Source organism: Mucilaginibacter flavus (assembly GCF_030409315.1).
Taxonomy (GTDB): Bacteria; Bacteroidota; Bacteroidia; order Sphingobacteriales; family Sphingobacteriaceae; genus Mucilaginibacter; species Mucilaginibacter flavus.
The window spans coordinates 115344-173014 of record NZ_JAUFPS010000036.1; the positions used below are offsets into that span (position 1 = coordinate 115344).

Here is a 57671-nt window from a genome sequence, read left to right on the forward strand (position 1 = left end):
CCTCTTGGATCGGGCGATAAACCTAAATCCAGTGCCGCGCCACGCCCCACGCTTTTGTAGTAAAGATCTAACAATGTATATGGCGATTTAACGCCATCGTCCTGGGTTTTGTGATAAAACCATCCTGGCCTTAATGATACATCGCACTCGGCAGGCATCCAGTAATCTCCGTTGCGGGTACCCTCCGTACCTTCATAATCTTTTACAAAACCATTGCCAGGCTTTTTGCCTTCTTCTGGCGCATGGGGCGTGTAAGTTGCCCAGCAGGTTTCGCCGGCGTGGCCTTCCTCATTACCTACCCAACGCACATCCGGACCAACATCGCCAAAAATAACCGCGTTGGGCTGTAATTTGCGGGTAATAGCCCAGGTGGTATCCCAGCCGTAATAGGTTGAGCGGTCAATTTTCCTTACCTCACGCTTGCCGCCGTAGTAACCATCGCCGCCGTTGGCACCATCGTGCCATGAAATAAACAACGGCCCGTAATTGGTGTATAGTTCTTTTAACTGCGCACGGTAAATTTTCACATACTCGGCAGTGCCATAGTTTGGATTATTCCTGTCCCATGGCGAGCAGTAAACACCTAATTGCATGCCCAATTTATCGCAGGCTTCGCGGTATTCTTTCATCATATCGCCTTTGCCATTTTTGTAGGGGCTTTTAGAGATATTGTGCTCGGTAGTTTTGGTTGGCCAAATACAAAAACCATCGTGGTGCTTGGCTACCACTACTACGCCCTTAAAACCACCGGCTTTGGCTGCGGCCACAATTTGCATAGCGCTAAATTGCGAAGGGTTGATGAGCTTAGCATCTTCATCGCCATAGCCCCACTCCTTGTTGGTGTATACATCAACCCCGTAGTGAATAATGCAATACATGCCCATTTCCTGCCAGTTAAGCTGGCCTTTGGTGGGTAGCTTGCCGTAAGGCTTAGGCGCGGTTTGGCCAAAACTTTGTAAGGCGATGATGAGCAATAGGACAATGCCTGTAAATTTTTTCATAAAAATCATTAATTTTTAAACCAGGCCGCCGGTACATCCTGCGGAGCCGAGCCGTTAACACTATATTTTAGTTTAAGGGTAAAGCCACCGCCGCCCTCAATAAAATCGAGTTTAAAAGGATGAGCGCCCATTTTTAAAGCTATTTGCCCGCTGCGTTCCTGCGCCGAGTGGTTGCCATCGTTATTAACAACCACACCCGGGCCAATCTTTAACACACCGCCATCATCGCAGGTTAAATAAAAGCTGTAAATACCATCGGCAGGTACATCGATATAACCTTTATAGGTAATACCAAAAGACGGTGCTTTTACCGTTGCGGGTACTTCAATTTTATCAGTAGTAAAAGTACTATCAACCTTAGCGTTTTGCATTAAGGCTGTTTCTTTAAAATAGGCTTTGTAATAGGTAGCCGTTAATCCCGGCTTTGGTGGTGCAATTTTTACCGGACCAAGCATGTTTTGTTTGGTGTAGTTTAAATTATAAACATCGCCACGTACTCCTGCCGGGGTAAATTCGGCCATCCTTACCAGTTCAGACTTTTTGATGATTAACGTTGCCGGTAACACCGGCGAACTAACATTTGGCAAAGTACCATCTGTTGTGTACCGGATAGTAAGTATCGACAATGGCGACGCGATACTTAGCTTGCCTTCATCAGTAAAAACGTATTCGTTTAACAGGTTGGGTAAATCGGGCAGGCGATAGTTTATTTTCATTGCATCCATCCTGCTGTATTGTTTTATTAATCGTTGCAGGTACGAAGCGTACTTGGAATCATCATTTGTCCATAACCGTTCGGCAAGCGCTGTCATCCTTGGCATAGCCATATAATCGGCCCGGCGCTCTGAGGGGATCATTTCTGACCAGATGTTGGCTTGCGCACCAATGATCGATTTAGCTTCCTGCGCGTTTAAAACTTTAGGAATAGGATTAAAATGATAAACCTTGTCAATAGAATACTGATCTGGCTGATAATCAAAATAAAGTGGTTCGCCTGGCGTCATAATCACCGTGTTGCCGTTTTTAACCGCTTCAACCGGGGCTTTTGGCACCCAGGTGCGCCAGTACATTACAATAGCCGTTGGGCTGATGCCTCCTTCAATAATTTCGTCCCAACCTATCAGTTTACGACCTTTGGAGTTAAAATATTTCTCCATGCGGTTTATGAAATAACTTTGCAGGGCTGCCAGGTCTTTTATACCTTCTTTTTCCATTAAAGCCTTGCAGGCATCGGATTTACCCCAGTCGGTACGGTCAACCTCGTCGCCGCCGATGTGAATATATTTAGATGGAAAAATTTCCATGATCTCGTCAAACACATTCTGCGCAAACTCAAAGGTAGTTTCGTTACAAGGGCAAATAGGTTTGGTGAATAAGGTACCCCACTTATTTTCGCCGTTGCAGGTTAAAAACGGATATGAGTTAATGGCCGCCATCATATGGCCGGGCATATCAATTTCGGGAATAATATCAATGTGTTTAGAAGCGGCATAGGCTACTATCCCCTTCATTTCCTGTTCGGTATAAAAACCGCCATACAGCGTTTTACCATTCCGTTGAATGATATGCTCTTTATCAATGGTAAAATCGGGGTTATCTTTTGAGCGTTTGGTGCAGGCGGTATCGTTTTTATCGAAGGTGCGCCATGCGCCTTCCTCGGTTAGTTTGGGGTATTTTTTGATTTCGATGCGCCAGCCCTGATCGTCAGTCAAATGCAGGTGCAGCTTATTCATTTTATAAAGCGCCATCCTATCGATAAACCTTTTCAGGTAGCTGATTGAAAAAAAGTGACGTGATACATCTAAGTGCATTCCCCGCCAGGCGTAAGCAGGCTGATCATCAATTGATACAGCAGGCAAAGTCATTTTTTTGCCAACTATGCCTTTTTCTATGGCAACCGGCAGTAACTGCCTTATGGTTTCTACCGCGTGAAACACACCCGCCGGGTCATTGGCCTTTATAGTTATCGCTTGCGGAGTTATAGTCAATTGATAAGCCTCGGGGGCGGTAATACCTGCATCATAAATTAATTTTATGGCATGCGAGCCTGCTGTTTTCGTTATTTTTAATGATGATCCTAATCCCTTTGCCAGCAAGTTATTCAATTCAGCGGCCTCGCCGGTAAATTGTTTTGCGGTTACAATGGTTGTTTGTGGGGTTACAACAAATACGCCTGCGCCTGCCGTTAAATTAGTGGGATACGGGATGAGCGGAAATTTGGCGGCATCCTGGGCGCCGGCAGTAAGCGAAGCGCTCAACAGAAACACGGCGGAGCAATACCTTATTAATTTTTTGGCGGGTGCTGTCATCAATAGTATATGTTAGAGTTTTAAAAATCCCAACCGACAGATAACAAGCTAAAAACCAGGATTGATTTTTGCCATATGCGCAATCGATTGAAATAATTTTATAAACATATTAAAACTTTTTAATTTTATTTCAAAAGTCGATAAAATTGTTACCAGCTGTACCTCAATCCTCATTTATAGATACCATTGCCTTTATAACCCCTGTTTCGGGTTTAAGCCAGCTGCTAAACTGATCTTTAACTTGCTCAAAGGCTACCCGGTGAGTAATATAAGTCAGCGGATCAACAAGGCCTTTCTTCATGGCATCAACCACGTGTTCAAAATCGGCACGGGTGGCGTTACGGCTGCTCATCAAAGTCCCCTCCCGCTTATGAAACTCGGGATGGTTAAAGCTGATCTCGCCTTTTTGCAAACCAATCAACACATACCTTGCCCCATGGGCCATATATTTAAAGGAATTATTAATAGCGTTTAAATTACCGGTAGCATCTATTACTACGGTAGGCATATCGCCATCGGTAATAGCCATTAACTGCTCCGTAACATCGGCCAATTTCGCATTTACCACGTGCGCCACACCTAATTTGTCTTTACAAAACTGCAGGCGTTGCTCATTAACATCTAAAGCAATAACATTCCCCCCGGCAATACGGGCAAACTCCATAGTACCCAACCCAATAGGGCCAGCACCTATAACCAACACAAATTCGCCGGGCTGTACTCCTGCCCTCCTGATGCCGTGCGCGCCAATAGCCAATGGTTCTATTAAAGCCAGTTCATCAAAACTTAAACCGTTGCCATGTATAAGCGACGCAGATGGCACCGATAGATATTCAACCATCCCCCCATCCACGTGCACGCCACAGACTTTAATTTGGGTACAGCAATTGGGCTTGCCACTACGGCAGGCAATACAGGTACCGCAGTTAAAATAGGGTATAAAAGTTACCGCCTCGCCTATTTGAAAATCGTCTGCACCATCAACCTCAACCAATTCGCCGGCAAGCTCATGACCTAAAATACGTGGATAACTAAAAAATGGCTGCGTGCCCTCAAAAGCGTGCAAATCGGTACCGCAAATACCAATTCGCTTTATTTTGATGATAGCATGATCCTTTTTTGTTAACGGTTTATCGCCCTGTTCGTAATTTAAAACACCAGGCTGGGTACAGGTTAAAATTTGCATAATGGCTACTAATTACACTAATTATTTTTAATTACACGAATACTTTTTGTGCTGTTAATTGGCAAAATTGTGAGGGATGATGGCATGTTTATTTGTTTTGAGGAGCGTGGATATATGGGGCGAAGTCGGTTCTTGATTCCGGGAAGATTTGCTCGAAACGGCGACGATGACTCACCCGGCGAGGCTACGCCCGCCACCCTCTCTTCGCTTCGCGGAAAGAGGGGTTTGAACGCTTTCGCTTAGTTTATATCATTGAATAACAGCATACTAATATACAAACCCCTCTATGCGGCGGAGCCGGAGAGAGGGTGACGTCCGCCGAAGGCGGGCTGGCGGGTGAGTCTTCTACGCCAGGCTATCTACTCCATTCCAACATTCAAAAGTCTTGGATTTTATACGTCTTACGGTCCTTTTCAAATCTGTATTTAATGTGACAAACAAATCCCCCAACCCGTTGTCTAATCTATAACAAACACAAACATCATGATCACCAGCGGCGTAACATTTGGCATTAATAAGGAAGACGGAACACATATGGAGATAGCTATTGACCCGGCAGATATCAATAAAGTTGAAGATGGCAATGGCGCACCTATAAGTTATACTTGAATACCGATAGTCCGAAAACTTTTGATAAAGGCTACCTGGGCGCTATTTTTTTAGATGATTCTGAAGCTGGTTATCATTATTCGGGCGGTACCGCGCTTACAGATTTTGAACTGAAGCAATTAGCTGCATTTATTAAAAACTACCACGCCACGGGTAAGGAACCCAGCGATCATCGCCTGGATATCAGCACTAAATAATTACTTCGCTAAAGGCTTTTAGATATTTATCAATATAATCCTGCTTGGTTTTGGATTTATATTGCATAATAAACCGTGGATGTTCGAGCGCGACTATCTTTTTAAAAAATCGTTTTTCTTCATTCAGTTTTTTAAGGAAAGCTTCATTTTTGCCTGTGCCGAAACAAAAGCAAACATCAGTTTCAAAGCCAATGTCAATTTGTTTTTGCAGGTTTTCTATAATAAAAGGGTAAACCGCTTTTGATAGCGCCGGCATATCGTAATAGTTGTAATTAATTTCTTTCCCCTTTGGGCCGGTAATGGTAAATCCCAGGGGACAAACCGAGTGGATATAAAACTGCTGATAAAATTCGCTGATACCACCAAAAGCGTTGATCATATCATATACATACTCTGACGACGGCTCATGCGTGATAGGGCCATTGTAAGGAATATGGCATTGGTTAATCATGCGTTTAGGGTCGGTGAAAGAAACACCCGTCATCCCGGACCCAAATCTGCCGGGGTTTATTCCCAGTATCAGATGCCTTGGGTACTCATCATTATAGTACTTACGATAAAACCGTGATGAAACATCAAACGCGAAATCATTATCCCTAAAGGGGTTCATGATGCTGATGTCCGTTGGCAAAGTACCGGTGTATTGCAGGTTTTTATTAAAATCGATGATCCTATCGGCAAATGTGCTCATGGGTTAAAATTAGCAAAAAGCGTAAGATAAAATAATGGGGACAGCTTGCACGGCATACAGTGCCATTGTAGAGCAAAATATTTTACCAGTCCATAACTTTTACTATCCCTTTAAAGTAGTATTGGCCAGTCTTATTTTGCATAAATCAGTCCATATCATAACTTAAAGTTATTAAAGATTGATTATTGTAATGAAAATCGCGTGAGGTAAAACCTCACCTTTGAGTATTAAAAACAATAAAATGAATACTCAAAATCAATTAACTAATAACACGGGCGCGCTTTTTATCAACCTTAATAAAAATGTACGCGTTGTAATTTTCGCTGTTTGTGTTACGCTTTGTTTAACCCCATTTATCAGTCCGGCAATTGCGTTAATGATGGGCCTGGTAATAGCACAATTTACAGGCCACCCTTACTTACATTTAAACCATAAGGCAACGCATATTTTACTACAGGTTTCGGTGGTTGGTTTAGGCTTTGGGATGAATGTGCATAGCGCTTTACAGGCCGGTAAGGAAGGTATTCTGTTCACCATCGTATCTATCATCAGTACCTTAACCTTTGGTTTTTTAATTGGCAAATGGTTCAATATTGAAAAGAAGACATCTTTCCTCATCTCTGCAGGTACCGCTATTTGCGGCGGTAGTGCCATAGCGGCCATATCACCGGTTATTAAGGCCGAAGAAAAGCAAATTTCTGTGGCGCTGGGTTGTGTGTTTATTCTTAACTCTTTGGCCTTATTTATATTCCCTTTAGTTGGGCATTACCTTAACCTGTCACAAACACAATTTGGTTTATGGTGCGCCATTGCCATACATGATACCAGCAGCGTTGTTGGCGCGGCTGGCAAATACGGGACGCATGCCTTAGAAGTAGCAACTACTGTTAAATTGGCGAGGGCTTTATGGATTATCCCGGTGGCTTTTGTATCATCATTCCTGTTCAAAAACAAATCAAAAAAAATCAGCATCCCTTATTTCATCGGGTTGTTTATCCTGGCTATGATTGCCAATACCTACATACCTGTAGTTGCTTTGGTAAGCCCTTATTTTATTATGATAGCCAAAGCGGGGTTAACACTTACCTTATTCCTGATAGGTGCCGGGTTATCACGCGCGGTTTTACTATCTGTTGGTTTTAAACCGTTTATGCAGGGTGTGCTGCTTTGGATAGGTATCTCTGGTACAGCATTATATGCTATAATGCACCTGGCATAATAGCGTATAATGCCTCAAAAACGGTCATTGGTTTCATCATTGAAAGAAAAATAAGACCGGCTTTTTACCGCAGATATTATTTTTCTTAACACGTTAAATATTTTCAAAAAACTATAATTGTAATTTATTAGATACATATGATTATAGTTTTTTGTTTACTTTAGCCATTAGATGATTCCAGTTGTTTCAAAACTCCCCCAAACCGGCACAACTATATTTACGGTTATGTCTGCCCTGGCCAATGAGGTTAATGCTATCAATCTGTCGCAGGGGTTTCCTGATTATAACTGTTCGCAAGAGTTAATAGCGCTGGTTAACAAGGCCATGAACGATGGCCACAATCAATACGCCCCAATGGCCGGTGTGATGAGCCTGCGCGAACGAATAGCCGAAAAAACAGAAAAACTTTACGGCGCTGTTTACAATCCCGATACCGAGATCACCATTACCGCCGGAGGCACGCAAGCCATTTTTACGGCTATAAGCGCCATGATTCACCCCAATGATGAGGTGATCATTTTTGAACCGGCCTTTGATTGCTACGCCCCTGCTATTAAGCTGATGGGGGGCGTTGTAAAATCATTGGCATTGGAACCACCAAATTACCGCATTGCCTGGGATATGGTAAAAAGGCTCATCAACCATAAAACCAAAATGATTATCCTAAACTCGCCGCATAACCCAACTGCTACAATTTTGCAGAAGGAAGATATTGACGAGTTGAACGCGCTGGTAAAAAACCAGGATATTTTAATTTTAAGCGACGAGGTGTATGAGCACCTTATTTATGACGGCGAAACACATCACAGCATAGCCCGCTATCCCGAGTTACAGCAGCGCAGCTTTATTGTAGCCTCATTTGGTAAACCTTTCCACGCTACCGGCTGGAAGGTGGGTTATTGCATGGCCCCTGCAAACCTGATGGCCGAGTTTAGAAAAATTCACCAGTTTTTAGTATTCGCGGTGAATACGCCTATCCAATATGCTATTGCCGAGCATTTAAAAAACGAGGAAACTTATTTAGGCCTACCGGCTTTTTTTCAGGAAAAAAGAGACTATTTCCGCAAGGGCCTGGAGCAAACCCGTTTTGAACTGCTCCCCTGCTACGGATCATATTTTCAATCAGTACGTTACAGCAATATCACCGACGAAAAAGATGCCGACTTCGCATTGCGCCTAACTAAAGAATTTGGAGTAGCATCCATACCTGTTTCGGCATTTTACAGCAAAGGAATAGACCATCACGTGTTAAGGTTTTGTTTTGCCAAAAGGCAAGAAACTTTAGATAAAGCCGTTGATAGGTTATTAAAAGTTTAAATGAAGGTAAACGGTTCGTTGTTGATGGATCATAACCGGATTAAGGGTTTGTAACTCTGCCTGCTTATCACTTTTCACCATAATTTGCAAACTTCATCTATGAACGATGAACTGTTAACCATGAATTAAAAAATATGGATAATTTGAAGATAACCGTTTTTCAAGGATACCTTTTTTGGGAAAATACTGATAAAAATTTACAAAATATTTCGCTTCGTTTATCGGGTGGCATTCGTGAAAAAACAGATCTGATCATTCTGCCCGAAATGTTTAGCACCGGCTTTACCATGGACGCTGAACGCCTTGCCGAACCCATGAACGGCAAAACCATGAAATGGATGCATGACACCGCCCTGCAATATGATTGCGTTGTAACCGGCAGTATCATCGTTAAAGAAAACGACAAATACTATAACCGCCTTATTTGGATGCGTACCGATGGCACCTATGAGCATTACGATAAACGCCACCTGTTTGCCTTAGGCAAAGAACACAATACCTACACTGCCGGAACCGAAAAACTTTTTGTTGAGCTTAACGGCTGGCGAATTTGCCCCATGATTTGTTACGACCTGCGTTTCCCGGTATGGCTCCGTAACCATGCCGACAATCCATATGATTTGCTCATTTTGGTAGCCAACTGGCCCGAGCGCCGCGCTTTACACTGGCGTACTCTGTTGCCGGCCCGCGCTGTTGAAAACCAGGCTTATGTAATTGGCGTTAACCGGGTTGGGCACGATGGTAACGAAGTTTACCACTCCGGCGACTCTACCTGCATCGATCCTAATGGTAATGTTGTTTACTACAAACGCGATGAAGATGATGTGTATACTTTTTCGATAATTGCCGATGAAGTGAAGAAAGCGCGCCGGACATTACCTTTTTTAAAGGATGCAGATGAATTTACTATAGAAATTTAAGCATTCGGCGTTCATAATTAGATATGATAACCTCCTGTATGTAAAATCGCTCAACCGTTGGTTGAGCGATTATTTTATTTATACAGCATTTAAGTTTTAATTTGCGTTATTATACCATAGCGTTAATTATATGCCACGTAAGTGTACCATCTGCTGTAATATTTTAGCCGTAGCTTTTCTCTTTTCCTCTTTTCATTCATCGGCACAAAAACGGAAAGACAGGGACTATGCCCTGCTGGTTGATCCATTTATAGGCACCGGCGGCCATGGGCACACTTATCCCGGCGCGGTGATGCCCTTTGGCATGGTGCAACTTAGCCCCGATACCCGCTTAGAGGGTTGGGACGGCTGCTCGGGTTATCATTATACCGATACCGTGGTTTACGGGTTTTCGCACACGCATTTAAGCGGTACGGGCATTCCCGATTATTGTGATGTATTGTTTATGCCTACCACTGGTGATCCGCAGTTTAAAAACACCGATTACCGGTCGGGCTTCAAAAAAAAGAATGAGTTAGCATCGCCGGGGTATTATAAAACCTTGTTAGATAAATATAACATTGGCGTTGAGCTTACCGCAACTACCCGGGTTGGCGTACATCGCTACGAATACCCGTCGACCCAAAAGGCCAATATCATCATCGATCTGCAACACCGCGACGAAGTTTTAGATTCATGGATAGAAGTGGTGAATGATCACGAGATCCGCGGTTACCGCAAGTCAAAATCCTGGGCAAATAATCAGCAGGTTTACTTTTATGCCAAATTTTCCAAGCCGTTTATAACTTATGGAATAGCCAGTAACGACGCGGTACAGCAAGGCAGGAGCAAATTGCAGGGCAAAAACATCAAAATGTACCTGCAGTTCGATAACCCCGGCGAAGTGATCTCTAAAGTTGGCATTTCGTCCGTTAGTACCGAGGGCGCCTTGAAAAACCTTGACGCAGAAGTACCCGACTTCGATTTTAAGAAAGTACAAAAAGCAGCCCGCGCCGGCTGGAATAATGAGTTGAACAAGATCCAGGTTGATGGCGGCGGCCCGTCTGGTTCGCAGGCTGAGCCGGAAGATCAGCGTACAGTAAATACTCCGTACGGCCCGATGCCTGCTACAGGTAAAAAAGCCAAGGCAATTAACTATGCCAAGGTTAAACAAACCATATTTTACACTGCCCTGTACCACAGCATGCTTGCCCCAAACATTTATAACGATGTGAACGGTCAGTACCGCGGCATGGATCAGCAGGTACACACGGCGCAGGGTTTTAACTATTACACCGTATTTTCATTATGGGATACCTACCGGGCCGAAAATCCATTATTGAACCTGATTGACCGGAAAAGAACACTTGATTTTGTAAAATCATTCCTGGCGATGTATGATCAGGGTGGCGTATTGCCTGTATGGCCGCTGGCCAGTACCGAAACCTATTGTATGATAGGCAACCATTCTATTCCCGTTATTGTGGATGCCTATGCTAAAGGGATTCGCGATTTTGATGCAGAGAAAGCACTTGCCGCCATGAAAGCCAGCGTAAACCGCAACCAGTTTGGCCTGGATGTTTACCGTAAAAACGGAGCGGTACTTTCTGATGTGGAAGACGCCTCCGTATCAAAAACCCTGGAATATGCTTATGACGATTGGTGCATTGCCCAAATGGCCAAAATGATGAATAAGCCGCAGGATTATACCGAGTACATTCAACGCGCGCAATACTGGAAAAACGTTTACAATAACCAAAACAGCTTTATGCAGGCCCGCAGCAACGGCGGCTGGCTTACTCCTTTTGATCCAACAGAGATCAACGGCAATTACACCGAAGGTAACTCCTGGCAATACTCCTTTTTTGTACCTCAGGATATTGAAACCCTCATCACAAAAATGGGCGGCAAGGAAGGATTTGAAGCCAAGTTAGATGAACTGTTTACCACTGAATCAAAATTAAAAGGCGCAGATATCCCTGATGTGGCCGGACTGATTGGGCAGTATGCTCATGGCAATGAGCCAAGCCATCACATGGCTTACCTGTACAACTTCACCAACTCACCCGAAAAAACACAGTATTATATAGACCGAATTTTACGGGAAGAATACAGTAACAAACCCGATGGCCTGGCTGGCAATGAAGATTGCGGCCAAATGTCGGCCTGGTATGTGATGAGTTCCTTAGGAATCTATAACATCGCCCCGGGCCAGCAACAGTTTCAGATTGGTGTTCCGCAATTTGACAAAGCGGTTATTAACCTGGAGAATGGCAAAACTTTCACCATCATCAATGCGGGTGCAAGCATTGGCAAAGGCAATATTTACCTGCAAGGTATGAGTTTGGCAAAAAAAGCGTACAACAAACTATACCTCAACTTTGACGACCTGGCAAACGGCGGCGAATTTGAAGTATTTGCCGGCAAACTGGCCAACAAAATATTTGTACAGGAAATTGAAAGGCCCAACTCCATAATCAGCGATGAACTAATTGTAGCCAACCCGTACATTATTGCCCCTTCCCGTTCATTTAAAGAACCAATTACGGTGCAAATTAAAAGCGTCGACGCGGATGCCAAATTTTATTATACTTTAGATGGCAGTACCCCTACCCCCGCTTCAACGCTTTACACACTGCCAATCAATATCACCACCAATACAACAGTTAAAGCAATCGCTGTATTGAATGGCAAAAGCAGTTTTGTTGATGAAGCAACATTTGTAAAACTAAGGGGCGATTTGAAGCTTACCCTCACCAATAAATACCTGCCCGCCTATGCCGATAAAGGCGATGAGTCGCTCATTAACGGCATCCACGGAGCAGCCAACTGGCGTACCGGTAACTGGCAGGGCTACCAGGGTAAAGATCTGGAAGCGATAATAGATTTCGGCATGGTTAAACCAGTAAAACAGGTAAGCATCGGTACGTTACAGGATACTAACTCATGGATCATTTTCCCGCGGGAAGTTCAGTATTGGACATCCAACGATGGAAAAACCTATAAATTGGCAGTAACGGTGAATAGCAAGATAGATATTAAGGACTTGAAGCCGCAAACGCAAGAATTTATAGCTCCTTTAAATACCAATACACGTTATATTAAAATTGTAGCCAAACAATACGGGCCACTTCCCGACTGGCATGAAAGTAAAGGCAACCAGTCTTATATTTTTGCCGATGAGATAACAGTAGAATAGATGTGTGGATATGCAGATTTCAAATGTGCAGATGGTTTGGGGTGATGTTTAAATAATGGATAAACAATTGCTCCATTTTTTGGTTAGCTTTAATGAACAATTAATCACCACATTAACCCTACTCACATGAGCGATTTTTCAAAAGACGACGGCAAACTGGCCGGCACTGTTAGCTACTTCACTATAGTTGGCTGGCTGATAGCATACTTTGCATTTTATCAAAATAATAAAACCTCTCTTGCCAGCTACCAGCTGAGGCAAACCTTACTGTTCCATATCGTTTCAGCAATTATTTATTACGCAGTGCGCGAAGTATTCCTTTTTTCGGATTTCCCTTTAGGAGGCACAATTTTTGGAGTAATAAAAGTAGGACTGTTCGTGATATGGTTGGTTGGTTTGATTGGTGTTTTACAAGGCGAAAGAAAACCGATACCCCTAATTGGCGAAAGGGCACAATCAATATTTTCGGGGATATAATTAAAGATTTGCTTTTAAAAGGAGGCACCTACGGAGCCAAACAAATGAAAGTATTTTTTTCTATAAACACGATACTCCTACGGAGTTTTGAACACTGCATTGTCTTAAAAAGATTACGCATAGTAATGGGCTCCAGCGGAGCCGCGTGTTTATAGCAAAAAATCAAATGGCCGGGCTCCGGAGGTGCCTCCTTTTTAAATCTAAACCAAATTCGATATATAAAACCCCATAAACGGGCATAACCCTATTCTTTTTCTAACTCTTTTTTAGCTTCATCCAGCCTATCCTTTTCCTCTTTAGGCAGCACCGGGTATTTTAATTTCAGCTCCCTTAAAGTTTCCAATATAATGGTAGATATGGCAATCCTGGTAAACCATTTTTTATCTGCCGGGATCACATACCAGGGACACTCTTTGGTAGCAGTTTCTTCAATGGCTTGCTGATAGGCTTTCATGTAATCGCCCCATCGCTTCCGCTCTTCGATATCCGAGGCCGAAAACTTCCAGTTCTTTTTGGCGTCATCTATCCGTTTCAGAAATCGTTCTTTTTGCTCGGCTTTAGATACATTCAGGAAAAATTTAATGATCACTGTACCGTTCTCCGTCAGGTGCTTTTCAAAACTCCGGATACTTTCGTAGCGTCTATTCCAAAATTCTTCATCGATATCTTTAAGGCTGTTTACGTTTGGCAAATGCTCGTTAAGTAAAAAATCGGGATGAACCTTGGTTACCAACACGTTTTCATAATGCGAACGGTTATGGATGCCTATCCTTCCGCTTTCGGGCAGGGCCTTATAATGTCGCCATAAAAAATCATGGGCGTAATCCTCGGTGCTGGGTTGTTTAAAGCTATAAACCTGGCAGCCCTGGGGATTTAAACCCGACATGGTATGCGCAATCGCGCTATCTTTCCCGGCCGCGTCCATCGCCTGGAAAATAATCAACAACGAATACCTATTGGCTGCATATAGTTCCGTTTGTAAATCTGCGGTTTCGGCTATCAGGTCTTTTAATATCTCGTCGGCATCCTCTTTTTTAAACCCATCGGCATACGCAGGATCATGATCTTTAAGCGAAAAACCTTTGCCTTTACTTACTTTAAACTTATCTGTTATACTCCCCATGATAAAAAAATTGCTTTACGCATTGTTAACATAAAATTTAGATGCTAAACTTGCGTTGATTATAATGCTGTTTACTTTAGCCGATATGCCATATCTACGTTCAATCCTAAATATTACACCGCGTTTTCAAGGTAATAATTAATTTGTAACAGAGGATGGCTTTGTGTCTCTAATTTAGCAAAAGTGCTGCTGAAGAGTATATCTCAAACTTTTATGTAAACCGCACGTATTAATATTTGTTTGGTGTTATGATTTAGCACCATAATTTTACATCTTTACCCAATGTTCAGACGAATACGCAACCGTTTTTTAAGGTTCATAGCCATATTTATTTACTTCATAATTATCTTCTTTTGCTCTATCGAGCTTAACTTCCTGTGGTTATCCGGCTACTCACCTGATATGCAGGATATTAAAAACCCGGTAATGTCTGTAGGATCGGAAGTTTACACTGCCGATGGTAAGCTGATAGGCCAATACTATAAAGAAAACCGTTCCCCGGTTGATTTGAAGCATATCTCCCCCAACCTGATACATGCTTTGGTAGCTACCGAAGATGTGCGCTTTTACAAGCACAACGGTGTTGATTTTTATTCTTTTTTTACCAGTCTATTATCCACCGCCAAGGGCGACCGCCGCGGTGGCAGTACCATAACGCAGCAGTTGGCAAAAAACCTTTTTGAAACCCGTAAACGTAAATCGCAGGGTATCATCAAGCATGTACCGGGCATAAGTACGGTGGTTTATAAATGTAAGGAGTGGCTTACCGCTTTTAAAATAGAGCACGTTTATACCAAGGATGAAATCCTTACCATGTATTTTAATACTGTGCCGTTCGGTAATAACTCTTATGGTATTAAAACGGCTTCGTTAAAATATTTTGATAAACAACCAGACCAGGTTACCCCCGCCGAAGCCGCGTTATTGATAGGCATGCTGAAGGCTACATCAAGCTATAACCCTATCCGTAATCCAGAACGTGCTACCGAACGCCGCAATGTTGTTTTAGGCCAGATGGAAAAGTATGGTTATCTTAAAAAAGATGAGTACGATGCCAATGTAAAATCGCCATTAAAACTGGATTTAAGCTACGTGGAAGAAGACTCACATGGCGACTCCTACCTGCGCCGTGCTGTTGCAAAATGGCTGGATAAATGGTGCAAGGATAATGGTTATGATTTGTACGAAGATGGCCTGAAAATTTATACCACCATTGATTCGCACCTGCAGCAATATGCCGAGGAAGCTGTTGCCGAAAAGATGAAAATGCTCCAAAAGCGTTTTTATAATCTTTGGGGTAACAAAACCCCTTGGCGCGATTCAAAAGGCGTAGAGATTAAAGATTTTATCCTTAAAAACGAACAACGACTGCCCATTTACGCTTTGCTGCAAAAGAAATATGCAGGTGATACTGTAAAGATTGGCGAGTATTTTAAAACTAAAAAGAAGATGACCGTTTTTACCTGGAATGGCGAACGGGATACCACATTTTCAACTATCGACTCAATAAAATACTACGCCAAAATTTTAAATACCGGTATGATGACCATTGAGCCATCAACAGGTAAAATAAAAGTTTGGATAGGTGGTATCGATCATCGCTTTTTTAATTACGATCACGTAAACCAGGCCCGCAGGCAGGCTGGCTCAACATTTAAACCTTTTGCCTATTTAACCGCTTTGGATAACGGCTACACTCCCTGCGATAAGTTTACCGACCAGCCGGTGACCATAAAGTATAAAGACAACGGTAAAGACGAAGTTTGGCAACCCAACAATGCCGATTTCCATTTTTCATACCAGGAAATGTCCTTACGCTGGGCCATGGGTAAATCTGTAAATTCTATTACCGCGCAGCTTACCGAAAAGGTTGGCTGGGATAAAATTGTGCAATACGCCCACAAGGTAGGTATTGAAAGTCCGCTTAAATCTGTGCCATCGGTATCTTTGGGTTCAAATGATGTTTCGGTTTATGAAATGGTTCGGGCTTATAGTACGTTCCTTAATAAAGGCGAAAAAATTGATCCATTATTGGTAACCAAAATCACCGATCAGGATGGTAATGTATTACAGGAATTTAAACTAAAATCAGAAAAAGTAATTAGCGAAGAAACTGCCTGGTTGATGCTTTATATGTTCCGTGGCGGTATGGAAGAGCCGGGCGGTACCTCACAGGCACTTTGGGAATATCCTGGCCTTTGGAAAAAAGACAACCAGATAGGCGGCAAAACGGGGACTTCATCTGATTATGTGGATGGTTGGTATATGGGGATCACCAAAGATTTGGTTACCGGCATCTGGGTAGGTTGTGATGACCGTAGTGTGCACTTCACCTCATCAGAAACCGGCGAAGGTTCGCACACAGCCCTGCCAATTTTTGGCCGCTTTATGGAAAAAGTTTATGCCGATCCAAAATCGGGCTATACTTATGGTAATTTTCCAAAACCATGGGTTAAAATCACCAAAAGCTACCAATGCCCGTCGCCACATATCGCTGCCGATACAACAGCAACAGATAGTACAAGCAACCCTATTGATACCACTAACGTAATACCTACGCAGGCTCCGGCGACAGAAACGCCAGAAACAACGCCTACAAATCAAAAATAGTTGATTTACAGGTTTCGACGGAACGTGTTTATGTTTTAAAATATTGATCGGCAGGCTCCAGTAGCCTGCCGATTTATTTCATTAAATTAGCAGTATCTATTTAGTTCCCTATGAATAAAAACTACTCTTTTTTTAATAAAGCTAAAAAGTTCTCCCTTATCATCATCTGTCTGGTTAGTTCGCTGCTAATTACTCAAAACGCGCAGGCGCAGTACTTTGGTCAAAACAAGGTGCGGTATAAAAATCTCAAATTTAAAGTTTACAAAACCCCGCATTTCGAGATTTACTATTATCTAAAAAATGATAGCATGATCAAACGCTTTGCCCAGGAAAGCGAGCTTTGGTACACCCTGCATCAACAGGTTTTTAAGGATACCTTTAAAACAGCCAACCCCATTATTTTATACGCCAATCACCCCGATTTTCAGCAAACTACCGCTATTGACGGCGAAATTGGTGTTGGCACCGGCGGTATTACCGAGGGTTTAAAAAACCGGGTAGTAATGCCCGTAATGGAAACCAACCAGATGACCAGGCACGTTATCGGGCACGAATTGGTGCATGCCTTTCAATATCACACCTTGTTGGGTAGCGGTAACGAAAACTTTGAGAACATCAACAACATCCCGCTTTGGATGATTGAGGGCATGGCCGAGTACCTTTCCATAGGTAAAAAAGATGCCTACACCGCCATGTGGATGCGTGATGCTTATCTTAATCATGATATCCCTACCGTACGCGACCTTACCGAGAGCAACAAATATTTCCCCTACCGTTACGGCGAGGCATTTTGGTCGTTCCTGGGTTCCACCTATGGCGATACGGTGATTGTTCCTTTCTTTAAAAATACCGCCCGCTATGGTTTGGCTTATGGCATCAGGCGAACGTTTGGATATGATGATAAAACACTATCCCGACTTTGGAAAAACTCTATTGAAAACACCTACAAACCATTTTTAAAAGATACCGTTCAAAAACCTGTTGGTTTAAAACTGGTAGATAAAGATAACGGCGGCGATCTGGTGGTGGCACCAGCCATCAGTCCCGATGGTAATTATGTAGCTTTCCTATCGGCCAAGAGTTTATTTAGTATCGATCTTTATTTGACCGACGCGCATACGGGTAAAATTCTCCGAAAGCTCACGAGTAAGGTATCAAACACCCACATTGACGAATTTAACTTTATTGAGTCGGCAGGCGCGTGGTCGCCGGATGGTAAGCGATTTGCTTTTAGTGTATTTAGCAAGGGTCGCAACCGCATGGAAGTAGTTGACGTAGCCAGCGGTCGCATGCTCAACGATATTTCGATGGAAAAGGCCGAGCAGTTTAGCAACCTTTCATGGTCGCCAAATGGAAAGGATATTGTTTTCACTGGACTATCAGAAGGGCAAAGCGATTTGTATTCTTATAACTTCGATACCAAACAAATTACCCAGCTTACCAACGATAAGTATACCGATTATCAACCAACTTACTCCCGTGATGGCAAAAAGATCCTTTTTTCGAGCGATAGATCAACTTATGACCAATCTTTAGAACAGGCTATCACCTTTAACCTGGCCGAACTTGACCTGCAAACCGGCAAGATCAAAGACATTAAAATATTTAACGGTGCCAATAATTTAAACCCGCAATATTCTGCCGATGGTTCGCAGATCTATTTCCTATCAAACCGTGATGGTTTCCGCAATATGTACCGATACACCCTTGGCACCGGCCAGGTTGACCAAATGACAGATCTATTTACCGGCATCTGCGGTATTACCGAATATTCGCCGGCCTTAAGTATCTCCAACAATGATGATGTTGTGTACTCTTATTACCGGGCGCAAAAATACGCCCTGTACAATGCTAAAGCATCGCAGTTTAAACCTGTTAGCGTACAAGATCAGGACGTTAACTTTAACGCCGCCATGCTACCGCCGCCACGCGCGGTAGGCGTTGACCTCATCAATTCAAACCTAAACAACTTCCTGGCTTATCGTAAAATCCCAACCGACTCTGTAAAGGAAATTCCTTATCGCCCTAAATTTAAGTTAGACTATTTGGCTGGTAGCGGCATTGGTGTTGGTGTAAGCAGCTTTTACGGCACCAGCTTATCAAGCGGCATCCAGGGTGTATTCAGCGATATATTAGGGCGTAACCAGATTTTTGCCGCGGCATCCGTTAACGGGCAAATTTATGACTCCGGTGCGGCAGTCACTTATGTAAACCAAACCGGCAGGTGGAATTTAGGTACAGGCATTTCGCATATCCCCTATCTGTTCGGGCAGCAAACAGAAACGTTTCCCAAACAAACCATCGGTGGTAAAAATGTAACTATACTATCGCAAAACACCGACATTATCCGCAATTTTGAAGATGCGGCAAAGGTTTTCACCTCTTACCCTATTGATAAAACAAATCGCTTTGAAGTAAGCGCAGGCGCATCTTATAACTCGTACAGGGTTGATCGTTATAGCGATACTTATAAAATTGACACCATTGTAGATGCGCAAAACAACACATCTTTAAAGTACACGTATTTAAACTCCGATAAAAAGAAAATAGCGAATGCCGAAGAAAGCGCCCTTTTAAATTATAACCTCAAATCGTACGCGCTATTTCAGCTTTCAACCGCTTTGGTGGGCGATAATTCATTTTTTGGAGTAACAGCACCATTAAATGGCTTCAGATACAGGCTGGAAGCAGGTTATAACTTTGGCACCTACAAATTTTTCTCGCCAACTATCGATCTTCGTAAATATGTACGTGTTGAACCGGTAACTTTTGCCGCAAGGTTTTTTGGTTACGGACGTTTTGGCGATTCAAACGGCATTTATCCTTTGTTTATCGGTTATCCGTTTTACATCAGGGGTTATGAAGGGCAAACTTTTTATAATAACAATAAAAAAGCAAGTAATGGTTTTAATATAGATCAGTTATCTGGTAGCCGTATGGCCGTATTTAACTTTGAAACGCGCCTGCCATTTACCGGCCCGGAAAAACTGGCCCAAATCAAATCAAAATTCCTGTTTACCGACTTGAACCTGTTTTTTGATGCAGGCCTGGCCTGGAATGCCGGCGAGCATATTTATTTCCAAAAGAACCCGCCCGTGTTAAGTAAAACACCGGTACTTGACGATAGCGGCAACCAGGCGGTTGATGCCAGCGGCAACCCGGTATTTAATACCACTTATGGGCGCGTACCGGCACTAAGCGCGGGTATATCATTAAGGATAAATGTTTTTGGAGCCTTTATCTTGGAGCCTTACCTGGCAATTCCTTTTAATCGTACAGATGTAACTAAGCCGGTATTTGGCCTTGGCTTTACACCCGGGTGGTAAACACATTAATTATCAATATATTTAAGCGGCCTAAAGCCGCTTTTTTTATTTAATATCTAAATTGCCACAAACAGTTAGGTGTTTAATTGTTATTAGCCTATAACCATGTTACTATGAAGAAAATAACGACGCTTGCAATTGCGCTTTTATGTAGTTCGATGTTGTTTGCGCAAAGCAAAGCAGTTAACCCAAAGGCTATCGGCCCGCTTAAAATTACCGCGGGTGATGGGATGCTGGTCGGCAATGATATTGTTAAAAATATCGGGCTATCAAAAGACTTGTCTACTTTTTATGATCTGATCAACAAAAGCAACCTGGCTGTTACCCTACAAAGCCGTGGGCCAATAACCGTATTTGTACCCGCTAATCAATCGTTTCAAAACCTGCCAAACGGAAAGCTGGATTCATTGATGATGCCAACCCATGTTTGGGAACTTACGGGTATTATTTCCTATCATGCTATTCCGGGTAGGTTAAAAGCCAAAGACATTGAAAGAGAGATTAACAAAGGTAATGGCATGGCAAAATTCACCACCTTATCTGGCAGTAAGTTAATGGCTAAGATAGATGCTAACCGCAATATTGTTTTGGTAGATGAAAACGGAGGCGAGAGTATTATAAACCGTTTTGACGTGGAGCAAAGCAACGGTATGCTTCATGTAGTGAACAAAGTACTGATGCCAAAGCCAAAGGTTATTTAATTGTACCCGCCGATGACAATCTGCCTGTAATAAGATTACGTATTTTATTTTGAAGCTAAAAGCTGAATGCACAAAGCATAAAGCTACGATCCCACTGATCAAATAATAGCCCCATAATTTGCGAATTAATTATTGGACTTTATATAAGTATGTATCAGGTGTAAGGATTACGTGTGTTTCACGACTAACACATCATAAGATCGTAATTCAAAACAAAAACTTAAAACGAAGAAGGCGATGAAAAAATTAATTTTAGCAATAGCGATACTCACCATTATTACGGCATTTGGTTGTCAGAATAGCAGTGGACAAGCAAAACGTAAGTTAAGCAAACCAGCAGCCGAATGGAAAAAAACACTTACGCCCAACCAATATTACATTATGGTTGAAAGTGGCACCGAACCTCCCTATAAAAACGATTACTGGAACAACCACGAAAAGGGTGTTTATGTAAGCGCAGCTACAGGAGATGTATTATTTAGCTCGGACGATAAATTTGACAGCGGCACCGGCTGGCCCAGTTTTGTAAAAGCTGTCGACTCCAAAAAAGTAGCAATTGTTACTGATAACAGCTACGGCATGAGCCGTGATGAGGTTATCGAAAAAAGTACAGGTTTACACCTTGGTCATGTTTTTGATGATGGCCCTGCCGACCGCGGCGGCAAGCGTTTCTGCATGAACTCGGGCGCGTTAAAGTTTATTAAAAAGTAAGCGCCCGGCGGTTGGCATTTACAGAAGGACGTAATTGAGGCCTTGGGCGAATGCCGTTCTCATATTTTAAACCAATGGTCAGATCTACCCAATCAGGGTTAACCGGTCTGATCATTTTTTCTTTTTGCGGCCTTGTAAAGGTGCTTACTACTTTAAAGCGCTCCATGGCCTGCTCTTCGGTATTAATCTCCTCAAAATAAACCAAACGGTTAAGTTGCTGCGCGCTATCAAAAAACAAAGTTGGCATATCACTATAAAATTGCAGTGTTTTTACCAGGTCAGAGCATAAGCCTACATGAAGATTTTTCCTGTTTCTGTCGGTGATGATATATACAAAACGTTTCATTTTTTGATAAAAAATTTGGTGAACGAATAAATATTACTAACTTTATGAGCATAAAATTACTAATAAATTTAGCAAATGCAAATTTTATGTCAATAATTTCACAAAATATTAAGTTTCTTCGCAAAAAAAAGGGAATTACCCAACAGCAATTCGCCGATGACATGGGTATAAAACGCTCATTAGTAGGCGCATACGAAGAAGAGCGGGCCGAGCCAAAATACGAACTACTAAAATCATTAGCAATTTACTTTGATATTAGTATTGATGATTTTATCAACGAAACCATAAACGAAAAATGGGCACCAAAACCAAAAGGCAATCCTGCTAACCTGCGCATACTCAGCATTTCTGTTGATAAAGAGGATAACGAAAATATTGAAATGGTACCGCTGAAGGCCAGCGCCGGTTATTTAAACGGTTATGCCGATCCCGAATTTGTAGCGCAATTGCCTAAGTTTTATTTACCCATGTTTAAACAGGGCACTTACCGCGCTTTTGAAATAAAAGGCGATTCGATGCTACCTATAGTATCAGGCGATATTATTGTTGCCGAGTACCTTGAAAACTGGGCCGACGTAAAACCTGGTGAAACCTATATAGTAATATCAAAAGATGATGGCGTAGTTTACAAACGCATTGGTAACAAATTCAAAGACAATAAGAAGCTAAAGCTGATATCAGACAACCCTGTTTACGAACCATATGAAATAAACGGTGAAGATGTTTTGGAAATATGGAAAGCTAAAGGATTTATATCCACCCAGTTACCAAAGCCAACACCAGAGCCAACCATGGAAAGTTTAACCGCTATGATGGCCCAGATGCAACGCTCCATATCAAATTTACATCAAAGCAACAATTAAGTTACATCAATATTTTTAAACCATTAGGCTATATCTTTATCATACGATTGAAAACGTAAATAAATTTAAAAGCTATGAAAAAAATTTTGTTGATGTGCTGCTTTCTGATGGGAATTGCGGCAGTAAGCCATGCACAAGGTGGTATGAGAAAAAGCCCCGAGGACAGGGCTAAGGATCTGCAAACACAGTTGAAGCTAACTGACGATCAAACGGCTAAAGTTACCGCTGTTTACAAAGAGCAGGCAACTAAAATGGATAGCGTAAGAACTGCCGCCAACGGCGACAGGGATGCCATGAGAAGCGCCATGATGCCATTGAGAAAAGCTACTACCGATAAGATCAAAGCCATTTTAACTCCAGACCAGGCTACTGCTTTTGATAAAATTCAAAAGGATATGATGGACCGGATGAGACAAGGTGGAGGCGGCGGCGGTGGCGGCTCGCAAAAATAATTTTAATAAGAAGCGGCAATAAGCCGCTTTTTTTATTTTTGCACTGTTTTTAAGCTAAAGGCATAAGCCTAAAGCTAAAAGCAGGAAAATAGAATACTTACGTAATCGCAAATTGACATCGGCAAATAATTACCTTCAAAACAAACTCAACGAACGGCTGGCTTCGGGCAGTTATCGCACACTTAAAGCCGAAAACGACCTGATTGATTTTTGCTCCAACGATTACCTTGGCTTTGCACACTCACCTGCTTTAAGGCAAAGTATTGAAACGGAGGTAAACAATCATCCATTAAGCTTAAATGGCTCTACCGGTTCCCGACTGCTGTCGGGAAATCTACAATACGCTTTGGATCTGGAGCAACAAATTGCCGCCTTTCATGGCTTTGAAGCCGGGTTGCTATTTAACTCCGGCTATGATGCCAACCTCGGTTTGCTCTCTTCACTTGCCCAGCGTGGCGACACCATTATATTAGACGACTTGATTCATGCCTCTGCAATTGACGGGGCTCGTTTAAGCAATGCCAACCGATATAGTTTCAGGCATACCGATATGGATAGCTTAGAGGCCAAATTAAAGGCATCTAAAGGCAATTGTTATGTGGTTGTGGAAAGCGTTTATTCAATGGATGGCGATTCGGCACCATTAACAGAAATATTAAGCGTTACCGAAAAATATGGTGCCCATCTGATTGTTGACGAAGCCCACGCGGTAGGCCTTTATAAACAAGGACTTGTTTTTGAACTTGGTTTACAAAACAAAATTTTTGCAGCGGTTATTACTTTTGGCAAGGCTTTAGGTTGCCATGGTGCAGTGGTATTAGGCGGCACACTATTAAGGGAATATCTCATCAACTTTGCAAGGCCGTTTATTTACAGTACAGCACCCTCTTTTCATCACCTGGCATCTATAAAAATGGCCTATAAGATGTTAAGCTTCGCCAATACGGAGATTAATCAACTTAAAAACAACATCAGTATATTTAAGAAAAACATAGCGCAAAGCATCACAAGTCCGCTTATCCCAAGTGAAAGCGCTATACAATGTATCGTTTTTAAAAATAATGACGATGCCCGTAAAGCAGCAAACACCTTACAATCAGCGGGTTTTGATGTGCGGCCAATATTGAGTCCGACGGTTGCAGCCGGTACCGAAAGAATAAGGATATGCCTGCATAGTTTTAATACTTTAAATGAATTAAATTTGCTTACCAACATTATAAACACCCTGATTAATGCCAGCTAAACAACCCATTTTTATTACCGGTATTGGCACCGGTGTAGGCAAAACCATCGTATCAGCAATTGTAACTGAAAAACTAAAGGCCGACTACTGGAAACCCATTCAATCGGGCGACCTTGACGACAGCGATACCCTTAAGGTACAAAGCCTGGTATCAAATGACGTTACCGTATTCCATCCCGAATCGTACCGTTTAACCCAGCCCTTTTCGCCCCATAAATCGGCAGCCATTGATAAAGTAACCATCGAGCTGCAAAACATCGTTTTACCCAAAACAGATAACCAGTTGGTTATTGAAGGTGCCGGCGGCTTAATGGTACCCTTAAACGATAATTTTTTAATTATCGACCTTATTAAACAGCTTAATGCTAAAGTAATATTGGTTTCCAAAAATTACCTGGGCAGTATTAATCACACGTTACTATCGGTACACGCTTTAAAAAAATATAATATTGAGGTGATGGGCATCGTATTTAACGGGCCAAAGGATATTTATTCAAAAACGTATATCCTCAACTATTCGGGCCTTACCGAACTTGGGCAGATTCCGATGTATCCAAAACCAGATAAAAAAGCGATTCTTGGAGCAACCAGCCTCATTACGCTGTAATATTAAAACGTTTTGCAAAACCGATAATTTGCCTCAATTTAGTGTATACATATCCTGGTAAAATGATACAAAACATCACAGTAATAGGCTCCGGAACAATGGGTAACGGCATTGCGCATACATTTGCGCAATATGGTTTCGCGGTATCACTTGTTGATGTTAATGCCGATGCTTTGGCGAAAGCTGTTCAAACTATTACCAACAATCTGGACAGGCAGTTAAAAAAAGGCAGCATCAATGAGCAAGGCAAGGCCGATACCTTAAACAGGATAAAAACTTATACCGATTTACAGCAGGGAGCCTCCAATGCCCATCTGGTGATTGAAGCGGCAACTGAGAACCGCGAGATCAAACTAAAACTGTTTAAACAGCTAAGCGAGATTTGTGCCCACGACGTGGTCCTGGCATCAAACACCTCATCTATATCCATCACAGAAATAGCGGCTGTTACCAAAACCCCCGGCAATGTTATCGGCATGCACTTTATGAACCCGGTGCCGGTTATGAAACTGGTGGAGGTAATAAGGGGCTACGCCACTACCGATACCACCACACAAACCATTATGCAGCTGGCTAAAAAGCTGGATAAAGATCCGGTTGAGGTAAATGACTATCCTGGCTTTGTAGCCAACCGTATTTTAATGCCGATGATTAATGAGGCCATCTATACCCTTTTTGAAGGCGTAGCTGGCGTACAGGAAATTGATACCGTGATGAAACTGGGCATGGCCCACCCGATGGGACCGCTGCAATTGGCAGATTTTATTGGGTTGGATGTTTGCCTGGCTATTTTAAAAGTACTGCACGATGGTTTTGGCAATCCCAAATACGCCCCATGCCCCCTACTGGTAAACATGGTAACTGCTGGGCACCGAGGTGTAAAAACCGGAAGCGGCTTTTATAAATACACCGCCGGAAGTAAGGAATTGGTGGTTGCTGATAAGTTCAGTTTGCGGTAAGCGGTTGCCTGTTGGCAATTGTCTGAACCGGGATTAAACGAATTTATCAGATTTCACAGGATTTTGATTGTCTGAACCGGAATTTATCGAATTAAATAATTATTGGAATTTTCTTAAACGTGGTTTGTCTCATTGTAAAATTGTCTTGATTTTCGCTAACTTGTTGGGCCAATTTCAAGCAAACTGCAAACTGCAAACTGCAAACTGCAAACTGCAAACTGCAAACTGCAAACTGCAAACTGCAAACTGCAAACTGCAAACTGCAAACTGCAAACTGCAAACTNCTTCACCAAAACTTCATTAAACTTTAGCGATTGCCAATTGTCAAACATCTGTAAGTTTATTTATTTTAAACATTGTACAGATGAAAACAATTGCAAAAGCAGGATTGGTATTAGCTTTATCGGCTTCACTTTTTAGCTCATGCGCGGCTGATTATTATGTGGCAGAACGTCCGGCAGAGCCGGTTTATGTGCGTCCTGTAGCACCTTACCCCGGTGCTTATTGGGTACCCGGCGAATGGGCCTGGCGCGGCGGAAGATACGTTTATATCAATGGCTATTATGCCCGCCCACGTGCCGGCAGAGTTTACGTACAGGGCTACTGGCATCCCGTACGCCGTGGCTATGCATGGCATAGAGGGTATTGGAGGTAAAGCCCCCCAGCCCCCTAAAGGGGGAGTATAAAAAAAACGCTTAGCCAATTGATTTGACTAAGCGTTTCTATTTCTGACCTATTGTTCTCCCTTTAGCGGGTCAGGGGGCTCTTTTACATCCGCTCCGGTACATCAATACCGAGCAAAGCCATAGCCTGGCTAATTACTTTGGCTGATGAAGCAGATAATTGAAGACGGAATTGTTTCAGCGTTTCGGTTTCTGCTTTTAATACGCTGTGTTTATCATAAAACTTATTAAAAGTTTTTGCCAACTCATAAACATAGTTTGCCACTAACGCAGGGCTAAAATCCTTTGCAGCTGCTTGTATAATATCAGGGAATTGAGTTAATAGTAACACGACGTCACGTTCAAGGGCATCAAGTACAGTTATTTTGATCTGATCATCAATCTGATAATCACCTCTTCTTAATACCGTTTTAATTCTTGCATGCGTGTACTGGATATAAGGGCCTGTATTTCCATGCAAGTCGATTGATTCGCTTGGATCAAACAATAAACGTTTCTTAGGATCTACTTTTAGCAAAAAATACTTCAGCGCTCCCATTCCAATGGTATGGAAAAGTTTAAGCTTTTCTTCTTCAGGAAAATCTTCAATTTTACCGCTCTCATTGGCTAATTTCTCAGCAGTAGTTTCCATTTCGGCCATCAGATCATCGGCATCTACTACCGTTCCTTCACGTGATTTCATTTTGCCCGATGGTAAATCAACCATCCCGTATGATAAATGGAACAAGCCATCGGCACCTGCCTTACCTAATTTGTTAAGGATAAGGAAAAGTACTTTAAAGTGGTAATCCTGCTCGTTACCTACCACGTAGATGGATTTATCCATGTGGTAATCATTATATTTTAATTGCGCGGTACCCATATCCTGGGTAATGTAAACCGATGTTCCGTCAGATCGTAACACCAGTTTTTCATCCAGTCCGTCGGCAGTAAGGTCAATCCAAACAGAACCATCTTCTTTTTTGAAGAACACGCCTTTATCAAGTCCTTCTTCAATGATATCTTTTCCTAACAGGTAGGTGTTCGATTCGTAATAGAATTTATCAAAATCAACACCCATTTGTTTATAGGTTTCGGCAAAACCCGCGTAAACCCAGCCGTTCATGGTTTTCCAAAGCTCAATAACTGCCTCATCGCCAGCTTCCCATTTTTGAAGCATTTGCTGGGTTTCAATCATCAACTGGGTAGCGCCTTTGGCAATCTCTTTGATCTTATCTTCGTCGGCAGCAATTTTATCGTTCAGTTCATCAATTGCTTTGGTTTTATCTGCGGGCGTAGCCTGCTTTTTAACTTTTAGCTTATCAATTGAATTAAGCAAAGCCTGGATTTTCACTTTCTGACCTTCCTTAAATAACGTCAGATCATTCTTTTCGTAAATACGATCCAATACCGGCGCCAATTGCACCCTTAACTCTTTTTCAAAAAGCACGTAGTATTTACCCACCAAATGATCGCCTTTCATCCCTGTCGACTCCGGTGTTTCGCCATTGCCAAACTTTTGCCAGGCCAGCATGGATTTACAGATGTGTACACCACGATCATTAACCAGGTTGGTTTTTATTACCTCATAACCGGCAGCAGCCAAAATCTGCGCGACCGAAAATCCTAACAGGTTATTTCGCACGTGTCCAAGATGTAGGGGCTTATTGGTATTGGGTGATGAATACTCCACCATTACTTTTTGGCCGTTTGGCTTTGCTACCGCGAAGGTATCTGGCAAAACCTCGTTATAAAGCTGAGCAATCCAATACTCATCGCTTAAAGAAATATTAAGGAAGCCTTTAACCACGTTAAAAGAGGCAACTTCTTTTAATTCGTTTAAAAGATATTCGCCAATTTCAGTACCGGTTTGTTCGGGGCCCTTACGCGAAAATTTGGTAAACGGGAACGTAACTATCGTGATTTGCCCGTCAAACTCTTTACGGGTTTCCTGTAAGCCTATAGCTGCCGGCGCAACATCTGTTTGGTATAAATGTTTAATAGCTTTAACGGCAGCATCAATAATAAAATCCATGCGGCAAAATTAATTAAATTGCTAATACTGGTTGTATTAAATTTGAAGGAGGGATTTTAAAGGAATTAACTAATCAAACGCAGTTTTTCAATTCGTTCAAAATGTTTTTTGTTTAAAGTGGCACAAGGCGTGTTGTAGCAAACGGCTGTGGCGGCAATAAATAAATCTGCGGCCTCTATTACCTTGTTAATCTTTTTCAAGGCTGTGATAATCTCGGATACTGTGACTGCCACCTTGGAATCGAAAGCTAAAACTTCCATTTTCTGAAAAAATAGATTCCAAAATTCTATCTGATTGTCAAATGCGCCAGCATATATTTCGTATTCTGTAATCGTTGAAACGGCAAATCGATAACCAGCTTTGGTAAGCTCAAAAAGAGTAGTTTTAGTTTGATCCTTTTTTCTAAAATGTTCGATCAAAATAGAGGTGTCCAGCAGAATTATTTCGTCCGCCATTTATTGAAATGTTTTCTCACGTCCTTATAATTTTTGTATTGTTCGTCACTCATTACCGGACCATTTAGCAACATTTTCTGAAAATCGGTAAGCTCTCCTTCCTTATACCGCACTTCTTTTTTATTTAATTCCTTTTTCAAAATAGCACGCTTGTCTTCAGGCAACTGCCGTACAACATGCAGTAGTTCATCAAACGCAATTTCTACCTTTAATTCCATACTCAAATATAATCAATATTTTAATTGATATTAATTGCAGTATTTCAATTTCCCGTCCTCATTCTGTTTTCTTAGTTAATTTCTGATAGATTTGTGTTTCGATCATTCCTTTTATGACACTTACAAATTCTGATTTTAAAATAGATGTAACTTCCGAAATCGGTACGCTTCGCACCCTGCTTATCCATAGCCCCGATAGTGGCCTGGGCAAAGTTGTGCCTTCAAAAGCGCAGGACTGGCTGTTTGAAGATATTGTACACCTTGATACCATGCGCAGAAACGAGTATGATTACTACATTAAACTGCTGCTCTATTTTTTAGATCCCGACAAAATAAAAGGCAAACTGAAAAGTATTGATAACGATGACGACCGCTTATTTTTCAAACCCGATAACGCTAATTTTCACGCTTCAAACAACGTAATTGAAATTCAAAGTTTGCTGGCCGATATTTTAGAGCAAGCCGATATCCGTAAAAAGCTGGTAGCCTCTGTTTGTGCTATTGAAAGTTGCAATTACCGCCTGCAACAGCAACTGATAGATACCAACCCCGTTGAACTGGCTAAGATATTCATATCCGGTTCCTTAGGTAACGAGGAAATGATCTTCGCTCCTATCCCCAACCTTATTTTCTCACGGGATTTAGGCATCGCCGTAAATAACCACATGCTGCTCAACAAACCCGCCAAAAAAGCCCGTTTCCGCGAAACGTTGTTAATGCGGTACATCTTTTTCAACCATCCCTTGTTTGCGGCGTATCAGAACAACATACTGGAGATTCCGGAAACAGCGCAACACTTTTTGCGCCCCGGCGAGGACAACCAGGGCAAAACCACTTTAGAGGGTGGCGACGTGATGATGGTTAGTCCGCAGCATTTGTTGATTGGCTGCAGCGAACGTACTTCTATCAGCGGTGCCAATGAAGCCATTAAATTGTTGTTTGATAACGATGTGGTGAAAAAGGTAACCATTGTAAAAATACCACACAAGCGCGACTACATGCACATTGACACCGTGTTTACACAAGTAAAACGCAATACATGGGTGCTGTTGCGCTCGTTGGCTATTGCTGAAGCACCTTTGGAAGATCAGGAACCTATTTCATGGTTTACCGATAAAAAATCGAAAGAAAAACCAGAAATAGTGCAGTTCAGAAAAGATAAAAAGCCAAAGGTAATTGATTGCCTGGAAGATTTACTTGACGACATCAGTCAAAAAGATTTGCAAAGCGAGGAGAAAACGAAATTCATTTACTCGGGCAATAATACTTTCCCTTTTGATGCGCGCGAACAGTGGACAGACTCCTGCAACCTGCTTGCTGTTAAAGAAGGCCTAGTTTTAGGATACGACCGTAACGATAAAACAGTAGAAGCCTTTAAACAAAGTGGGTTTAATGTAATAAAGGTGGCCGACCTGCTTCAAAAATTTGAAACAGGCGAGCTTGATCCAAAAACTTTAACAGATACATTAATTTTAATGCCTTCGGCAGAACTTTCAAGGGCCCGCGGTGGTTTCCATTGTATGAGCATGCCGCTTTTGAGGGACAAGGTTGTCTGAATCAGAATTTACAGAATTAGTAAATTAACAGAATGACAGGCAATTCTGAATATCCTTAAATTCTGTAAATTCTGATTCAGACAAATTAATGACTAATGACCATTGACTAATGACCAACAACCAATCTACCAGTAACATATTAATGATAAGGCCGGTAAGTTTCGGCTTTAACGAGCAAACGGCTGCAAGTAACGCTTTTCAGAATCGCGATGCCAACCAGCAGGCGGTACAGGATAAAGCACTTGCCGAATTTGATGGCTTTGTAAAAATACTTAGCGATGCGGGGGTAAATGTAACCGTGGTTGACGATACACCAGAACCGCATACGCCTGATTCTATTTTCCCTAATAACTGGGTATCTTTTCATGACGATGGCACCGTTTACCTTTACCCGATGCAGGCAGAAAACCGCAGACTGGAACGCAGGGAGGATATTATAACCAATCTTGAAGATAAATTTAAGATAGGCCACGTAATTGACCTAAGCCGTTTTGAGGCCGACAATCGCTTTTTAGAGGGTACGGGCAGTATGGTATTGGATAGGCCGAATAAAATCGCTTACGCTTGCCTATCACCCCGTACTGATAAACAGGTGCTCGACCTGTTTTGTGAGCAAACCGGCTACCGGGCTGTTAGTTTCGATGCGGCAGATGAACATGGCAAAGCCATATACCATACCAATGTATTGATGTGCATTGGCAGTGGGTTCGCGGTAATATGTGTAGACAGTATCCCCAACCCACATGAACGGATCGTGGTTTTAGAAACCTTGAAATCGACCCAAAAAGAAGTGATTGAAATTTCGTTTGCGCAGATGAACCAGTTTGCAGGTAATATGCTGGAAGTTAAAAGTATTAGCGGCGAAACGCTGATTGTAATGTCAAAAAATGCTTTTAACGCGATTACTCAACAGCAAAAAACAGTATTAGAAAAATATGGCAAATTGGTGTATGCCGATATCAACACTATAGAAACCAACGGCGGCGGTAGTGCCAGGTGTATGATGGCCGAGGTACATTTGCCTTCCTAAGCACATCTTTTTGGCGTAAAATATTATTTGGATAAATATATTATATATTCTAAATTGGATATATATTGTATTACCAAAACTTAAGCCTTGTTACCTAAAGATATCACTAAGTCCGCTTTAGATCCCGATTCTTTTGAAGCCAGACTATTTCAGCTATTTATTTCGCGTATTGAGGATCATGCTATTTTTATGCTTGATGCCAACGGCTATATTCTTAGCTGGAATCAGGGAGCTCAAAACATAAAAGGCTATGAAACCGATGAAATTTTAGGCAAACATTTCTCCGTTTTTTATACTCCCGAAGACAGGCAAAACAACGAACCTCGCAATAATTTAAACCAGGCGTTAAAAAAAAACTTTCACGAAACTGAAGGTTGGCGGGTACATAAAAATGGCAGTTTGTTTTGGGCCAATATAAGCTTCACCACGCTTTATGACGATAAGGGCCATTTGATTGGTTTTGCCAAAATAACCCGCGATATCACCAACAGGAAGATGAGTGAGGATCAAAAGACCCTTGTAAACGCCGAGCTGGAAAACAGGGTGCACGAAAATTCTAAAAAAATAGTATCGCACGAGCGCAGATTTCGTAAACTGATAGAAAATAGCTACGACGGTATTTCGCTGTTTGACAAAAATTTACAGGTGTTTTACAGAAGCCGCTCGGCCGAACGCATCAACGGCTGGAATAACGTAGAACGTGCCGTTCAGGATATCGACTCGCTTGTACACCCCGATGACCTGGCGAGCGTAAAAAACATGTTCTCAAAAATCATTACCGAACCCGACAGGCCTGTTATATCCACCTACCGCACCAAACATAAACTGGGCCACTATATATGGGTGGAGTGTCTTTTGCATAACAGGCTCAAAGATGCCGATATTGGGGCCATAGTATGCAATTTCAGAGATGTTACAGAGCGCATTAAGGCCGAAATACAGCTGCGTGATAAAAACAAGCAAATAGAAAAAATACTGGAGAGCATAACAGACGGCTTTATAGCACTCGATAAAGATTTCAGGTATACCTTTGCCAACCAAAAAATGGCCGAAATGCTTGGTCGTGCGCCCGATTCATTAATAGGTAGAGTGGTTTGGGAGGTTTTTCCGGATGCGGTTGGCTCTGATACCTATTTAGCCATCAATAAGGCTATGGCCGAGCAGCAATACATTTGCAACGAAGATTTTTACGAACCATTACACCTATGGCAGGAAAACCATATTTACCCCTCGCCGGATGGGCTTTCGATATTTATAAGAGATATTACCGAACGTAAAAACGCCGAAGCATCATTACTTGAGTCGGAATCAAACCTGCGCTCGGTATTTGAAAATAACGATCAGGCTATTATTTTATTTGATACCGGCGGAAACATAAAATCATTTAATGGTAACGCCAATACCATAGCCTTAAATTACTTCAACAAGCCATTAAAAATAGGGGCATCGCTTTACAGCTACGCGGCCGATGGTAAAGGCGAACATTTAAAGCAGATTATACGGCAGTTAAAAGAGCAATCGCCCATAACTTATGAAAAAAGTTACACCCTGCTTAACAACACCAACGCGTGGTATGATGTACGGTGGGTGAGCGTGCTTAATAACCAAAACCAACAAACCGGAATTATACTTACGCTGAAAAACATTTCAGAAAAAAAACAGGCCGACATAGAGCGGGATAAAATTACAGCCGACCTGGCGCAACGCAATAAAGACCTTGAACAGTTTACCTACATCGTATCGCACAATTTAAGGGCGCCGGTGGCTAACATTAAAGGCTTATCAGACATTTTATTTGATTTGGATTGCAGCCCCGGCGCCGAAATTCCGGAAGCGCAAACAGCTTTAACCAAATCAATCAATAATCTTGATACGGTGATTATCGACCTTAATCATATATTGGAAGTAAGCAGCGAATCAAACGATATGCTGGTTAATATATCATTATCGCAACTGGTCGACGATGTAAAATCAGAAGCGGTTACCCTGATAGCCAAACACAATGCCCAAATTGAATATGATTTTAGCGAAATAGAGGAGCTTACCAGTATTAAGAGCTACATGTACAGTATTTTTCAAAACCTAATCATCAACAGCATTAAATACCGCAAAAAGAATGTGGCTCCACTTATCTTTGTTAGCAGTAAGATTGAAAACAACAAAACCTACATTTGTTTTAAAGACAATGGCAAAGGCATCGATCTTGAAAAAAACCGCGAGCAGTTATTTGGTTTGTATAAACGGTTTGACAGAGGTGTTGAAGGCAAAGGCATGGGTTTATATATGGTAAAAATGCAGGCCGAACGACTTGGCGGACAAATAAACGTTGAAAGTGTTTTAAACGAAGGAACCAGTTTTATACTTGAATTACCCCTGGATGAACAGGTATATTCTTCACGCTAAACCTTCCGTATATTAATTCACAAATAAATTACAATTAAACTATAAATTTTAATCTAACAAATAGCAGGTTATTCCGTTTTAAAATCACATTTTTGCCCCAAATTTTAAAGGATGCAGAGTTACCAGGAATTTCTTGATCTTAGTGTTGGTTTTCCGCAGGATGGTTTTGAGATCATCGACGATGAACTATATTTTCAGGACCTTAATTTAATGGAGATGATTGAAACGTACGGTACTCCCCTACGCTTCACCTATCTGCCACAGATCTCTAAAAAGATCCAGCAGGCCAAACTGTTGTTTCAGCAGGCTATCATCAAAAACAATTATCGCGGCAGTTATAAATATTGTTATTGTACCAAAAGCTCGCATTTTAAGCACATTGTTGAAGAAGCGCTTAAAAACGAGATACACCTGGAAACATCGTCTGCCTTTGATATGCCGATGATTGATGCCCTGGAGAAAAAGGGTGCGGTAAACAAAGATATCACCGTGATTTGTAATGGTTTTAAAACATTCCAGTACAAAACATACATTATCGATATGCTGCATGATGGCTTTAAAAACATCATCCCCGTATTGGATAATAAAGAAGAATTTAACCTTTACGATGATGAGATTGAAATGGATACCCCATGTAACCTTGGCATCCGTATAGCGGCGGAAGAGCAACCCGATTCGCAGTTCTATACCTCGCGTTTAGGTGTGCGTATGGAAGATATCATCGATTTTTATCATAACAAAATTGAGGATAACCCTAACTTCCAGGTTAAACTGTTGCACTTCTTCATCAACTCTGGTATTTCAGATACCCCATACTATTGGAACGAGTTAGAGAAATATGTAACGCTTTACTGCAAGTTCAAAAAAATCAACCCACATTTGGATACTTTGGATATTGGTGGCGGTATGCCGTTTAAAGATTCACTGGTATTTGATTTTGATTACGAGTACATGATCAACGAGATTGTGAGCCGTATTAAAGAAATTTGCGCGGAGCACGATACCATGGAGCCGGATATCATTACCGAGTTTGGTAAATATACCGTGGCCGAAGCATCGGGCATCCTTTACAAAGTATTGGGCCGCAAACAACAGAACGACCGCGAGCGTTGGTTAATGTTAGATGGTTCGTTTATTACCAACTTACCTGATGTTTGGGCGCTGAATCAAAAATACATCCTGTTACCGGTTAACAACTGGGATTCTGAATACGAGCGTGTGAACCTTGGCGGTATCACCTGCGACGGCCAGGATTATTACAACCAGGAAGCCCACATGAACAGCGTATTTATGCCTAAAACCCGCAAAGTACAATATTTAGGCTTTTTTAATACCGGAGCTTACCAGGAAGTTTTAAGCGGCTACGGAGGCATCCACCACTGTTTGTTGCCATCGCCCAAACATGTGATCATCCGTCGCAACCGCGATGAAACTTTCAACTTTGAAGTATTTGGCGAAGAGCAAAACAGTAAACAAGTATTGAAAATTCTGGGCTATACTACTTAGTAGTTTAGTTTGCAGTTATCGGTTTGCAATTTGCACCTGTAGATATAAAATTAAAGCCGTCTGTTTTTTACAGGCGGCTTTTTTGTTTGGGGTATGTCTGAACCGGGATTAAACGGATTAATCCGTTTTTTTGGATTTTGACTGAAGAAGAGCTTTTTCAATTATTGGCAAAAGCGTAAGCTTTTTTCAATAAGAGACAATTTCAAAAATCCTGTTAATCTGACTAATCCGTTTAATCCCGGTTCAGGCAAAAAATCTTGATACTTGATACTAACTACTTGATACTAAAAAGTGTGCTGCGGACAGGTAACTTTATATCGGTTATTTAACAGAATGCCAATTACAATCTCGTGCGAACCATTACTTACGGTGTTAAGGGCCGAGGTTGTAAAATCATAAGAGTAACCTACGTTGATAAACGAGCTTAGATTAAACCCTACCAGGGCCGCGAATGAATCGTTGCGACGATATGAGCCACCAAGCCAGAATTTATCGTCGAAGGATATTTTCATATTCACGTCAAACGTGGTTGGCACGGGCTGTATTACCTTTACCAATACGGATGGAATCAGGGTTACATCATCTGATAAAAAGAGCTTTGTGCCTGCCGTAAAGAAGTAATGGGGCACTGTTTTATTTTGGGTAACACTTACCGATGTAGTGGTATACAAGCTTTGTGGTAATAGCTGTTGTACTGATACACCAAAAAAGTAGTTAGATGCATAAGCCCATACCCCTAAACCCAAATCGGGCTTCCATTGATTGTTGTTGATGTTGTAAAGTACAGGGTCGCTGTCATCCACGCCACCAAAGTGAAGCTGAGAAGTATTGAGCACATTATGGCTTACTCCTGCCGATACACCAACCGCTAAATTAAGTGAACTGGTAATACCCAGGTGATAAGCATAAGTAGCGTCGATATTGGTTTGCGTGATAGGCCCTGTTTTATCAGACACCAGGGTAAAGCCAATACCATGATGCGGTTCTGCAGCCTGGTATTGCTGCGTGTACAACCTGCTTGAGGGATTAACGCCCCCGTTGGCTGGCGAAGCTGTAGCATCACCCTGTAAAAAATTATCGCCAAGTGGTGCGGTTACCGTTAAATAACCGGTTACCGGGGCACCTTCAAGGCCGGTCCACTGACTGCGGTAACCCGCTTTTAAATCGGTGTAATTTTCAATCCCCGTTAAAGCAGGATTTAACAGGTAATTATTAAAAATATATTGCGTGTATTGCGGCCGTTGCTGCGCAAGGGCCAACTGTGTACCGGCTGCAAAAAAAATAATGGCGTATAAAATTCTCTTCATTAATTTATCTAATGATAGTTACGTTTCCTGATATAATCTTTCGTCCGTTTTTAGGATTTATTATATAGTAGTAAGTCCCGAAAGGAAGATCAACTCCTTTGTACCTGCCATTCCAGGGAACGCTGTAACCAATTGACGAATATACCTTTTCTCCGTATCTGTTGTATATATCTACTGTATTATTAGGATAGTTTTCTAAATTTTTAATAATCCATGTATCATTTTGTCCGTCGCCGTTAGGACTAAAGGCATCGGGCACTGTAATATCCATATTTGTTGTGCCACCTAACGTTGGCGTAACCGTTATAGTATAAGTTATCGGCGAATTGCCACAATCTGTCGATGGTTGCGCAAATACCATCTTATACGGCTTATTTGCGTTAAAGTTTAAATTTGATTTTCCTTCGGCGATACTTACAACAGAAACAGTGTTGCTCACCAAATTACCAGCGTATAGCTTACTACCATCCGGGCTTATTGACATATAGACGGGGTCATTACCAACGGGAATTCTGTTGGTAACTCCTTTGGCTACCAAATCAATCACAGATACTTCGTTGCTTTGGCTATTGGTAACATATAACAGGCTGCCGTTTTTATCGAGCGCTATCTCGCCCGGGTGAGGATCAACAGGAACGGTCATCTCTGTAACGTAAGTAGCGGTGTTAATGCTTAATACCAAATTTTCGGCCGGGTAAGAAGCATATAAAAATTTACCATCGGTACTTACTGTCATAAACGCTGCATTTTTGCCCATGTAAACCACAAACCTAACTATATGACTATTGGTATTGGCATCTATCCAGGCTATGGTGCCGCCAGCTTGCTGCACATATAATGTTTTACCGTTGGCACTTATGGCAAAAGTAACCACCTTGTCGCCGGCAGAAAATCGGGTTACCGCGTTATTGGAAGTATTTATCGCTGTAATTTTATCATCGTTAACATGCGATACAAAAACCTGCGTACCATCCGGAGATATCAAAATGTTGGCCGGCGCGGCAGCCACCGGGATGGTGGCTGTAACAGCATTTGTTTTGGTATCTATCACTACCACGGTATTAGATTGTTGGCAGGTTACGTATACTTTGCTGCCATCGGGCGTAATTACCGCGCTAACGGGCATTTTCCCTATCCCATCTGTAATAGTGGTAAGTACTTTATCATTTATAGCATCAACAACCGTTACACTACCCGTATTGGCATCGGCATTTAAAACGTAAGCGTATTGTGTAGGCGTAGCGGTTACTGTTACGGTAGCTGTTACCGTTGTCGAACCAGTATTTACGGCAATAAAGGAAGGAATGCTACCCGTACCAGCCCCGCTTAAACCAATTGACGAATTATCATTAAACCAGGTATAATTACACGACCCCGTAAAATTTATTGCAGTAGTTGCCGAACCATTTTTAACCGTTTGCGATGTTTGGGCAAAAACAAGTAAGGGATGAAAAAGAAAAAATATACTTATTGCAAGTAAATATTTATGCATTCTGTAGGCCCGGTTTGTTCGTCCGGTAAAAAACTGAAAATATCCAACTTTTCTATCGGGGAATCGGTAATGCAATAATACCAAAATTATTTATTTGATTGCTTATAAGAAAACAGAACCATGGCAATCGCCTTTAACATTTTCATACAAGGAGAGATCTTTCAATGAGCACACAACAGGTAGCCGCGATGCGGCATCTTGTCTGGTTCATTTATTTCTACAAACCGGTAGCCGCTATGCAGCATCTAATATTTGATAAAACGAAAAGCTGCCGCATGGCGGCTACCTATTTGTAGAACAGATATTTTGTTTTTTTTTTGCTCCGTAGGAGCTACCTTTTACCACGCAAATCTTTAAAAGCGATTGCTATGAAAACAGAACCCTTAAAACCTTTGGGTAAATTGATGTTTATAATCATTTATCTGATAATAGTTACATTACCGGATACGGTCTTTCTGCCATTTTTAGGCGTGATGATGTAATAGTAGGTCCCTTCGGGAAGATTGGCTCCTTTATAACGACCATCCCAGGGAGCCGTGTAACCTACAGATGTAAATACTTTTTCGCCGTAACGGTTAAATATTTCGACGGTATTATTGGGGTATTGGTTTAAGTATTTAATGTCCCAGGTATCATTTTGTCCATCGCCGTTGGGCGAAAACGCGTTGGGGATCACCAGGAACTTTAATACTTTAACGGCAACAGTAGCCGTGGCCTGGCAGCCTTCCTGTGAGGTTACGGTAAGCCTGTATTCTGTAGCCTGCGATGGGCTTACCTGCGGGCTTAGCACGTCGTCATGATCCAGCCCGGCAGCAGGAGTCCACTTGTAAGTTAGGTTATGACCATTGGCCGACGCATTTAAACCAACTGAAGCTCCCTCCAATACCGTAACCGGCCCTTCAACTGAAGCCGTTGGCGATGCGTAAACCGATACCTGCTGTTTTACAGTATCCGGGCATGTGTTACCGGTCGAATAAATATAACTGATCTCTGTGGTGCCTGTACCAGCCACGGCAGGGTTAAACAACCCCTCGGTACTTATTCCATTGCCAGCGTAAACACCGGTTCCAGCGGGCCCTTGAATATTAGTCGGTTTAAAAGTAAATGGAGCATCCTCGGGACAAAATGATGGCGTTGGCGCAAACGTAATTACGTGAGCTGGTTTTATAATCAGCGAAAAATCCTGCGTGTTTTGGCAAATTTCGCCGGAGTAAGCTACTACGTGCACATTATAAGTACGGTTGCCATCGGTAAATAACGGATAAGTATAACGCAACTGCTGCCCGTAAGCCGGATGGTCATAAACTTTTGTTGATTGGGCATCATTGTTATCAAAAGTTACCTCAAGCCTGGTTATAATGCCAAAATCAACTGTCGACCGGTTTTCAAAAAACACCTCCCGGTTACTGCATAAAGCCGAGGGATCGCTAACCACAACCCTGGCACCAGGAATATCGCCATTAATGGTTACTTGTTGTGTTTTTGAATAGCTACAGCCATATTTCGACGTCACTTTCAACGTAACCTGGTACACTTTAGCCTCGGTATAATGATGCCTCGGATTTTTCTCTGCCGATGTATTATTTATAGTGCTGGCATTGGAGTCGCCAAAATTCCACTCATAAGTAAACTCACTTTCGGTATTATCGGCAATGGTGCTATTATCCTTAAACAAAACATTATCGGCAACACAGGCATCGGGCAAAATAAAATCAACCACCGGAAAATTTCCTATCGTTAGCTGTTTTTCAACAGTTAGACTGGCGCATCCATTTGAATTTGTCACTATCAATTTTACGTTGTAAACGCCTGGGGCAGCGTATTGATGTAAAAAGGGCGTATTATCCGTTTTCTGTACAACATCGCTCCCATCGCCAAAATCCCAGCTCCATTTAATTATCGCGCCATCAGATGAGGTAGATGCATCTGTAAAAGTTATATCCTGTGCAGGGCAATCGGGTGCCGAAAAATTAAAGTTGGCCAGTGGCTGCTCGCTGATATGTACCGTAGTAACATCAGATATATCGCTACAACCGTTTTCGTTAACAATGGTAACCCGCACAGGATAATTGCCGGGCTCCGTATAGGTGTGCAACGGATTTTGGACTACATCGGTAGTGCCATCGCCAAAATCCCACAACCAGGTTTTAATTTCATGATCGGCAGTTTCTGATACATCCTTAAAAACCGTGGCGCTGCCCAGGCAGGTACCCGTAACAGTAAATTTAGCTACCGGCTGGGCCGAAATATTATAATCGAGTTCAACAATCTCGTCAGAGCCGCATTCTGTTGCCACGGGGTTAAAAACGGTAGCTATCACCGCATGATCGCCGGCTGTAGCGTAGGTTTCACTTTGGGCAAACTCATATAAATACAGTGTTTTATCACCTTTTACCGTTGTGGACTTTACTACCGGATTATTATCTTCAAAAGCGGCCCCGTTTTCAAAATCCCACTTAATATGCGTTGTTTTAAAAGGCAAGGTCAGCTGTATTTTGTAAGCCACTCCGGTACAACCGTTTAGCTGCTGCACCGTATTTTGCGGATCTTTTAGGGCTATAAACTCGTTCAGATTTTTCAAGCTCGCACCTGCCGCGTAGCCGTATGATTCTGCTTGCCCAAAGCCGTAGGCAATAGCGTTGAATCCGTCGGAGGCTTTAATGTGATGCACACCGGCATCTACTTCAATTTGCGCGTAAGAATAATCGGGCCGGCCGTTTACCGTGGTAAACTGGGTATACGGCTTACCATCTAACTGGAAGGTAGGAATGATGCCTGTCGGAATAACAACGTTTATAAAATTATTTAATATCCGGTAATTACTGGTTGAGTTTAGGGTAACATGATCAAGCGTTTGCTCAAGCGGATTAAGGTATATCATCTCCGGATCGCCAATGTCATTTTGGGAATCTATGCAGTTAATGGTTTTAAACTGCGTAACAGCGTATTGAACAACCTGTACCGGTTTATCGGCCGTGATAACATTGGTTGCGTTTGAGTTAAACTCGTAATACAATCCGTTGGTAAAACTGGCGGGCGAAATATTGAAACCATTTAAATTTACCGTAGTATTAGGATCACTCAAAACTATCCTGAACACATCATAGTTGCGACTTTTTAATGGTGCTGTGATGTAATTTTTACCCCAGGAAGCTGTTGGATATACCTGCTGGAAAAGATTATCAGATGTATTGCTTTGCGAACTACAACCTATCAAAATTTTTGAACTGCCCGAAAACAGCGCCACCTTTTTACACGTACCCGCTTGTGTACTTATGGTGCGGATGCGGGTGCCGGTTAAATCGGCATTAGCAAGGGCCTGGTAAACCTGTCCTTTGTTTAAAATGATATTAAAAGGTTTACCGGGCGCCTCACCATTTAACAAATAAGTGCTGGGGGTTATTTCGACCGTGGTATTGTCTTCGGTTCCAATAACCGCGAATGTTGAATAAGAAGGCTTTTTTTCGCTGGTTTCCGAATTGGATAACTGGGTATAGTTGATAGAAATATAATCCTTACCAAGTACGTTTACGGGCAACAATAAAGTAGCCCCGGATACGCTTTGCGCAAAAATATGCGCGTAAACGGCTATCGGTTTTAACGATGTAATATGTATTCCTTTATTTGATATCCCCTGTTGATCAATAAAAGCACTCGCGGGTATAGCAACTGAAAGTATTTGATGAGCAACAACATCATAGCTTTGTGAAAAAGAACCATCGGCAAGGGAAACTGTAGCCGTGGTATTTACATCAGCTGTAATATATAAATCCATCTGGCTAGTGCTCACCTTGGGGTCGTTAGCTTTAGGCGGATCGATATGATCCATATAAACCGTCCAAAATTCGGTCCCCTGGTTAGTAAAGCCCCCCTGCGCCCGGGCAGCATGAGCAAAGCAAAGCAAAATAATGACCGAAGTTATCGCCCGTAAAAGTTTCACCCTGCTATAATTGTTTAATTGGCTCTGGCTATAAAGTGTTTAAATATAAACATAGATTTGAGATGTGAGACATGAGATTTGAGATTGATTGAATCCCGATTGTACAGATTTATAGTTCGTTTAAATTTTGCTTAACTTAACAAGCATTTTCACTCACCACTCACCACTCACCACTCACCACTCACCACTCACCACTCACCACTCACCACTCACCACTCACCACTCACCACTCACTCCCCTCCCGTTTTTGTTAACGCCTCTAATTCAATATTGGCTAATTGCAGTTTATAGGTAAGTTCCTTGTTCTCTTTTCGCAGTTCGTAAATTTCAATGGCATTTTGAATGTATATTTTCAGCTCGTCATTTTGCCAGGGCTTTACCAGGTATTTATATACCTGGCCACGGTTTATGGCATCCATAACAGCGTTAACATCAGAAAAACCTGTTAAAAGAATCCGGATGGTATCGGGGTATATTGGCAAAATCGACTCCAAAAATTCAATCCCTGTAGTTACAGGCATCCGCTGATCGGTTATAATTACACCAATTTCATGTGCCTGTAACACCTGCCGCCCTTCAGCTGCAGATTGCGCCGTGTAAATATTAAAGCTACGCCTAAAAGCCGCCTTAAAGCTATTCAAATTATTTATCTCATCATCAACATATAGTACTCCAACAGGCATAGTAAATTATTTATGTAAAAAATGGCTATCTATAGGGGCTTAAAAGTAAATTTATTGAAAGTTTTATTTTTTGCACATTTTTTTATAATTATTGTAGCGTGCAAAATGGCATCATGTAAATATGAAGAAATTATTAATAGCAGCGTATTTACTATTCCTAAATGTAGTTGCTTTTGCTTACAAAGCCGATACGCTTGCCATTGGTAACAACCAGGTAACCCGCTTAACCAATAATTACTTTTACGAGTTGGAGGATATTACAGGTCGGTTATCCATTACTGACGTAATTAAAAGTAATAGTTTTCATGCCAGTAATGCTCCTATGCCCGTTTTAAGTTTCGCTAAACCGGCAACCTGGCTTAAGTTTACACTTAAGAACAACGATGATGAACCTTATCTATTTTTTAGCAGCGGCCCTGCCGTGATTGATACCTTTGATCTTTATTATATTGATAAACAAGATTTTAAAATACACCACCTATCCATAAACGGCCAGCAAGACAGGCTTGGCTCGCAAAGTTTTACATACATCAGGTGCCCAATTAAACAAGGCGAATCGCAAACTATTTACCTGCATATAAAAAGTAAATCGTTTACCATTATCCCTGTATCCATTTACAGCGAATCGGCCTTTTTTAAAAACAGGAGTACAGAAAATATTATATCGGGCGCGTTTATAGGTATACTGGTAGTTAGCATATTATATAACCTGCTATTGTTTTCTATCATTGGCGATCGCAGTTACCTTTATTACGCGTTCCTGATTATTTGTATGGGATCTGCACAAACACTGTTGCGCGGGTACGGCAATTATTTTATTAGTAATAAGGCATTGCTTAACTATTACATTATCCCTGCCATGCGGGTTTTTTTTGGTTTCACTATCCTTTTATTTGCCAGTGAATTTTTACAGCTAAAAGCCAATTTAAAAAAACGGTACAAATACTATAGGCTTCTGTTTGCCATATACTTTGTAGCACTGCTTGCCATACTTATTGGCTACACTGCTTTTGCTTATATTTTAATCAGCATAAACCTCATCACCGTAGCATCCACATTATTGATTATTGGCTTTTATCTTTATAAAAATGGGTTTAAACCAGCAAAATTGTTCATGTTGGGTTCGGGTATTTTTTTAGTAACTACATTGTTGGCTGTATCGCGCAGCAATAACCTTATCCCCTACAACACGTTTACCGCTAATGTAACGCCTTTGAGCCTGGTGATAGGCATAGTGGTGTTCTCGGCTGCATTAGCTGATAAAATCAACTTTTACCGCAACGAAACCACCGGCTTGCAAAACTTTGCTATTTCTGTAGCACGTGAAAATGAACGCTTAACAACGCAGCAAAATATATTGCTCGAAAACAAGGTTAAAGAACGTACCATCGAGCTGATTAATGCCAATAAGGATCTTTCCCGCATTATTGATAACCTTAAAAACACCCAGCATCAACTCATCGATACAGAAAAAATGGCTTCTCTTGGTCGGCTTACGGCAGGGGTAGCACATGAAATTAATAATCCCATCAATTTTGTAAGCTCTAATATTATGCCCCTGCGGCTTGATTTTGATGAGCTGTTTACGTTGATTGATAAGTATGAGAACGTGGTAAACCAGCCCCACAATGCCCAATTGGTACAGGAGGCCAACGATTACCGCCAAAACCTCGACCCTGCTTTTATTAAAGCCGAGATCAATACCCTTCTTAACGGGATAGAAGAGGGCGCTAAACGAACCACCGAAATTGTAAAAAGTCTTTTCACTTTTAGCAGTACCGATGAATTGGTGTTAAAAAAATTGGATATCAATAAAGCCATACTGGCCAACCTGCTCATATTAAGAAGTACCATCCCCTGGTATATACAGGTAAAAACCATCCTTAGCGACATTGAACCCTTAAACTGCTACGCAGGTAAAATAAACCAGATGTTTATTAATCTGATTGCTAATGCCATACACGCCATAAAAGCGAAACAAAAGCAAGAGGAAGAAACCATAACCATTGTTACCCAGGATGTTAAAGACTATATTTCTATTGAAATTACAGACACGGGAACAGGCATGACCGACGAAGTAAAGGAGCGCATTTTTGAGCCCTTTTTTACCACAAAAAACGTGGGCGAAGGCACCGGCCTTGGCTTAAGCATTGTGTTTGGCATTATTGAGAAACACAATGGCAGCATCAATGTAATATCGTCGCCTGGCAGGGGTACCACATTTATTATATTGCTGCCAAAAGTGAAGCCTCTGGCCGCTTAAAAATACTTTTCGGGATTGGGTACCAGGTTCAGAAACGATTCGAAATTTTCGGCATAATGCGATTGATCGAGTTTATAGTAAAACGCTCCTTTTTTTGACGATAGTTTATCCTTTTCGGGCTGCTTAACCAACAACCCCGTTGATAACAGTTTACGGCTAAAGTTACGATCATCAAATTTGGTTTGATAAACGCCCTCGTACAAAGCCTGCAGTTGCGGAATGGTAAATTTTTCTGGCAATAGCTGAAACAGCAAGGGGTGCAGGGCTGCTTTATAGCGTAACTGACGCAGGGCGAGTTTAACCATTTCGGCGTGATCAAAAATCAGATCGGGCATTTCATCCAGCAAAAACCACTCGGGGTGATATTCTTCACTCAATTGTTTTTCGTATTGATGAATATCAATCAAGGCAAAATAAGCGATAGATAGCGCGCGTTCAACCGGGTCACGACCGGGGGCGCCAAATACCCGAAACTGCTCCATGTATACATTTTTTAGCCCGGTACGTAGTTCAAGCACACGGTTAGCAGCATCATCCGGCGACTCTGACGGTTGTATAAAACCGCCCATCAGGCTCCACTTATGTTTTTCTGGCTCAAGGCCCCGCTGTACCAGCAACAATTTTATATTCCAGCCGTCAAATCCAAAAATAATACAATCTGTGGCCACCAAGATGCGTTTCTGGCCGCTATATTTCTGCATAATGTAATTTAGAGTTTATTTACAAGTGTAAAAATAATTATGCAATTGTTTAGTGTATAACTGACAACTATTTTTTGAGTGAGGAAATTGGCGATTGCCGAAGCGACGAAAGACTTACGAAGTTTTAAAAACTTCGTAAGTCTGGGATCTACAACTTTTCATGAGTAGCTGCCAGTCATCTATTCAGTCGCCCTAAATAGCAAATGAATTATCCCCCTCTTTTAAGTTGTAAGTTTTTGCCTTCCAAACCAATATACCCGATGTATTTTTAGGCAGACTGATCTTTATTTTCCATTTGTTACTCTCCAGCGTGTAGGCTACGGAAATTGTTCCATTGGGATGAGGGATGGAGCCGCTGATTTTGGTTATTTTACCCAAATGAGGCTCAATTTTAACTTTGGCGAATCCCGGTGCATAACTATCTATCCCTAAAAGGGTTCTGAAAAACTCAATGTTAGGGCTGGCACCCCAGGCGTGGCAGTCGGACCGGGTGGTGTTAACGTCCGAGTATTCGGCCCAGGTGGTAAGGCCCATGGCCATGTTTTCTCGGTAAATGCCCAGCCAATCCATATAGTTATCGCCCAAACCTGCTTTTACCAAGGCCTGGTTCAAATAATATTTAAAATAAACCGAACATTGGGTTAAGCTTTTATCGTTAAGCAATCCTTTGGCAACGGCAGGCATATTGGCAGCGCTAACGGTACCCGTAAGTATAGTCAATGAGTTTACGTGCTGCGAGTAACCGTTTTTTTCTTTGGTATCGGCATATAGCTTTTTTGCAGGGTCCCAGTATTTACGGTTGATGGTGGCTTTTAACTGCGCGGCCTTTTGGTTATAGATAGCAGCATATTCATGCATGCCTATTTTAGCTTCCATATCCGCGGCCCATTGGTATGCCCAAAGCAATTGCAAGTCATAAATGGCAGCGCTCCCATCCTTGCCCTTTACCTCACCCCACATATTGCCGGCCCAATCCACAAAGGCCCAATACGGAGTATCTTTTAACGAGCCATCGGCCTGTTGGTATTTGCTGAAAAAATCCAGTACGCCACGCTCGCCTAAAAGCTTGCCTTTAATAAAAGCGTTATCGCCTCGGTACATCCAATAATCATGCAACATACCAATGTACCACAATGAAAACGGCGAAATTACCTGCGTACCGTTTGATGGGTAACAACTGGCAGTCACACCCTCGGGTAGGCGCGAATGGTCCATTTGGGTAAGGGCGTTACGGGCAAGCCTGTCGTCGCTGCTGTTGTAGTACGATATTACGGCCTGTATGCGGGTATCGCCAATGTATTGCAGTTGCTCATAGTACGGGCAATCGGTATACGTTTCCCAGGCGTTTAAACGCGCGGTACGCCAACCAATATCCAGCATTTTGGTTATTTCGGGATTGGTAGTGTTCATTACCGAAGCACGTTTAAAAGGATAACCGGTAAAGGTGCCGTAAAGGTCATCTATCACCAGCGGTTCATCTTTGGTTTTTACCAGCACTTTAATGTAGCGATACGTACGAAAGTTTAACGTAGTAAAAGATTGTTCTTTACTACCATCGGCAATCAAACTATCAATCCGGGCGACAAACTCTTTGCCTTCAACCTCATCACGGTTGCCTTTTTCAACACACTTTGTACCTTTTTTATAAAGCGATTCGGCGTAGCCCAGCGAAATCCCGGCATCCTTGCCCCCGCTAAAATTGAGGGTTACAAAAGCGTTGGTTTCAAAAGTCTGATCGAGCAGTAAAGTAGCCGTAGTATTTGCCGGAATAGTTATTTGGGCTTTTGTAGCCGGAAAATCCGCCGGTACCGTTACGCCAGTCGCGCCACGCAATTTAATCAGGCGCTGATAGGTTAACTCTCTTGGCGGCAGTGTTGATGGCACCAACGCCCAATCAATTCCCCAGGCAGTGCCTTTAAGTCTGCCGTCGGATATTTTATTGGCGGCTGGCCAGGCGCTGTCATCAAAAGCAGCGGCTTTCCAATCGTCTTTAACTGTTTTGCTCATATCAACCATTTCGCCCTTGCTGGCAGCGAAGAAATAGCCGGGTATAGGCTTATGACCAACATCACGAGTAGCTTTCCAGCTATCATTGGTGTTTAAAATATCCTCCACAACGGTATTACCCTGCAAAATAAAACCGGTGCGCACACTGATCTGCGCCGCCGGGCTGTATTGCGCCTCGTTCCAAACCAAAGCCGTTACAGCGTTTTTTCCGGCTATCAGGTACGGCGCCAGGTCAACCGTTTCATAATTCCAGAAATAAGTATCTCCCCTTGCAGGCCCCAACGATACCAGTGTGCCATTAACATATAATTTATATCGATTGTCGGCCGATAGGTGTACAATAAAACTCGCGGGCTTGGTTGCTAAATCGATATTCTTCCTAAAATAATAAACGCCGTAAATTTTCCCGTTATCCCCCTGCGCCCCTATCCAGGCCGAGTTCCACTGCCTTTGCATTGGCGGGATACTGGCAGATTGGGCATACGAAGTATTTATTTTAGCAATTGCTAAAACGGTTAAGCATAAAAAAAGTAAGCGTTTCATTGATGGTTGATAATTGGTAGAGCAATAATAGGAATATTTTTGCTAAATCGAATTAGCAAAGGGAGGAAAGTTTGACAAAAGCGGTCATTATTTTTTTCCCATAAATAAATAGTACAAATAATGATAGGCATATATCGCAAGGCAAGCTGTAAAGATAGCTAACCTCGAAATTTCAGAGGACAAAGGAACTTACAGCACCACACCCGCTTAATATGTCCATAAACTTGAAAAAACAAGTTCCCTAAGCTTACAGGATTAGAATCGACTTTAAACAAATAAGAGGAGTTTTAATTTGAAATGGCTCGTCATTTATGAAAATTATGTAAACGGCTGAAATAGGTATATTTTAGGACTATATTTGTTACCGACTTTCTTATCATAGTAATGAAGATTAACCGGACGGAATGGCGTGGCCGCAATTTCCTTTTTATTTTCCTCCCGGCGTTGTGCTTGCTTGTGCATAAAGCACAAGCACAAGGCCCGGTTATAACCCCTAAGGCTAAACTTATATTTTCTTTAGATGCTACCGGCAACAAAACTATAGTGCCCGCAGATGTAGCTACGGTTTCTAATGTTGGAAATTCCACGGTAACGGTTAGTCCATCTGCTTTTAATTGCTCTCAACTTGGAAGTCAAACGGTTACATTATCGGTTGCGGCACCGTCTGACGTCGAGTTTACCGATCCGGTAGGTATTGTTACTGATCCCGCAGGAGATATTTTTTTTTCAGATGCGAGTAACCATTTGATCAAAAAAATCACGCCGGATGGTACGGTTTCGACACTTGCGGGTAATGGCGCTGATGGCAATACAAATGGCCCGGCAGCTACAGCCAGTTTTGGCAACCCTGCATGGATGGCTATGGATCACCTTGGAAATTTGTTTGTGGTTGATTACCAGTATAACGAAATCCGGAAGATCACACCTGATGGTATGGTCAGTTCTTTTGGGTCCGGCTTTCAGCAACAGATCCAAGGGGTGGTTGCCGATCAATCAAATAATATATTTGCGACGGTTGGCGTATATATAAACAAGATCACGCCGGATGGAACCGTGTCTCTGTTTGCCGGCATTGATGGTAACGGCGATAAGGATGGTACCGGCACAGATGCCCGTTTCAGTTTTGTACGGGGTATTACAATCGATCCTTCGAATAATTTGTTTGTGCTGGACTATGGCAATAGTAAAATCAAAAAAATAACACCTGGAGCTGTTGTTACAACAATTTACAGTTTTACCCAATATTCTGTTGATGGCTGGTTGACTATCGACGCCGCTGGCGATCTGTTTATGACTCAGGAGTATTCCGTATGGGAACTTTCGGCTTCCGGCGTAACCAGTAATTTTGTGGGCACAGAATTCATGGGACAGGGCTTCAAAGATGGGACTGGTGGCACTGCTGAATTTAATCAGCCCGGGGAAATTACAACTGATGCAGCAGGTGATATGTACGTTACCGACCAGGAGAATAACGCGATCCGCAAAATTTCCCCTGCGGGGCTTGTAACGACTTTAGTTGGGGGTGTGTCGGGAAACAAAAATGGGAATATCTACCACAGCTCCGTCACCTCGCAGCAAATCCCAGTTACCATCATTACAACCCCGCTCATCACAACCCACCCAGACGAAACAATCGCGCCCCGTGCCAATTGTAGTACAACCATTCCGGATTACTCAATTAATGCCGGCGTCAGCGACGTTTGTAGCCAAACCAAGCTCAAAGTCACCCAGGTACCGGTTGCGGGGACAGCAGTGGGGCTCAATATAGTCACCCCGGTGACCCTCACAGTTACCGACGGTTTTGGTGGTACGGCTTCGACGAGTTTTTCGGTGACCAGCACCGATCAACCAGTGATCACAGCCAAGTCTGGTCCCATCACGTTGCTTCTTGACGCGTCCGGGAATTACGCCGTTAAGCTCAGTGACGTCGCAACAGTTTCGGGCTGTAGCACCCCAATCAATGTAGCGCTTAGTCCTATCTCCTTTACCTGTGCCAGCGTCGGCCCACAAACGGTCGGCATCACCGCTACCTATCCTTCCAACGGTGTCAGCGAGACGATAAAAGTTCCCGTCAATGTTAGAAGTTCCCTGATTATGACCTCAGAATTCAACAGTGTCACCCTTCAGGGTAACGGTCTGTGTCCATTGTACTTGCCTGATTACAGACAGCAGGCAACAGCTACCGATAATTGCTTCAACGTCACTTTCACCCAAACACCTGTGCCTGGTACAGTACTGGGCGGCTCCGAGCCTTTCCTTGTGACCATTACGGCTTCGGATAGTTATCAAAACACGGCTCAGAAATCCTTTACGGTTACGCCCTCAATAGTGCCACCGCCAACACCTGTTGTCACCATTGAACCTACTAAACCAGTAATTTGTGCGGGAACATCGCTTACCTTTACTGCAGTTCCAATAAATTTAGGTACTACCTTTACTTGCCAATGGCAGGTGAATGGCGTAAATGCAGGTGATAATGCTCCGACATTTACATCGGACAATTTCAAAGATGGTGACCAAGTGACATGTTCGGTGACTGGCGGCCTCAGCTGTTTAGCAACGCTGCAAAGTCAGCCTGTTAGGGTAATGGTTAATCCCCTGCCGCAAATTAACATGCCGGACCAAGTATCGATAGACTTAGGACATAGTATTCAGCTTAACCCAATTATAACCGGCACCATCACCAGTTACCTATGGAGTCCCTCAACCGGTTTGAGTAATACATCGGTTCCAAATCCGCTTGCCAGTCCGCAAATTAAAACTAACTACAGATTAGTCGTTACCACATCAACCGGCTGCCAGCAAAGCTCCAACGTAACAGTTTCCGTCTTGAAACCCCTTGTGATACCCAATACCTTTACACCCAACAGCGATGGAATCAATGACACCTGGAATATTCCCTATTTAAGCGATTATACCCGTTGTACGGTCGATGTTTTTACCCGCTATGGCCAGAAGATATTTCATTCTAACGGCTACATGGTCGACTGGGACGGCACTTATGACGGCAAAGAGCTACCAAACGGAACTTATTATTACGTGATTGATCTTAAAAACACGGCAACGAAATTAAGCGGCTTTATCGCAATTATTCGTTAGCAAAGTAAAGTCTCCATTGATCTCAAAACGTCTATAATGTTTTAACGGCCAACCAGGTAACAAATAAAGCCATTTCTCTGATGGCTTTATTTGTTACCTGGGGAGACTCGAATTCTCGCTCTTCCAACTAACTTCACCAAATACCTGTAGCTGTCTTAACTCTTGATTCTAACCTCTTGACTCTCCCCCCCCTAACTCACCCTCTTCCCCTGCAAAAGCAAATCCATCGCATCATTTAATGAACCAGCGCGGATCACTTCGCCGGAGTTTACGAAGAAAATTTCGTCGGCGTTTTCGATGGTATTGAGGCGGTGGGCTATAATTACGCGGGTGGTGGTTTCGGGCAGCTTGTTCAGGATGTCGCTTAACAATTTTTCGGTAATGGTGTCAATATTGGCTGTAGCTTCATCAAGTATCAAAATCTGCGGGTTGCGCAATACTGCCCGCATAAAGGCGATCAGTTGCTTTTGGCCCAGACTAATGCTATCACCACTTGAAAGTACCGGGGTATCCAGTCCGCTTTCAAAAATGGCTAACAGGCTGCCCAGGTTGGCGTCGGTAATTACTTTTTCTAATTGCTCGTTGGTATGGTTTTTATATAAATCGTTACCGTACAAAATATTATCCTTTACGGTGCCGCTAAACAAAAACGGTTCCTGCAATATAAAACCAATTTTCAGGCTACGCTCTTCGGCGGTGTATGTGCGGATGTCTTTACCATCCAACAGCACCAAACCTTTGGAGGCATCATACAAACGGGCAATGAGCGATGCCGTAGTGGTTTTACCACCACCTGTAGGGCCAACCAGGGCGTAGGTTTTACCTTGTTCCATTTTAAAGCAAACGTTGTGCAAAATCTCCTTGCTATCATCATAACTGAAATGCACGTGCCTAAACTCCAACAAACCGGCACTGCCATCGGTGATGCCTTCCTCAATCAGCGGCAAATCGCTTTCTAATTGTAATATCTGCGAAATCCTGTCCCAGCCGGCCATGGCCAGCTGAAAGTTTGTCCACAAGGCTGCCAATTGCCTTAGCGGGTTATAAAAGTTGGTTGAGTACGATAGGTAACTCACCAGCAAACCAATAGAAAAATGCCCGATGCTGATCAGGTAAATGCCAAACGTTAACACAATCAACTGCGCGATACTGGCAAACAGGCCATACACCGGCACAAAAACGTTATTGGCCAAACCCGCGCCAATGGCCGTTTGGTAATTCTCTTTATTGACGGTATCAAAGCGTTTGCGGAAATAATCGCGGCGGTTAAAGGCGATGATCACCTTAAAATTGTTCAAACTTTCCTGGATCTCGCCACTCAGACCGCCTGTGCTTTTCAGGTTGGCAGCATTTTTACGTTTAATCCATGGCGATAAAACAATTGTCAGGAAAAGGATCACCAAGGCCGGCGCAAGCGTAGCAGCACCCAATTCGGGATGGATAAGCAGCAGGAAAATACCTGCCCCTATCATGGTAGAAATATTGCCAATAAACTGCATTAACGACTGCGAAAAAAACTGGTTAAGCTTATCAGTATCGTTGTTTACGCGCGATATCAGGTCGCCGGCTTTGTTCTGGTTAAAAAAGCCTACCGGTAATTGCTGCAGTTTATTAAAAATAGAGTTGCGCAGAGTAAACAACATGCGCTGCCCTACGCCGCCCATCAGCGTGGTTTGTTTATAGCTTGTAAACAGGGCCACCATGTACATGCACAACAGCAAAATGGCGTTATGGATAACCCCGTTAAAATCTTTGTGCTGCACATATTTATCAATGGTGCGCCCAATAATAAGCGGCCCCAAAAGGTTAAGCGTAGAGTTGATTAATATGGCGCAAAGGGCAAACAGCAGGGTTCGCTTTTCATGTGATATCAGTTGAATCAGCTTTTTAAGGCCGGCCCATGTTGATGTTTTGGGCGCTGTTTTACTAAGCTGGTTAAGATCGTAGTTCATTTTTGTTTTGATATTATGGTGGTCTTAACGTTTTTGTTAATGAGCAATGCCCTGCTCGTAATTACTGGTGCTTTGCTGCGAATTGAAGATCTGCACATAATCCGGACTGGTTTTCATCAGCTCGTCATGTACACCACGAGCAATAATCTCGCCCTGGCTTAGCAGAATAATCTGGTCGTAATGCTCGACGGAGGCTATTTTTTGCGTAACCGATATGAGCGTTAAACCGGGGTAATTCTTTTGAATATTGGCCAGGATCTTTTTCTCGGTATTGCCATCAACCCTCGCTGTAAAATCATCTAACAATAGCACCTTAGGGTTAACGGCCAAAGCACGCGCCAGCATAATGCGTTGCTTTTGCCCGCCCGAAAGGCTTGAGCCACGTTCCGATACTACAGTATTCAAATGCTCGGGCAACGCGCCTATAAAATCCTTTAGTTCGGCGGTATCAATTGCTTTTTGCAGTGATTCGTCGGTTACGGTATCGCTAAAGGCAATATTTTCGCGGATGCTCATGTTAAAAATGATGCTATCCTGAAAAACAAAACCAACCTGTCGGTGAAATGCTTCGCTGTCATAAGCATCGAGCTTTTTATCGTCAAACAATATCTCGCCTTCGGTAGGGTTTATCAAGCCAGTGAGTAAATAAAGCAATTGCGTTTTACCTGCCGATGTAGGCCCGATGATGGCAATTTTTGAACCCGCAGCCACTTTAAGCGATACATTTTTAAGCGCTTTTTTCTGGCCATAAGCCAGGGTAACATCTTTCAGCTCTACATCGCCACGCAGAGTATCTTTAATATCGCCGCCATCCTTTACATCGGGGGCATCCAAAACCACGCTAATGCGGGTGAACGATGCGGAGGCCTGCGCGATAAGGTTACTCATAAAACCGAGGATAAATATCGGGAAGATCAGCAGCGACAGATAACTGTTAAACGCAGCGAAGCTACCCAAACTCATGGTACCGGTTATTACAAAATGACCGCCCATTACCAAAATGGTTAAGGCCGCCATATTGGCTGTAAAGGTTACTATAGGGATCAGTCCCGCAAAAAAGCCCAGAATTTTCAGGCCGTAGTTTTTGGCCTCGGTATTAGCTTCTAAAAATTTATTGTACTCCAACTGTTGGGAGTTAATCACCCTAATTAAGGCCGCGCCCAGAATACTTTCGTTAATAACCTTGTTTAACTGATCAATAACGCCACGGCTTTTCATAAACAAAGCCCGCACATTTTTTAAAACATAGGCAAACGTACCGCCAATAATGGGAATGATGCCAATAACCGGCAGCGCCAGTTTCCAGTTGATGGTAAGCAGCATTACGCTACAGCCAATAATGATGAACAACGACGATACGATAGATACCAATGCCTGCGATACAAACAACTTGATAGAATCAACATCGGCAGTAAGGTTGGTTAGCAGTTTGGATGGATTGGCCTGCTCAATAAACGCGTGACTTTGGCGCGAGATTTTATCGGCCAGTCGCCCACGCAAATCACGTGCTACTCTTTCAGACGCGTAGGTTTGAATAATGGTTTGCAGGTAAGCAAAAATAAAAATGAGCACTACCGCTATCGAGAATTTTTTAAGGATATCAACTAACACAAACGTGTGGTGGGTATAAGCATCGATGCCATTGGCTATAATCTTAGGCAGCCAAAGGTTAATGCCGTTACTCATCAGGGCGAACAATAAAAGCAACGCTACAAGGCCCATATAAGGCTTTAGCAGACTAAAAACACCTGGCGGTTTACTATTGGGCTTCGGTTTACTGGCTGGTTGCATGCGTTAATAATTGTTTAGTAAAAGTAATTAATAAAAAGATTCGGCACCTTTTTAACTGTTGCTTATTTAGGTTGACGATTGAAGAGGTAAAACATTTTAACAAAACTATCTTCGTTCATGATTTTACTCCTAATCAGAAACATCGAAACAAATATATTCCTAATTTGTAATAAATAAAACTTTTTAGAAATACTTTTATAATTTTACTTCTAAATAGAAACAACATGAAACCCGTAGTAGAGTTAGTTCACGAATGGTCGGCTTTTGAGGAGTTGGATACAGAGCATAGTGTGGAGCGTTTTTGCAGGTATTATTTAGAAAAGCAGCGACAAAAAACTTTACCAAAAGCCCACAGCGAACGAATTATGAGCGGCGCTTTTTTGTTAAAAACTATCGGCCGTATCCTGAGTGCCTACTCCATGTACTTTAGGGCCGCGGTCAATTATATTGGCATTCCCCCTGCCGAAAGCTTTTACTACCTTAACGGTTTACAGCATTTAGGCGAAGTACGCAAAAGCGATCTGATTAATTACATGTTTGCCGAAACCACCACCGGCATGGAAGTAATAAACCGCCTGGTACGTGAAGATAAAATAGATGAAAGGGCATCGCCGGACGATAAGCGGGCCAAACTCATTAAAATAAATGATAAAGGTTTGGCAGCCCTGCAGGAGTACTATAAGGTATCGGGCAAGGTAGTTGAAATGACCTTTAAAGATATCAGCGATGAAACCGTTATAAGCTGTTACGAAATGCTCAAATATTGTGAGCAACGCAACTCTGCAGCAGCCATCGAACTAAAAAATAAACCTTTTGATCAGATGTATGAGCAGGTGATGGCGGGTAAGATGTAAATGTAGTACTTTAGTTGGTGTAAAATGATATAAAACCAGCGTCATTTCGCGTTGTAAATCCGCGAACACTGAAAAGGGAAATGGCGTAAACTGACCAAGGAACGACTCACCCCGACGAGGCTTCGCCCGTCTGCCCCTCTCTCCGACTGCGTCGCATAGAGGGGCGAAAAAAAACAAAAAAATGGGTTTACCCTCTATGCGGCTTTAGCCGGAGAGAGGGTCGGCCAGCGAAGCGTTGCCGGGGTGAGTCGTAGCCAGCGTTCAAACCATACTTGAAAAAGAAATACGTTGTGAGTAGACCTCTCGCAATAACATTTATAGATTATAATTACCATGCCCACAAAATTCAACGCCACAGCAAACTACATCTTAGAGGATGACACCGTATTGTTGAGGCCTTTAACTATCGAAGACCTTGAATACCTGCTTCCCTACGCCATAAACGAACCTGATACCTGGAAATACTCCAACGTAAGCGCTAAACACGCAGACGGCATGACCCGCTACGTGGAAACCGCCTTAAAAAACCGCGCCGAGGCTCGTGAATACGCTTTTATTGTATACGATAAAAAGAGCGGCGAATATGCCGGCAGCACCCGTTTTTATGATATACAGCCCAAATTAGATAGCTTACAATTAGGCTACACCTGGTATGGCGAAAAATTCAGGGGGACGAAACTCAATAAGCATTGCAAGTTTTTGCTGCTACAATTCGCGTTTGAAGAGTTGGGTATGGAGCGTGTTGAATTTAGGGCCGATGCCCGCAACGAACGCAGCATTGCCGCCATGAAAAGCCTCGGCTGTATGGTTGAAGGCATTCTGCGCAGCAACATGCCCTTGGAGGATGGCGGTCGCCGGGATTCTATTGTGTTGAGCATTTTGAGGAGTGAATGGGAGAATGGGGTTAAGGAGAGGTTGAAGGAGAAGTTGTAAAGAAACCTTGCGGTTAATGCAACGAGGTTTTGAACGCAGAAGAAGACTCACCCGGCTACGCTGCGCTGGCCACCCTCTCTTCGCTTCGCGGAAAGAGGGGTTTGAACGCTGGATATTAGTGAATAACAATAAATAATACACAAACTTTTCAAACCCCTCTTTCCGGCGAAGCCGAAGAGAGGGTGCCGCGCGTAGC

General features: G+C 42.5%; 42 protein-coding genes (1 of these 42 only partly in view). 25 read left to right on the plus strand and 17 right to left on the minus strand.

The window, feature by feature from the left end:
• The 3 genes from QWZ17_RS17060 to QWZ17_RS17070 all read right to left on the minus strand — a co-directional run.
• Positions 1 to 1001: the start of an alpha-L-fucosidase gene (locus QWZ17_RS17060; protein WP_290306489.1), read on the minus strand. The gene continues 1114 nt to the left of window position 1, outside the view; 1001 of the gene's 2115 nt are visible here — the first part of the coding sequence; the start codon lies at positions 999 to 1001; its stop codon lies off the left edge, out of view.
• 8 nt (positions 1002 to 1009) lie between these two features.
• Positions 1010 to 3310 (minus strand): family 20 glycosylhydrolase, encoded by a 2301-nt coding sequence (locus QWZ17_RS17065; protein ID WP_290306490.1) that lies wholly within the window; start codon positions 3308 to 3310, stop codon positions 1010 to 1012.
• Positions 3311 to 3473: 163 nt separating this feature from the next.
• A complete protein-coding gene (locus QWZ17_RS17070) occupies positions 3474 to 4496 on the minus strand; it encodes a zinc-binding alcohol dehydrogenase family protein (RefSeq protein ID WP_290306491.1) in 1023 nt (340 codons plus the stop codon).
• Between the two features lie 483 nt (positions 4497 to 4979).
• Between QWZ17_RS17070 and QWZ17_RS17075 the strand changes: the two genes are divergently transcribed.
• Together QWZ17_RS17075 and QWZ17_RS17080 are read left to right on the plus strand one after the other, a co-directional pair.
• Positions 4980 to 5105 (plus strand): hypothetical protein, encoded by a 126-nt coding sequence (locus QWZ17_RS17075; protein ID WP_290306492.1) that lies wholly within the window; start codon positions 4980 to 4982, stop codon positions 5103 to 5105.
• Positions 5102 to 5302, plus strand: a complete 201-nt coding sequence (locus QWZ17_RS17080; RefSeq protein WP_290306493.1) for a hypothetical protein — start codon at positions 5102 to 5104, stop codon at positions 5300 to 5302. Before QWZ17_RS17075 ends, QWZ17_RS17080 begins: the two co-directional genes overlap by 4 nt.
• Here the strand turns inward: QWZ17_RS17080 and QWZ17_RS17085 are convergent.
• The gene (locus tag QWZ17_RS17085) at positions 5295 to 5993 is read right to left on the minus strand and encodes an SMUG2 DNA glycosylase family protein (RefSeq protein WP_290306494.1); all 699 of its coding nucleotides are present in this window, start codon (positions 5991 to 5993) and stop codon (positions 5295 to 5297) included. The two genes, QWZ17_RS17080 and QWZ17_RS17085, sit on opposite strands and share 8 nt — an antisense overlap.
• Before the next feature lie 241 nt (positions 5994 to 6234).
• Between QWZ17_RS17085 and QWZ17_RS17090 the strand changes: the two genes are divergently transcribed.
• The 5 genes from QWZ17_RS17090 (at position 6235) to QWZ17_RS17110 (ending at position 13104) form a co-directional block, all read left to right on the plus strand.
• Positions 6235 to 7212, plus strand: coding sequence for a YeiH family protein (locus tag QWZ17_RS17090; RefSeq protein ID WP_290306495.1), 978 nt, complete (start codon positions 6235 to 6237; stop codon positions 7210 to 7212).
• A 171-nt stretch (positions 7213 to 7383) separates the two neighbouring features.
• The gene (locus tag QWZ17_RS17095) at positions 7384 to 8529 is read left to right on the plus strand and encodes a methionine aminotransferase (RefSeq protein WP_290306496.1); all 1146 of its coding nucleotides are present in this window, start codon (positions 7384 to 7386) and stop codon (positions 8527 to 8529) included.
• Positions 8530 to 8663: 134 nt separating this feature from the next.
• A complete protein-coding gene (locus QWZ17_RS17100; protein WP_290306497.1) occupies positions 8664 to 9449 on the plus strand; it encodes an amidohydrolase in 786 nt (261 codons plus the stop codon).
• 130 nt (positions 9450 to 9579) lie between these two features.
• Positions 9580 to 12627, plus strand: coding sequence for a GH92 family glycosyl hydrolase (locus QWZ17_RS17105; protein ID WP_290306498.1), 3048 nt, complete (start codon positions 9580 to 9582; stop codon positions 12625 to 12627).
• Between the two features lie 126 nt (positions 12628 to 12753).
• Complete coding sequence (locus tag QWZ17_RS17110) at positions 12754 to 13104, plus strand: hypothetical protein (RefSeq protein ID WP_290306499.1); 351 nt, start codon at positions 12754 to 12756, stop codon at positions 13102 to 13104.
• A gap of 244 nt (positions 13105 to 13348) precedes the next feature.
• Here the strand turns inward: QWZ17_RS17110 and QWZ17_RS17115 are convergent, their stop codons facing one another.
• Positions 13349 to 14227, minus strand: a complete 879-nt coding sequence (locus tag QWZ17_RS17115; RefSeq protein ID WP_290306500.1) for a polyphosphate kinase 2 family protein — start codon at positions 14225 to 14227, stop codon at positions 13349 to 13351.
• A gap of 282 nt (positions 14228 to 14509) precedes the next feature.
• Between QWZ17_RS17115 and QWZ17_RS17120 the strand changes: the two genes are divergently transcribed.
• The 4 genes from QWZ17_RS17120 (at position 14510) to msrB (ending at position 21575) form a co-directional block, all read left to right on the plus strand.
• A complete protein-coding gene (locus tag QWZ17_RS17120) occupies positions 14510 to 16837 on the plus strand; it encodes a penicillin-binding protein 1A (protein WP_290306501.1) in 2328 nt (775 codons plus the stop codon).
• Positions 16838 to 16947: 110 nt separating this feature from the next.
• Complete coding sequence (locus tag QWZ17_RS17125; RefSeq protein WP_290306502.1) at positions 16948 to 20163, plus strand: DPP IV N-terminal domain-containing protein; 3216 nt, start codon at positions 16948 to 16950, stop codon at positions 20161 to 20163.
• 113 nt (positions 20164 to 20276) lie between these two features.
• On the plus strand, positions 20277 to 20864 hold the full coding sequence (locus tag QWZ17_RS17130; RefSeq protein ID WP_290306503.1) for a fasciclin domain-containing protein: 588 nt from the start codon (positions 20277 to 20279) through the stop codon (positions 20862 to 20864).
• Positions 20865 to 21101: 237 nt separating this feature from the next.
• On the plus strand, positions 21102 to 21575 hold the full coding sequence (msrB, locus tag QWZ17_RS17135; RefSeq protein WP_290306504.1) for a peptide-methionine (R)-S-oxide reductase MsrB: 474 nt from the start codon (positions 21102 to 21104) through the stop codon (positions 21573 to 21575).
• Here the strand turns inward: msrB and QWZ17_RS17140 are convergent.
• A complete protein-coding gene (locus QWZ17_RS17140; protein ID WP_290306505.1) occupies positions 21565 to 21921 on the minus strand; it encodes a GIY-YIG nuclease family protein in 357 nt (118 codons plus the stop codon). The genes msrB and QWZ17_RS17140 overlap by 11 nt on opposite strands.
• A gap of 86 nt (positions 21922 to 22007) precedes the next feature.
• Between QWZ17_RS17140 and QWZ17_RS17145 the strand changes: the two genes are divergently transcribed.
• The 6 genes from QWZ17_RS17145 to QWZ17_RS17170 all read left to right on the plus strand — a co-directional run bounded on the left by QWZ17_RS17145 (position 22008) and on the right by QWZ17_RS17170 (position 26700).
• Entirely contained in the window at positions 22008 to 22784 is a 777-nt protein-coding gene (locus QWZ17_RS17145) for an XRE family transcriptional regulator (protein WP_290306506.1), read from the plus strand.
• A gap of 74 nt (positions 22785 to 22858) precedes the next feature.
• Entirely contained in the window at positions 22859 to 23236 is a 378-nt protein-coding gene (locus QWZ17_RS17150; RefSeq protein WP_290306507.1) for a DUF4890 domain-containing protein, read from the plus strand.
• Between the two features lie 112 nt (positions 23237 to 23348).
• Positions 23349 to 24479 carry an aminotransferase class I/II-fold pyridoxal phosphate-dependent enzyme gene (locus tag QWZ17_RS17155; protein ID WP_290306508.1) on the plus strand — a complete coding sequence of 377 codons (1131 nt, stop codon included), beginning with the start codon at positions 23349 to 23351 and terminating at the stop codon, positions 24477 to 24479.
• Entirely contained in the window at positions 24469 to 25086 is a 618-nt protein-coding gene (gene bioD, locus QWZ17_RS17160; protein ID WP_290306509.1) for a dethiobiotin synthase, read from the plus strand. The genes QWZ17_RS17155 and bioD overlap by 11 nt, the downstream gene beginning before the upstream one ends.
• A gap of 62 nt (positions 25087 to 25148) precedes the next feature.
• The gene (locus tag QWZ17_RS17165; RefSeq protein WP_353959507.1) at positions 25149 to 26045 is read left to right on the plus strand and encodes a 3-hydroxybutyryl-CoA dehydrogenase; all 897 of its coding nucleotides are present in this window, start codon (positions 25149 to 25151) and stop codon (positions 26043 to 26045) included.
• Between the two features lie 364 nt (positions 26046 to 26409).
• Entirely contained in the window at positions 26410 to 26700 is a 291-nt protein-coding gene (locus tag QWZ17_RS17170) for a hypothetical protein (protein ID WP_290306510.1), read from the plus strand.
• A 113-nt stretch (positions 26701 to 26813) separates the two neighbouring features.
• Here QWZ17_RS17170 and argS read toward each other — a convergent pair whose 3' ends face one another.
• The 3 genes from argS to QWZ17_RS17185 all read right to left on the minus strand — a co-directional run bounded on the left by argS (position 26814) and on the right by QWZ17_RS17185 (position 29415).
• Complete coding sequence (gene argS, locus QWZ17_RS17175) at positions 26814 to 28742, minus strand: arginine--tRNA ligase (protein WP_290306511.1); 1929 nt, start codon at positions 28740 to 28742, stop codon at positions 26814 to 26816.
• A 65-nt stretch (positions 28743 to 28807) separates the two neighbouring features.
• Positions 28808 to 29197, minus strand: a complete 390-nt coding sequence (locus QWZ17_RS17180; protein WP_290306512.1) for a type II toxin-antitoxin system VapC family toxin — start codon at positions 29195 to 29197, stop codon at positions 28808 to 28810.
• Entirely contained in the window at positions 29182 to 29415 is a 234-nt protein-coding gene (locus QWZ17_RS17185) for a hypothetical protein (RefSeq protein WP_290306513.1), read from the minus strand. Before QWZ17_RS17185 ends, QWZ17_RS17180 begins: the two co-directional genes overlap by 16 nt.
• A 113-nt stretch (positions 29416 to 29528) precedes the next feature.
• On the opposite strand from QWZ17_RS17185, the gene QWZ17_RS17190 reads away from it, so the two are divergent.
• From QWZ17_RS17190 to QWZ17_RS17205, 4 genes are all read left to right on the plus strand, one after another.
• The gene (locus QWZ17_RS17190) at positions 29529 to 30971 is read left to right on the plus strand and encodes an arginine deiminase family protein (RefSeq protein ID WP_290306514.1); all 1443 of its coding nucleotides are present in this window, start codon (positions 29529 to 29531) and stop codon (positions 30969 to 30971) included.
• A gap of 109 nt (positions 30972 to 31080) precedes the next feature.
• Positions 31081 to 32001: a citrulline utilization hydrolase CtlX gene (ctlX, locus tag QWZ17_RS17195; RefSeq protein WP_290306515.1), complete on the plus strand. Its 921-nt coding sequence runs from the start codon at positions 31081 to 31083 to the stop codon at positions 31999 to 32001.
• Between the two features lie 87 nt (positions 32002 to 32088).
• Positions 32089 to 34404, plus strand: a complete 2316-nt coding sequence (locus QWZ17_RS17200) for a PAS domain-containing sensor histidine kinase (RefSeq protein WP_290306516.1) — start codon at positions 32089 to 32091, stop codon at positions 34402 to 34404.
• Between the two features lie 111 nt (positions 34405 to 34515).
• Positions 34516 to 35910 carry an arginine decarboxylase gene (locus QWZ17_RS17205; RefSeq protein ID WP_090650569.1) on the plus strand — a complete coding sequence of 465 codons (1395 nt, stop codon included), beginning with the start codon at positions 34516 to 34518 and terminating at the stop codon, positions 35908 to 35910.
• A gap of 284 nt (positions 35911 to 36194) precedes the next feature.
• On the opposite strand, the gene QWZ17_RS17210 is transcribed toward QWZ17_RS17205, so the two are convergent.
• The 4 genes from QWZ17_RS17210 to QWZ17_RS17225 all read right to left on the minus strand — a co-directional run bounded on the left by QWZ17_RS17210 (position 36195) and on the right by QWZ17_RS17225 (position 43332).
• Positions 36195 to 37217, minus strand: coding sequence for a PorP/SprF family type IX secretion system membrane protein (locus QWZ17_RS17210; protein WP_290306518.1), 1023 nt, complete (start codon positions 37215 to 37217; stop codon positions 36195 to 36197).
• Between the two features lie 4 nt (positions 37218 to 37221).
• A complete protein-coding gene (locus tag QWZ17_RS17215; RefSeq protein ID WP_290306519.1) occupies positions 37222 to 38709 on the minus strand; it encodes a T9SS type B sorting domain-containing protein in 1488 nt (495 codons plus the stop codon).
• A 418-nt stretch (positions 38710 to 39127) separates the two neighbouring features.
• On the minus strand, positions 39128 to 42649 hold the full coding sequence (locus tag QWZ17_RS17220) for a PKD domain-containing protein (RefSeq protein WP_290306520.1): 3522 nt from the start codon (positions 42647 to 42649) through the stop codon (positions 39128 to 39130).
• A gap of 230 nt (positions 42650 to 42879) precedes the next feature.
• Positions 42880 to 43332, minus strand: a complete 453-nt coding sequence (locus QWZ17_RS17225) for a response regulator (protein ID WP_290306521.1) — start codon at positions 43330 to 43332, stop codon at positions 42880 to 42882.
• 121 nt (positions 43333 to 43453) lie between these two features.
• On the opposite strand from QWZ17_RS17225, the gene QWZ17_RS17230 reads away from it, so the two are divergent.
• Positions 43454 to 45595, plus strand: a complete 2142-nt coding sequence (locus tag QWZ17_RS17230; RefSeq protein ID WP_290306522.1) for a sensor histidine kinase — start codon at positions 43454 to 43456, stop codon at positions 45593 to 45595.
• On the opposite strand, the gene QWZ17_RS17235 is transcribed toward QWZ17_RS17230, so the two are convergent.
• Both QWZ17_RS17235 and QWZ17_RS17240 read right to left on the minus strand, forming a co-directional pair.
• Positions 45592 to 46296, minus strand: a complete 705-nt coding sequence (locus QWZ17_RS17235; RefSeq protein WP_290306523.1) for an NUDIX hydrolase — start codon at positions 46294 to 46296, stop codon at positions 45592 to 45594. The two genes, QWZ17_RS17230 and QWZ17_RS17235, sit on opposite strands and share 4 nt — an antisense overlap.
• A gap of 192 nt (positions 46297 to 46488) precedes the next feature.
• Positions 46489 to 48846 (minus strand): alpha-L-rhamnosidase-related protein, encoded by a 2358-nt coding sequence (locus QWZ17_RS17240; protein WP_290306524.1) that lies wholly within the window; start codon positions 48844 to 48846, stop codon positions 46489 to 46491.
• 384 nt (positions 48847 to 49230) lie between these two features.
• On the opposite strand from QWZ17_RS17240, the gene QWZ17_RS17245 reads away from it, so the two are divergent.
• Complete coding sequence (locus QWZ17_RS17245; protein WP_290306526.1) at positions 49231 to 51945, plus strand: T9SS type B sorting domain-containing protein; 2715 nt, start codon at positions 49231 to 49233, stop codon at positions 51943 to 51945.
• A 191-nt stretch (positions 51946 to 52136) separates the two neighbouring features.
• Here QWZ17_RS17245 and QWZ17_RS17250 read toward each other — a convergent pair whose 3' ends face one another.
• Both QWZ17_RS17250 and QWZ17_RS17255 read right to left on the minus strand, forming a co-directional pair.
• Positions 52137 to 53897, minus strand: a complete 1761-nt coding sequence (locus tag QWZ17_RS17250) for an ABC transporter ATP-binding protein (RefSeq protein WP_290306527.1) — start codon at positions 53895 to 53897, stop codon at positions 52137 to 52139.
• 36 nt (positions 53898 to 53933) lie between these two features.
• Positions 53934 to 55688 carry an ABC transporter ATP-binding protein gene (locus tag QWZ17_RS17255; RefSeq protein ID WP_290306528.1) on the minus strand — a complete coding sequence of 585 codons (1755 nt, stop codon included), beginning with the start codon at positions 55686 to 55688 and terminating at the stop codon, positions 53934 to 53936.
• A gap of 224 nt (positions 55689 to 55912) precedes the next feature.
• On the opposite strand from QWZ17_RS17255, the gene QWZ17_RS17260 reads away from it, so the two are divergent.
• Together QWZ17_RS17260 and QWZ17_RS17265 are read left to right on the plus strand one after the other, a co-directional pair.
• On the plus strand, positions 55913 to 56542 hold the full coding sequence (locus QWZ17_RS17260) for a MarR family winged helix-turn-helix transcriptional regulator (RefSeq protein WP_290306529.1): 630 nt from the start codon (positions 55913 to 55915) through the stop codon (positions 56540 to 56542).
• 333 nt (positions 56543 to 56875) lie between these two features.
• Entirely contained in the window at positions 56876 to 57475 is a 600-nt protein-coding gene (locus QWZ17_RS17265; protein ID WP_290306530.1) for a GNAT family N-acetyltransferase, read from the plus strand.
• Positions 57476 to 57671: the final 196 nt, after the last annotated feature.

Excerpts from the sequence above, each read along its gene's own strand:
- QWZ17_RS17245 (WP_290306526.1), top strand. The coding sequence starts at position 49,231 with ATGAAGATTAACCGGACGGAATGGCGTGGCCGCAATTTCCTTTTTATT.
- QWZ17_RS17090 (WP_290306495.1), top strand. The coding sequence starts at position 6,235 with ATGAATACTCAAAATCAATTAACTAATAACACGGGCGCGCTTTTTATC.
- QWZ17_RS17145 (WP_290306506.1), top strand. The coding sequence starts at position 22,008 with ATGTCAATAATTTCACAAAATATTAAGTTTCTTCGCAAAAAAAAGGGA.
- bioD (WP_290306509.1), top strand. The coding sequence starts at position 24,469 with ATGCCAGCTAAACAACCCATTTTTATTACCGGTATTGGCACCGGTGTA.
- argS (WP_290306511.1), bottom strand. The coding sequence starts at position 28,742 with ATGGATTTTATTATTGATGCTGCCGTTAAAGCTATTAAACATTTATAC.
- QWZ17_RS17170 (WP_290306510.1), top strand. The coding sequence starts at position 26,410 with ATGAAAACAATTGCAAAAGCAGGATTGGTATTAGCTTTATCGGCTTCA.
- QWZ17_RS17140 (WP_290306505.1), bottom strand. The coding sequence starts at position 21,921 with ATGAAACGTTTTGTATATATCATCACCGACAGAAACAGGAAAAATCTT.
- QWZ17_RS17075 (WP_290306492.1), top strand. The coding sequence starts at position 4,980 with ATGATCACCAGCGGCGTAACATTTGGCATTAATAAGGAAGACGGAACA.
- QWZ17_RS17150 (WP_290306507.1), top strand. The coding sequence starts at position 22,859 with ATGAAAAAAATTTTGTTGATGTGCTGCTTTCTGATGGGAATTGCGGCA.
- QWZ17_RS17205 (WP_090650569.1), top strand. The coding sequence starts at position 34,516 with ATGCAGAGTTACCAGGAATTTCTTGATCTTAGTGTTGGTTTTCCGCAG.
- QWZ17_RS17190 (WP_290306514.1), top strand. The coding sequence starts at position 29,529 with ATGACACTTACAAATTCTGATTTTAAAATAGATGTAACTTCCGAAATC.
- QWZ17_RS17105 (WP_290306498.1), top strand. The coding sequence starts at position 9,580 with ATGCCACGTAAGTGTACCATCTGCTGTAATATTTTAGCCGTAGCTTTT.
- ctlX (WP_290306515.1), top strand. The coding sequence starts at position 31,081 with ATGACCAACAACCAATCTACCAGTAACATATTAATGATAAGGCCGGTA.
- QWZ17_RS17185 (WP_290306513.1), bottom strand. The coding sequence starts at position 29,415 with ATGGAATTAAAGGTAGAAATTGCGTTTGATGAACTACTGCATGTTGTA.
- QWZ17_RS17100 (WP_290306497.1), top strand. The coding sequence starts at position 8,664 with ATGGATAATTTGAAGATAACCGTTTTTCAAGGATACCTTTTTTGGGAA.
- QWZ17_RS17115 (WP_290306500.1), bottom strand. The coding sequence starts at position 14,227 with ATGGGGAGTATAACAGATAAGTTTAAAGTAAGTAAAGGCAAAGGTTTT.
- QWZ17_RS17225 (WP_290306521.1), bottom strand. The coding sequence starts at position 43,332 with ATGCCTGTTGGAGTACTATATGTTGATGATGAGATAAATAATTTGAAT.
- QWZ17_RS17250 (WP_290306527.1), bottom strand. The coding sequence starts at position 53,897 with ATGAACTACGATCTTAACCAGCTTAGTAAAACAGCGCCCAAAACATCA.
- QWZ17_RS17130 (WP_290306503.1), top strand. The coding sequence starts at position 20,277 with ATGAAGAAAATAACGACGCTTGCAATTGCGCTTTTATGTAGTTCGATG.
- QWZ17_RS17070 (WP_290306491.1), bottom strand. The coding sequence starts at position 4,496 with ATGCAAATTTTAACCTGTACCCAGCCTGGTGTTTTAAATTACGAACAG.
- msrB (WP_290306504.1), top strand. The coding sequence starts at position 21,102 with ATGAAAAAATTAATTTTAGCAATAGCGATACTCACCATTATTACGGCA.
- QWZ17_RS17095 (WP_290306496.1), top strand. The coding sequence starts at position 7,384 with ATGATTCCAGTTGTTTCAAAACTCCCCCAAACCGGCACAACTATATTT.
- QWZ17_RS17230 (WP_290306522.1), top strand. The coding sequence starts at position 43,454 with ATGAAGAAATTATTAATAGCAGCGTATTTACTATTCCTAAATGTAGTT.
- QWZ17_RS17125 (WP_290306502.1), top strand. The coding sequence starts at position 16,948 with ATGAATAAAAACTACTCTTTTTTTAATAAAGCTAAAAAGTTCTCCCTT.
- QWZ17_RS17210 (WP_290306518.1), bottom strand. The coding sequence starts at position 37,217 with ATGAAGAGAATTTTATACGCCATTATTTTTTTTGCAGCCGGTACACAG.
- QWZ17_RS17260 (WP_290306529.1), top strand. The coding sequence starts at position 55,913 with ATGAAACCCGTAGTAGAGTTAGTTCACGAATGGTCGGCTTTTGAGGAG.
- QWZ17_RS17240 (WP_290306524.1), bottom strand. The coding sequence starts at position 48,846 with ATGAAACGCTTACTTTTTTTATGCTTAACCGTTTTAGCAATTGCTAAA.
- QWZ17_RS17215 (WP_290306519.1), bottom strand. The coding sequence starts at position 38,709 with ATGCATAAATATTTACTTGCAATAAGTATATTTTTTCTTTTTCATCCC.
- QWZ17_RS17110 (WP_290306499.1), top strand. The coding sequence starts at position 12,754 with ATGAGCGATTTTTCAAAAGACGACGGCAAACTGGCCGGCACTGTTAGC.
- QWZ17_RS17165 (WP_353959507.1), top strand. The coding sequence starts at position 25,149 with ATGATACAAAACATCACAGTAATAGGCTCCGGAACAATGGGTAACGGC.
- QWZ17_RS17085 (WP_290306494.1), bottom strand. The coding sequence starts at position 5,993 with ATGAGCACATTTGCCGATAGGATCATCGATTTTAATAAAAACCTGCAA.
- QWZ17_RS17065 (WP_290306490.1), bottom strand. The coding sequence starts at position 3,310 with ATGACAGCACCCGCCAAAAAATTAATAAGGTATTGCTCCGCCGTGTTT.
- QWZ17_RS17120 (WP_290306501.1), top strand. The coding sequence starts at position 14,510 with ATGTTCAGACGAATACGCAACCGTTTTTTAAGGTTCATAGCCATATTT.
- QWZ17_RS17235 (WP_290306523.1), bottom strand. The coding sequence starts at position 46,296 with ATGCAGAAATATAGCGGCCAGAAACGCATCTTGGTGGCCACAGATTGT.
- QWZ17_RS17180 (WP_290306512.1), bottom strand. The coding sequence starts at position 29,197 with ATGGCGGACGAAATAATTCTGCTGGACACCTCTATTTTGATCGAACAT.
- QWZ17_RS17255 (WP_290306528.1), bottom strand. The coding sequence starts at position 55,688 with ATGCAACCAGCCAGTAAACCGAAGCCCAATAGTAAACCGCCAGGTGTT.
- QWZ17_RS17265 (WP_290306530.1), top strand. The coding sequence starts at position 56,876 with ATGCCCACAAAATTCAACGCCACAGCAAACTACATCTTAGAGGATGAC.